The sequence below is a fragment of the Hydrogenophaga bisanensis genome, from assembly GCF_042665135.1.
GTDB lineage: Bacteria > Pseudomonadota > Gammaproteobacteria > Burkholderiales > Burkholderiaceae_C > Hydrogenophaga > Hydrogenophaga bisanensis.
In genome coordinates this window covers 54,313-111,983 of the sequence record NZ_JBHTBX010000006.1, presented here as the reverse complement: position 1 = coordinate 111,983, position 57,671 = coordinate 54,313, and the positions used below count along the sequence as shown (strand labels likewise).

Annotated in this window: 41 protein-coding genes (2 of these 41 only partly in view); 18 read left to right on the top strand and 23 right to left on the bottom strand. The window is 62.4% G+C overall.

From position 1 onward, the window contains the following. Positions 1-872, top strand: partial view of a threonine dehydratase gene (locus ACFQNJ_RS10500; RefSeq protein ID WP_382256889.1) — the 3' portion only. 91 nt of this gene lie to the left of the window's left edge; the window shows 872 of its 963 coding nt (coding positions 92-963); its start codon lies off the left edge, out of view; the stop codon is at positions 870-872. A gap of 10 nt (positions 873-882) precedes the next feature. On the opposite strand, the gene ACFQNJ_RS10495 is transcribed toward ACFQNJ_RS10500, so the two are convergent. Continuing rightward, positions 883-3,192, bottom strand: a complete 2,310-nt coding sequence (locus ACFQNJ_RS10495; RefSeq protein ID WP_382256886.1) for a hybrid sensor histidine kinase/response regulator — start codon at positions 3,190-3,192, stop codon at positions 883-885. A gap of 193 nt (positions 3,193-3,385) precedes the next feature. On the opposite strand from ACFQNJ_RS10495, the gene ACFQNJ_RS10490 reads away from it, so the two are divergent. Continuing rightward, complete coding sequence (locus ACFQNJ_RS10490; protein WP_382256883.1) at positions 3,386-4,057, top strand: histidine phosphatase family protein; 672 nt, start codon at positions 3,386-3,388, stop codon at positions 4,055-4,057. On the opposite strand, the gene ACFQNJ_RS10485 is transcribed toward ACFQNJ_RS10490, so the two are convergent. Both ACFQNJ_RS10485 and ACFQNJ_RS10480 read right to left on the bottom strand, forming a co-directional pair. Continuing rightward, positions 4,044-4,919, bottom strand: a complete 876-nt coding sequence (locus tag ACFQNJ_RS10485) for a creatininase family protein (RefSeq protein WP_382256880.1) — start codon at positions 4,917-4,919, stop codon at positions 4,044-4,046. The two genes, ACFQNJ_RS10490 and ACFQNJ_RS10485, sit on opposite strands and share 14 nt — an antisense overlap. A 33-nt stretch (positions 4,920-4,952) precedes the next feature. Continuing rightward, positions 4,953-6,170: a class I SAM-dependent methyltransferase gene (locus ACFQNJ_RS10480; RefSeq protein WP_382257215.1), complete on the bottom strand. Its 1,218-nt coding sequence runs from the start codon at positions 6,168-6,170 to the stop codon at positions 4,953-4,955. Positions 6,171-6,402: 232 nt separating this feature from the next. On the opposite strand from ACFQNJ_RS10480, the gene ACFQNJ_RS10475 reads away from it, so the two are divergent. The 4 genes from ACFQNJ_RS10475 (at position 6,403) to priA (ending at position 13,002) form a co-directional block, all read left to right on the top strand. Next, on the top strand, positions 6,403-8,622 hold the full coding sequence (locus ACFQNJ_RS10475) for a protein-disulfide reductase DsbD family protein (RefSeq protein ID WP_382256877.1): 2,220 nt from the start codon (positions 6,403-6,405) through the stop codon (positions 8,620-8,622). 44 nt (positions 8,623-8,666) lie between these two features. After that, positions 8,667-9,305 (top strand): thioredoxin family protein, encoded by a 639-nt coding sequence (locus tag ACFQNJ_RS10470; RefSeq protein WP_382256874.1) that lies wholly within the window; start codon positions 8,667-8,669, stop codon positions 9,303-9,305. A gap of 97 nt (positions 9,306-9,402) precedes the next feature. Continuing rightward, complete coding sequence (gene hemE, locus ACFQNJ_RS10465; protein WP_382256871.1) at positions 9,403-10,500, top strand: uroporphyrinogen decarboxylase; 1,098 nt, start codon at positions 9,403-9,405, stop codon at positions 10,498-10,500. A 402-nt stretch (positions 10,501-10,902) separates the two neighbouring features. Then, entirely contained in the window at positions 10,903-13,002 is a 2,100-nt protein-coding gene (gene priA, locus ACFQNJ_RS10460; protein WP_382256868.1) for a replication restart helicase PriA, read from the top strand. Positions 13,003-13,084: 82 nt separating this feature from the next. Here the strand turns inward: priA and katG are convergent, their stop codons facing one another. Continuing rightward, entirely contained in the window at positions 13,085-15,298 is a 2,214-nt protein-coding gene (gene katG / locus ACFQNJ_RS10455) for a catalase/peroxidase HPI (RefSeq protein WP_382256865.1), read from the bottom strand. A 252-nt stretch (positions 15,299-15,550) separates the two neighbouring features. After that, on the bottom strand, positions 15,551-16,513 hold the full coding sequence (locus ACFQNJ_RS10450; protein WP_374641980.1) for an AEC family transporter: 963 nt from the start codon (positions 16,511-16,513) through the stop codon (positions 15,551-15,553). A gap of 98 nt (positions 16,514-16,611) precedes the next feature. Between ACFQNJ_RS10450 and ACFQNJ_RS10445 the strand changes: the two genes are divergently transcribed. The 3 genes from ACFQNJ_RS10445 to ACFQNJ_RS10435 all read left to right on the top strand — a co-directional run bounded on the left by ACFQNJ_RS10445 (position 16,612) and on the right by ACFQNJ_RS10435 (position 20,317). Beyond that, positions 16,612-18,669, top strand: a complete 2,058-nt coding sequence (locus tag ACFQNJ_RS10445; protein WP_382256861.1) for an ATP-dependent helicase — start codon at positions 16,612-16,614, stop codon at positions 18,667-18,669. Then, positions 18,666-19,148 carry a hypothetical protein gene (locus tag ACFQNJ_RS10440; protein WP_382256858.1) on the top strand — a complete coding sequence of 161 codons (483 nt, stop codon included), beginning with the start codon at positions 18,666-18,668 and terminating at the stop codon, positions 19,146-19,148. Before ACFQNJ_RS10445 ends, ACFQNJ_RS10440 begins: the two co-directional genes overlap by 4 nt. A gap of 182 nt (positions 19,149-19,330) precedes the next feature. Then, positions 19,331-20,317, top strand: coding sequence for a hypothetical protein (locus ACFQNJ_RS10435; RefSeq protein WP_382256855.1), 987 nt, complete (start codon positions 19,331-19,333; stop codon positions 20,315-20,317). A gap of 125 nt (positions 20,318-20,442) precedes the next feature. Here the strand turns inward: ACFQNJ_RS10435 and ACFQNJ_RS10430 are convergent, their stop codons facing one another. Further along, entirely contained in the window at positions 20,443-21,372 is a 930-nt protein-coding gene (locus ACFQNJ_RS10430; protein WP_382256852.1) for a hypothetical protein, read from the bottom strand. 368 nt (positions 21,373-21,740) lie between these two features. On the opposite strand from ACFQNJ_RS10430, the gene ACFQNJ_RS10425 reads away from it, so the two are divergent. Together ACFQNJ_RS10425 and ACFQNJ_RS10420 are read left to right on the top strand one after the other, a co-directional pair. Further along, positions 21,741-22,820: a helix-turn-helix domain-containing protein gene (locus ACFQNJ_RS10425; RefSeq protein WP_382256849.1), complete on the top strand. Its 1,080-nt coding sequence runs from the start codon at positions 21,741-21,743 to the stop codon at positions 22,818-22,820. Beyond that, complete coding sequence (locus ACFQNJ_RS10420; RefSeq protein WP_382256846.1) at positions 22,801-23,310, top strand: PIN domain-containing protein; 510 nt, start codon at positions 22,801-22,803, stop codon at positions 23,308-23,310. The genes ACFQNJ_RS10425 and ACFQNJ_RS10420 overlap by 20 nt, the downstream gene beginning before the upstream one ends. 43 nt (positions 23,311-23,353) lie before the next feature. Here ACFQNJ_RS10420 and ACFQNJ_RS10415 read toward each other — a convergent pair whose 3' ends face one another. The 4 genes from ACFQNJ_RS10415 to ACFQNJ_RS10400 are packed head-to-tail and all read right to left on the bottom strand — an operon-like array spanning position 23,354 to position 30,065. Then, on the bottom strand, positions 23,354-24,517 hold the full coding sequence (locus ACFQNJ_RS10415) for a DUF3322 domain-containing protein (protein WP_382256843.1): 1,164 nt from the start codon (positions 24,515-24,517) through the stop codon (positions 23,354-23,356). Further along, entirely contained in the window at positions 24,504-27,878 is a 3,375-nt protein-coding gene (locus ACFQNJ_RS10410; RefSeq protein ID WP_382256840.1) for an ATP-binding protein, read from the bottom strand. Before ACFQNJ_RS10410 ends, ACFQNJ_RS10415 begins: the two co-directional genes overlap by 14 nt. Further along, complete coding sequence (locus tag ACFQNJ_RS10405) at positions 27,875-28,594, bottom strand: DUF4194 domain-containing protein (RefSeq protein WP_382256837.1); 720 nt, start codon at positions 28,592-28,594, stop codon at positions 27,875-27,877. Before ACFQNJ_RS10405 ends, ACFQNJ_RS10410 begins: the two co-directional genes overlap by 4 nt. After that, positions 28,581-30,065 carry a DUF3375 domain-containing protein gene (locus tag ACFQNJ_RS10400; RefSeq protein ID WP_382256835.1) on the bottom strand — a complete coding sequence of 495 codons (1,485 nt, stop codon included), beginning with the start codon at positions 30,063-30,065 and terminating at the stop codon, positions 28,581-28,583. The genes ACFQNJ_RS10405 and ACFQNJ_RS10400 overlap by 14 nt, the downstream gene beginning before the upstream one ends. A gap of 133 nt (positions 30,066-30,198) precedes the next feature. Between ACFQNJ_RS10400 and ACFQNJ_RS10395 the strand changes: the two genes are divergently transcribed. From ACFQNJ_RS10395 to ACFQNJ_RS10365, 7 genes are all read left to right on the top strand, one after another. Then, positions 30,199-31,098 carry a helix-turn-helix transcriptional regulator gene (locus ACFQNJ_RS10395; RefSeq protein ID WP_382256832.1) on the top strand — a complete coding sequence of 300 codons (900 nt, stop codon included), beginning with the start codon at positions 30,199-30,201 and terminating at the stop codon, positions 31,096-31,098. Then, positions 31,098-34,385, top strand: coding sequence for a helicase-related protein (locus ACFQNJ_RS10390; RefSeq protein WP_382256830.1), 3,288 nt, complete (start codon positions 31,098-31,100; stop codon positions 34,383-34,385). The genes ACFQNJ_RS10395 and ACFQNJ_RS10390 overlap by 1 nt, the downstream gene beginning before the upstream one ends. Next, complete coding sequence (locus ACFQNJ_RS10385) at positions 34,382-35,083, top strand: DUF4391 domain-containing protein (protein ID WP_329675118.1); 702 nt, start codon at positions 34,382-34,384, stop codon at positions 35,081-35,083. Before ACFQNJ_RS10390 ends, ACFQNJ_RS10385 begins: the two co-directional genes overlap by 4 nt. Further along, entirely contained in the window at positions 35,080-37,782 is a 2,703-nt protein-coding gene (locus ACFQNJ_RS10380; protein WP_382256828.1) for an ATP-binding domain-containing protein, read from the top strand. The genes ACFQNJ_RS10385 and ACFQNJ_RS10380 overlap by 4 nt, the downstream gene beginning before the upstream one ends. 75 nt (positions 37,783-37,857) lie before the next feature. Beyond that, a complete protein-coding gene (locus ACFQNJ_RS10375) occupies positions 37,858-39,837 on the top strand; it encodes a site-specific DNA-methyltransferase (protein WP_382256825.1) in 1,980 nt (659 codons plus the stop codon). A gap of 10 nt (positions 39,838-39,847) precedes the next feature. Next, a complete protein-coding gene (locus tag ACFQNJ_RS10370) occupies positions 39,848-42,901 on the top strand; it encodes a type III restriction-modification system endonuclease (protein WP_382256823.1) in 3,054 nt (1,017 codons plus the stop codon). A 16-nt stretch (positions 42,902-42,917) separates the two neighbouring features. Next, the gene (locus ACFQNJ_RS10365; protein ID WP_382256821.1) at positions 42,918-44,777 is read left to right on the top strand and encodes a GmrSD restriction endonuclease domain-containing protein; all 1,860 of its coding nucleotides are present in this window, start codon (positions 42,918-42,920) and stop codon (positions 44,775-44,777) included. Here the strand turns inward: ACFQNJ_RS10365 and ACFQNJ_RS10360 are convergent. The 13 genes from ACFQNJ_RS10360 to ACFQNJ_RS10300 all read right to left on the bottom strand — a co-directional run. Next, on the bottom strand, positions 44,758-45,033 hold the full coding sequence (locus tag ACFQNJ_RS10360; RefSeq protein ID WP_382256818.1) for a hypothetical protein: 276 nt from the start codon (positions 45,031-45,033) through the stop codon (positions 44,758-44,760). The genes ACFQNJ_RS10365 and ACFQNJ_RS10360 overlap by 20 nt on opposite strands. Before the next feature lie 100 nt (positions 45,034-45,133). Continuing rightward, positions 45,134-45,631, bottom strand: a complete 498-nt coding sequence (locus tag ACFQNJ_RS10355; RefSeq protein ID WP_382256816.1) for a hypothetical protein — start codon at positions 45,629-45,631, stop codon at positions 45,134-45,136. Beyond that, the gene (locus ACFQNJ_RS10350; protein WP_382256813.1) at positions 45,628-46,137 is read right to left on the bottom strand and encodes a lysozyme; all 510 of its coding nucleotides are present in this window, start codon (positions 46,135-46,137) and stop codon (positions 45,628-45,630) included. The genes ACFQNJ_RS10355 and ACFQNJ_RS10350 overlap by 4 nt, the downstream gene beginning before the upstream one ends. Next, positions 46,134-46,361 (bottom strand): DUF7940 domain-containing protein, encoded by a 228-nt coding sequence (locus tag ACFQNJ_RS10345; RefSeq protein ID WP_382256810.1) that lies wholly within the window; start codon positions 46,359-46,361, stop codon positions 46,134-46,136. The genes ACFQNJ_RS10350 and ACFQNJ_RS10345 overlap by 4 nt, the downstream gene beginning before the upstream one ends. Next, positions 46,358-46,663: a DUF6127 family protein gene (locus ACFQNJ_RS10340; protein WP_382256808.1), complete on the bottom strand. Its 306-nt coding sequence runs from the start codon at positions 46,661-46,663 to the stop codon at positions 46,358-46,360. Before ACFQNJ_RS10340 ends, ACFQNJ_RS10345 begins: the two co-directional genes overlap by 4 nt. Positions 46,664-46,742: 79 nt before the next feature. Then, complete coding sequence (locus ACFQNJ_RS10335; protein WP_069376987.1) at positions 46,743-46,964, bottom strand: hypothetical protein; 222 nt, start codon at positions 46,962-46,964, stop codon at positions 46,743-46,745. Further along, on the bottom strand, positions 46,957-48,963 hold the full coding sequence (locus ACFQNJ_RS10330; protein ID WP_382256805.1) for a hypothetical protein: 2,007 nt from the start codon (positions 48,961-48,963) through the stop codon (positions 46,957-46,959). Before ACFQNJ_RS10330 ends, ACFQNJ_RS10335 begins: the two co-directional genes overlap by 8 nt. Positions 48,964-48,987: 24 nt before the next feature. Next, positions 48,988-49,383, bottom strand: coding sequence for a hypothetical protein (locus ACFQNJ_RS10325; RefSeq protein WP_128313629.1), 396 nt, complete (start codon positions 49,381-49,383; stop codon positions 48,988-48,990). Then, a complete protein-coding gene (locus ACFQNJ_RS10320) occupies positions 49,380-50,477 on the bottom strand; it encodes a hypothetical protein (protein ID WP_382256803.1) in 1,098 nt (365 codons plus the stop codon). Before ACFQNJ_RS10320 ends, ACFQNJ_RS10325 begins: the two co-directional genes overlap by 4 nt. A gap of 3 nt (positions 50,478-50,480) precedes the next feature. Further along, the gene (locus ACFQNJ_RS10315; RefSeq protein WP_382256801.1) at positions 50,481-51,746 is read right to left on the bottom strand and encodes a hypothetical protein; all 1,266 of its coding nucleotides are present in this window, start codon (positions 51,744-51,746) and stop codon (positions 50,481-50,483) included. A 47-nt stretch (positions 51,747-51,793) separates the two neighbouring features. Continuing rightward, complete coding sequence (locus ACFQNJ_RS10310) at positions 51,794-55,402, bottom strand: hypothetical protein (RefSeq protein WP_382256798.1); 3,609 nt, start codon at positions 55,400-55,402, stop codon at positions 51,794-51,796. Then, the gene (locus ACFQNJ_RS10305) at positions 55,402-55,812 is read right to left on the bottom strand and encodes a hypothetical protein (RefSeq protein WP_382256796.1); all 411 of its coding nucleotides are present in this window, start codon (positions 55,810-55,812) and stop codon (positions 55,402-55,404) included. Before ACFQNJ_RS10305 ends, ACFQNJ_RS10310 begins: the two co-directional genes overlap by 1 nt. Before the next feature lie 62 nt (positions 55,813-55,874). After that, a protein-coding gene (locus ACFQNJ_RS10300; RefSeq protein WP_382256793.1) for a tape measure protein crosses the window boundary here: on the bottom strand, positions 55,875-57,671 show its 3' end. 2,241 nt of this gene lie beyond the right edge of the window; the window shows 1,797 of its 4,038 coding nt (coding positions 2,242-4,038); the start codon falls outside the window, past its right edge; it ends in the stop codon at positions 55,875-55,877.

The window sequence follows — 57,671 nt, the reverse complement described above, 5'->3', positions numbered from 1 at the left end:
TGAGCCAGCGCCTGGGCACCGACTGCTGGGTCAAGCACGAGAACCACACGCCGGTCGGTGCATTCAAGATCCGCGGAGGGTTGACCTACTTCGACGCCCTGCGCCGGCGAGGCCAGTTGCCACGCGCGGTGGTCAGCGCCACGCGCGGCAACCACGGCCAGAGCATCGGCTGGGCGGCCCGTTCGCACGGCATTGCGTGTGCGATTGTGGTTCCCCAGGGCAACTCTGCTGAAAAGAACGCCGCCATGAGGGCCCTGGGCGTCGAACTGATCGAACATGGCGAAGACTTTCAGGCCAGCCGCGAGCACGCGCAGCAACTGGCCCAGTCACGCCAGGCCCACATGGTGCCCAGCTTCCACACCGATCTGCTGTCGGGAGTGAGCACGTACTGGTGGGAATTCCTGCGCGCCGTGCCCGACATGGACGTGGCCTATGTGCCGATCGGGCTGGGTTCGGGGGCGTGCTCCGCGATTGCCGCCAAGCTGGCACTCGGCCACCGTGTGCGTATCGTGGGTGTCGTCAGCGCCCATGCCACGACCTATGCGGATTCCCTGGCAGCGGGCCAGGTGGTGCCTTCCGCGGTGAGCACCGTGCTGGCCGATGGCATGGCTTGCCGGCTGGCTGATGCCGATGCCCTGTCGGTGCTCCGGCCGCACCTCGATCACGTGGTGAAGGTGAGCGACGAGGAGGTGGCCGCCGCCATGCGCGCCATCTACGCCGACACGCACAATGTCGCCGAAGGTGCCGGAGCGGCAAGCTTCGCGGCAGCGTGGCAGGAGCGTGGACGGCTGCGCGGGCAGGTGGTGGGCACCGTCCTCAGCGGCAGCAACGTGGACGCGAGCGTGCTCTCAGGAGTACTGGCAAAAGACTGAGGCCCGTCCCTCAGGCCGCCGAAGGCTGGACCAGCCGCTGGACGACGTCGCAAAAGGATTCGATGGCATCGGTCTTGAACACCACCTCGCGCACGCCGACCTCTGCCGCCTTTTGCTCGAGTTCCTCGTTGATGTAGCCCGAGGCCACCGCCACCGTCAGCCGGGGGTTGATGGCCAGGACTTCCCGGGCCACATCGATGCCGGACATGCCCGGCATGTTGTAGTCGGTCAGCAGGAGATCGAATCCCTGGGGGTTGGCCCGCACCGCGTCGATGGCCTCCTTCTGGTCACAAAAGGCAGAGACCTCATAGCCCCTGCGCTGCAGGAGGCGACGGACCAGAAACACCAGGGTGTCATCGTCGTCGAGGTACAGCACGTGGCCAGCGGCCGTCGCAGGTGGCGTGGTCATGGGGGGAATCTCCTCGGAAACGGCCCCTTCCGGCGGATCGCCGGCAGGAGGATCTGCGGACATTGTGCCGGCATGCGGGACCGGTGTGTCCAGGTGGGTGGCGGGAAAGTAGAGAACAAAGGTGGAACCGTGTCCTGGTTCACTGCTCACGTGGATGGCGCCACCATGAGCCTGCACGATGCCCAGAACCACAGGCAGCCCGAGACCGGTCCCCTGTCCGACCGGTTTGGTGGTGAAAAACGGATCGAAGATGCGCTGCCTGGTGGCCTCGTCCATGCCGCACCCGGTGTCGCTGACGGTGATGCTGACCGCATCGACGCCATCCTGAACACACACTTGGGCCACTTCGGCAGGCAGCGCCGGATCATCCGCCCTGACCCTGTCGATGGCCAGATCGATTCGCCCGGGTTTGCCCTGAAGGGCATGAATGGCATTGGTCCCCAGGTTGAGCAGCACCTGGCCGATCTGGGTGGCGTCCGCCCTGACCATGGGACAGGTGCTGCAGTGGCGCACCGTGAGATGAATGTGCGGCGGCAAGGCGGTGCGCAGCAGGTTGGAGGTTTCCGTGGCGATGTCATCGAGCCTGACGGGCGTGCGCTCCAGCGGCTGCTGCCGGGAAAACGCCAGGATCTGACGGACCAGTTCGCGACCCCGCCGTGCCGCGTTGCTGATCTCGTGCAGGCTCTCGCGCGCGGGCGCACCCGGCTGCAGGTCCTGACGGGCGAGGTTGGCATTGCCCAGGATCGCGGCAAGGATGTTGTTGAAGTCGTGGGCCACCCCGCCCGCCAGGGTCCCCAGCGCCTCCATCTTCTGGGACTGTGACAACTGCTGGGCCAGGCGTTGCTGCTGCTGCTGGGCCTGCCGCAGGCTGGTGACGTCCACGAAAGTGAACACCACATGCCGCAGGCCGCCCAGGACATCGTTCTCGGGATACGCGTTGCACAAGGCCCAGCGCACCGGCTGGCCCTGGTTGTCGGCCAGACCGAAGATGACGTCATGCACCGGCTGACCCGTCGCCAGCACCCGGTCAAACGGCATTTCATGCCGTCGCATGGGCTGCCCGTCCTCGCGCAGCATGCGCCACTGCTCGGGCGGCGACGGGGACCGGTCGGCAGCGCCCCCGTCATCGGTCCATCCCAGGAAACGCCGGGCCAGACTGTTGATGTCAGCGATCGACCGGTCAGGCCGGTACACGATCAGTCCCGCGCTCAGGTTCTCGATGAGTGCGCGCAGATCCGACTCGCGGGTCTGCAGATCCTGCCGGGCACGATCGGCCAGCTGGCGCAGGCGGTAGGACACCAGTGCGCCATACAGGATCATCCGCACCATCTTGGAGAACAGGGCAAACAGCATCAGACCGGGCAGTACCTGGGCCAGCGACAGGCCCAGCAACGGCACCATGATCCCGTAGCCGATCATGGCCCCCACCTCCAGCAAGGACCAGAACTTGACCACCTGGAGTTCGGGGACCCGCCGCTGAGGATCTGCCCGCCGGATGTCGCGATAGGCCAGCGCGGCGATGACGGCCGTCGTCAGCACCAGCACCAGCTGACGAACCTTGGGCAGGTCCCACACTTCCTGGAGCATCACCTGCCCGAGCAGCAGGCCGGCAGAGCAAAGCCAGACCAGATGGATGGGGCGGGACAGCCCCAGGAAACTGCGCAAACCCATCCAGGCGAACAGCACACTGACCGCCATCATGGCGTTCGGCAGGCTGGTGCTCCACGCGGCGGGCACCTGTCCGGTCATCATCAGGCCGGCAGCCCCCACGATGGACACCGCCGCAGACGAAGCCCACCAGCCGGGACCGCCGATCGCCGGGTACCGCTTCATGAGTGCCAGAAAACCCAGTCCTGTCAGGAGGTCGATACCGAGCCTGACGACCAGCAACGTCGCCAGATCAATCGGCATGGGGGAACACTCGGCGGATGGACTTCATGGAATGGACGATTGAAGCACAGACGAGGCCTGGACAACCCGCCGAAATGACGAAGAAAGTTCGCGGTAATCGAAGCATCCCGCCGCGAGGTGACCGTCACCTGCGTGTCACACAGTCGCTGTCGAGACAAAGATGTCTTCCGCGTGTCCCACAGAATGCCGGCCCATGGGAACTCTCTATCTCGTGCGTCATGGTCAGGCCTCCTTCGGCGCGGACGACTACGACCAGCTCAGCGATCTGGGCCGGCGCCAGGCCGAGCGGCTGGGCCAGTACTGGGCAAGCCGGGGATTGCGTTTCGACGCGGTCATCACGGGCTCGCTGCGGCGTCATGCGCAGACCTGGGCAGGCATCGCCAGCGGCGCTGGCATGGACCATGCACCGCTGGTCTGGCCGGGCCTGGACGAGTACGACAGCCACGCGGTCATCGAGACCATCCACCCGCACCCCTTGGTCAAGCCGGACACACCCGAGCTGTACCGCCAGCATTTCCGGCTGCTTCGTGACGGGCTGGCCCAGTGGATGGCCGGGACCGTGAGCCCGCGCGGCATGCCCAGCTACACCGATTTCGTCCATGGTGTGACCGGCGCACTGGACCATGTGCGCAGCCATCACCATGGCCAGAATGTGCTCATCGTCTCCAGCGGCGGGCCGATCTCAACGGCCATGGGCCATGTGCTGGGGCTCAGTCCCGACGCCACCATCGACCTGAACATGCGCATCCGCAACAGCGCGGTCACCCAGTTCCAGTTCACGCCCAAGCGGCATGCGCTGCTGACTTACAACACGCTGCCGCATCTGGACGGCCCAGACTACGACAGCTGGATCACCTACGCCTGAGCGGGTCGGTCAGCGAAGCTGCAGGATAGGCGACGTCCTCGCGCAGGGTGTCCGGAGGCAGGCGATCGATTTCCAGCAGCAGTTCGGCCAGCGCACGTCCGGCGGCACCGACCAGCGCCAGCCCCTTGTCTGCCGTGGCGGCAGCCGCATCACCGACCGCGCCCTGCCGGTTGTAGTCCTGCATCATCCAGGCCAGCTTGGCACTGCGGCCATTGCCCAGGATGGCGTGTTGCCGGGCACGCTCGCTGGAGGTGGAGCCAAAGCGCTCGGCCTGGTCCATGCGAACACGCTCGGGCGCGAGCGCCAGCATCATCGATGTCTCGATGTCACCGGCATGGATGCCAAAGCGATGCTCGTCGGCACTGAACCGCGCGCTGACATCCTGCCCCTGTTCATCCTGCAGCGGGAGGTTGAACCAGCTGAGGCTGTAGACGAGCATGCCCAGGCGAGCGCGCAGGTCGCGCGCCACCAGATCGAGGGCCCCCACCTGGCCACCGTGGGTGTTGAACAGCACCAGCTTGCGCACGCCGCTGGCCGCGACACACTCCCCCAGCTCGGTCCAGACACGCATCAGGGTCTCGGCGCGCAGGCTCAGGGTGCCGGCGAACCGGGCGTGCTCGGGCGAGAAGCCCACCGACTGCGTGGGCAGCATGAGCACCGGCGTGCCCGCCGGCAAGGCATCCAGCGCCCAGGCGACGATCCCGTCCGCAATGGTGGCATCCACCGAGAGGGGCAGGTGCGGGCCATGCTGCTCGGTGGCGGCCACCGGTAGCACGGCGATGGTCCGCGGCAGGTCCAGATGGCCGAAATCGGCGGTGGTGAGGTCGGACCAATGGGCTGGCAGGTGAGGGACTGGGTTCATGGCCGCCATCTTACGGCGCCGGGGGTGTTCGCTTCAGTCCCTGGCATACATCCAGCGACGCGACCACGGCATCTCGCCGGCGCTGCGCCGCGCGGGACGGCACAGCACCTGAAAGAGGGCAATCTCGTCCTGCTCGAAAGCCCAGGCGCACCCGGCCAGATAGACGCGCCAGATGCGCCAGCGCTTGTCGTCGACCAGGGCACGTATCCGGTCGCGCCGAGCCTCGAAGGCCTCGCTCCACAGGGCCACCGTTCGGGCGTAGTGGCGGCGCAGGTTTTCGGCATCGAAGACCTCCAAGCCACCCTCCTGCATGGTGCGCATCACCGTGCCAATGTGGGGCAGCTCGCCATGGGGAAACACGTAGCGGTGGACGAAGCCCCCCGCCCCCTTCGATGCCTCGCCATCGTGCGCGTCCGAACTCGTGATGCCGTGATTGAGGACCCAGCCATCGGGCGCCAGCAGGGCACGGACCTGACCGAAATACGCGGCCAGGTGATTCAGCCCCACGTGTTCGAACATGCCCACGCTGGTGACCCGGTCGAAGGGACCGTCCGGGACATCGCGGTAGTCCTGCAGGCGGATTTCCACGCGGTCTTCCAGGCCTGCCACCTTCACGCGCTCGCGCGCCAACGCGTACTGGTTCTCGGACAAGGTGATGCCCACACAACGGGCGCCAAACTGCTGGGCAGCCCGGATCACGAGTGCCCCCCAGCCACACCCGATGTCCAGCAGGCGCTGGCCAGGCTGAAGACGAAGCTTGGTGAGGATGTGATCGATCTTCTTCTGCTGCGCCAGCGCCAGTGATTCGTCCCCGCGCTCGAAGTAGGCACACGAATACACCATGGCCGGATCCAGCCACTGGGCATAGAACTCGTTGGAGACGTCGTAGTGGTAACGGATGGCGTCGCTGTCGAGCGCCCGGGTGTGTTCGACCCGGCGCCTCGGACGGACAACGGCCTGTTCATCCACGGACGCGGCATCCGCCAACCCGTGCGCCACGGCCACGATGTCCTGCAGGTCACCCTCGACATCGATCAGGCCCTCCACATAGGCCTGACCGAGGGTTTCCAGCGTCGGCTGCATCAGCAAGGGCAGTGCGGCCGCATCACGCACGCGCATGCGGACCTTGGGCTCCGAAAAGTCCCCCAGACTCAAGCCACTGTGCCCATGGTCGCCCCAGGTCAGGCGAACGGGCAGGTTGACGCGGCGGCGCAGACGATGCGCCCATGGCCGCAAAGCCAAATCGATCATCGAGCCCATGCCGGTTCCTCCCCTCACTGCGGTGGCCAGAAAGACAGGAAAGATGTCTTTTTACCGAAGATGGCGCCATCTGTGAACCATTTCACGAATGCGTTCGACCGATCGATCCGACAGCCGGCGCACCGCCCGGGGCCGGTCTGGCAGGCTCCACTTATATTTGCAGCCTGATCCTCCACCGCCGGATGAGGGGAACCTGTGTCCCGGATCCGCACTCCGACTGCCCATGCCCGCTCTTGCCCTGTCCGTTTTCCGCAGCCAGCCAGCCCCCCTGGCCTGGCTGATCGCCCTGCTGCTGTTTCTGTCCATGGGCATGGCCTCGGCGCAATCCCTGCTGGTCCGCGGGAGTGCCGCTGCCATCAGCCAGACCGAGCAGGTGCGCTCCGAATTGATGGCTCACGCGCCGCAAGGCGTGGGCGCTGGCCGCACCGTCTGGGTAGGCCTGCAGCTGACCCACGCCCCCGAGTGGCATACCTACTGGAAAAATCCGGGTGATTCAGGTCTGCCGACCGAACTGCGCTGGACCTTGCCCCCTGGCGTCACCGCCGGCGAGATTGCGTGGCCCACCCCACGCAAGTTCCCGCTGGGCAACCTGGCCAACTATGGCTACGGTGACACAGTGCTGCTGCCCGTGCCCCTGACCATCGATCCGTCGTTTCGGGCACCGACCCTGGACATTGGCCTGGAAGCCAGCTGGCTGGCCTGCCGCAAGGAGTGCATCCCCGAAGAAGCCTCCCTGCGCCTGAGCATTCCGGCCGAAGGCTCCACGGCGGCGAACGCAGCCCTGTTTGATGCTTCTCTGGCAGCGGCACCCACCGCCCTTGCAGCGGGTGACGGCCGCATCGAACCCGAGGAAGGATTCCTGCGCGTGAATCTGGGGGGCTTGCCCGCAGACTGGCGCGGAAAGACGCTGGAGTTCTTCCCGGAAACCCCTGGACTGATCGAACCCGGCGCCCCCTGGACACAGGCCTGGGACGGCGATCGATGGTCGGCGCGCATCCCGCTGTCAGCCCACCGCAGCGAAGGTCCGTCCGAGCTGCCGCTGGTGCTGGCGCGCGCCGATGGCCCTGCCGTCGGCCCCGCAGAGGCCGGGGTACGCACCGTGCTGCCCGTGCAGGGAAGCTGGCCCGCTGTGGCGGCGCTGCCATCGGGCAACGAGGTATCACCAGCGCTGCAGGCGGCACTGGACGCCAACGCGGCCCGGGCCGCCAGCGGCCCCGCCCCCGCGTCGGGACTGACACTGGGCGCCGCCCTGATCGGCGCCCTGATCGGTGGACTCATCCTCAACCTGATGCCCTGCGTGTTCCCGGTGCTGGCGATCAAGGTGCTGGCCTTTGCCCGGCACGCCGACGACCGGGCTGCGCACCGGCGCAACGGCCTGGCCTACACCGCCGGCGTGGTGCTGTCCTTCATGGCTTTGGGAGGCCTTTTGCTGGGCCTGCGGGCCGCCGGCGAGGCCATCGGCTGGGGATTCCAGCTGCAAGACCCGATGGTGGTGGCGGCGCTGGCGGTGCTGTTTACGCTGATCGGACTGAACCTGGCGGGCCTGTTCGAGTTCGGCCAGATGCTGCCCGGCCAGCTGGCCGCTTACCAGGCCCGGCACCCGACGGTGGATGCGTTCCTGACCGGCGTGCTGGCGGTGGCGGTGGCCTCGCCCTGCACGGCGCCATTCATGGGCGCTTCGCTGGGACTGGCGGTGGGCCTGCCCGCCTGGCAGGCCCTGTCGGTGTTTGCCCTGCTCGGCCTGGGCATGGCGCTGCCCTACCTGCTGGCCAGTTGGTGGCCTGCCGTCGCCCGCCTGCTGCCGCGCCCGGGCGCCTGGATGCAGACTTTCCGTCAGCTCATGGCGTTTCCGATGTTCGCCACGGTGGTGTGGCTGTTGTGGGTGCTGGGCCAGCAGACCGGCATCGACGGCGCCGCCGCCTTGCTGATGATCCTGGTGGCCCTGGCCTTGCTGGTGTGGGCTCTGACCCTGAGGGGTCGCAGTCGCCTGATGCTGGGCTTGGTCTCGGCGGCCGGACTCGTCTGGCTGGCCGTCGCCATCGGCCCCCGGGTGACCACCATGCTGCCGGCGGATGTCACGGCATCGGTCGCCACGCCAGGCGAAGGCACCTGGGAACCCTGGAGCCAGGCCCGGCAGGACGCCCTGCTGGCCGAAGGTCGTCCGGTCTTCGTCGACTTCACCGCGGCCTGGTGCGTGACCTGCCAGTACAACAAGCGGACCACCCTCGCCGACCCGGCCCTGTTGCAGGACATGGCCTCCCGGCAAGTGGCCCTGCTGCGTGCCGACTGGACGCGGCGCGACCCGGCCGTGACCGCTGCACTGGCCGCCCTGGGCCGCAACGGCGTGCCGGTGTATGCCATTCATAAAAACGGACGGGCACCGGTGGTGCTGTCCGAGGTGTTGAGCGTGGAGGAGGTCCGTGCGGCGCTGACCGGTCTGTGAGCCGTGACTCCGCTGTCCGTATTCACCCCAGACAGGAGTTCATCATGATCCGACGCCGTCCGTTGTTGACACTCGGGGCCGCCACCGTGGCGCTGCCCGCGGGCCTGCTGGCGGGCCGGGCGGTCCATGCGGCTGCGCTGGTCGGTCAGCCGGCACCCGATTTCTCGCTGACAGACACCACCGGCAAGACCGTTCGGCTGTCCCAGTTCAAGGGCAAGCCCGTGGTGCTGGAGTGGAACAACCCGGGCTGCCCCTTCGTGCGCAAGCACTACCAGGGGAACCTGCAATCCCTGCAGAAAACCTACACCGCCAAAGGTGTGGCCTGGCTGGCGATCAATTCCACGCGTGACGACAGCGCGGACTACCTGCCGCCACCCCAACTGGCGCGCTGGATGACCGACCAGGGCGCCAGCCCTACCGCCACCCTGATGGATGAGGACGGCACGGTCGGTGCCACCTACGGCGCCAGGGTCACCCCGCACATGTACCTGATCGACGCCCTTGGCGTGCTGGTCTACGCGGGCGGCATCGACAGCATCCCCTCGGCCCGGGCGGCCGACATCGAGAAAGCCACCAACTACGTGCGGCAGGGTCTGGACGAGCTGCTCGCAGGCAAACCGGTCAGCAAGAGCACCAGCCTGCCATACGGCTGCAGCATCAAGTACCGCAACGGCACCGCCTGAATCTCGTGCGGCCGCGCTTGCGCTGGCGCAAGTGCGCGGCCGAAGGTAACCGGGATAATCGGCGGTTTGTCCATTGCCCACCTTCCCGGATACCCGCATGAGCTTCGCCCCCCTGCAGAACGACACTTTCCTGCGCGCCTGCCTGCGCCAGGCCACCGATCACACGCCGGTATGGCTGATGCGCCAGGCCGGACGCTACCTGCCTGAGTACTGCGCCACGCGTGCCAAAGCCGGTTCGTTCATGGGGCTGGCCACCAACGTCGACTACGCGACCGAGGTGACCCTGCAGCCGCTGGAGCGCTACGCGCTGGACGCCGCCATCCTGTTTTCCGACATCCTGACCGTGCCCGACGCCATGGGGCTGGGCCTGTCATTCCAGCAGGGCGAAGGTCCCAAGTTCGCGAAGACCGTACGCACCGAGGCCGATGTGGACCAGTTGGCCGTGCCGGACATGGACAAACTGCGCTATGTGTTCGACGCGGTGACCTCGATCCGGAAGGCGCTCAACGGCCGGGTACCGCTGATCGGCTTCTCGGGCAGCCCGTGGACGCTGGCCTGCTACATGGTCGAAGGCGGTGGCAGCGACGACTACCGCCTGGTCAAAGGGCTGATGTACAGCCGACCGGACCTGATGCACCGCATCCTGGCCATCAACGCCGACGCGGTGGCGACCTATCTCAACGCGCAGATCGACGCGGGCGCGCAGGCCGTGATGGTGTTCGACAGCTGGGGCGGCGTGTTGGCCGACGGCAAATTCCAGGAGTTCTCCCTGGCGTACACGAAACGGGTCCTGGCACAGCTCAAGCGCACCGACGCGAGCGGCACGGTGATCCCGCGCATTGTCTTCACCAAGGGCGGCGGCCTGTGGCTGGCCGACATGAAGGACCTGGACTGCGAGGCGCTGGGCCTGGACTGGACGGTGAACCTGGGCGCGGCGCGCGCGCTGGTGGGCGACTCGAAGGCATTGCAGGGCAACATCGACCCGAACGTGCTGTTCGCGCCACCGGAGGCGATCGACCGCGAGGTGGCGGCCGTGCTGGAAAGCTTTGGCCGACCGCACCAGGGCGACGGCACGGGTCCGACGCACATCTTCAACCTCGGCCATGGCATCAGCCAGTACACGCCGCCTGAGCATGTGAATGCACTGGTCGATGCCGTGCACCGTCATTCGCGCCGGTTGCGTGCCCAGTCCTGATGTGCATGAAAGATTTCAATGGCCTCGCAGCACCGGCAAAGGGCCTTTTGAAGCGCTCGCGTGCCTGTTTGGGGTCCACCTAGCACAAATCCGGCCCAAAATCGCACTTGACAGAACTCACTTATGCACAAATTTCGTGCTGCGGCGCGCCAAAACACCTTGGTGTCCGTGTGTGTGCGTTTCAGCGCATGGAATTTCGTAAGTTGTTGATTTTATTGAGATCTGATCGGTGCTTTTTTTGCAGGCAGTTTAAGCAAACCCTTGATTTTCAAGGCCTCCGGGCGCGCTGGCACAAGCTATCAACAAAGTTATCCACAGATTCTCTGGACAGCTGTGGAATGATCGAAGAATCAAGGACTTACACCGTTTTTCACCAGTAAAGCTGAAGAAAAACTGCTAACTATGACTTACTGGCCCAGTGTGGTGGTGGCGACCCCGGCCCACAGCGGGCTCGCGGGCCCCCTCACCTACCGAAGTGAGCAGCCGCTTGCAGCGGGCAACCTGGTGCGTGTGCCGCTTGGCGCCCGCGAGGTCCTGGGCATCGTCTGGTCTTGCCCGTCCGACCCGCCGGCCGACTGCAGTGAAGAACAGCTGCGGCCCGTCAGCGCGGTGCTGGATGGCCTGATGCCTCTGGGTGACGGCTGGCGCCAGCTGGTGGCGTTCGCCGCGCGCTACTACCAGCGCGGGCTGGGCGAAATGGCCCTGTCGGTGCTGCCCCCCGCCCTGCGCGACCTGGACAACACCCAGCTGGCCCGCCGACTGAAACGCCTGGCCAAAGTCAACGGTTCGGCTGCCTGTCCCGAGACGCCAGTGTCACGACCCCAGGCCAGCGCAGAGCAGCAGCAGGTGCTTGACGCCCTGGGCACCCTCGACCGCCCGGCCCTGCTGTACGGCAGCACCGGCAGCGGCAAGACCGAAGTCTACCTGCGCGCCACCGAACAGGTGCTGCAGGACGACCCGGCCGCCCAGGTGCTGGTGCTGGTGCCGGAAATCAACCTGACCCCCCAGCTGGAGGAGCGCTTCCGTCAACGCTTCGAGCCCCGTCACGGCAGCGCCGCGCTCGTCAGCCTGCACAGCGGCATGACACCGGCCCAGCGACTGCAGGCCTGGCTCGCCGCCCACGCCGGCACGGCACGCATCGTCCTGGGCACACGGATGGCCATCTTTGCCAGCCTGCCGGGGCTGCGCCTGATCGTGGTCGATGAGGAGCACGATCCCAGCTACAAAAGCCAGGAGGGCGCGCGCTACTCGGCGCGCGACCTGGCCGTCTACCGCGCCAAGGTGGAAAGCGACCGGGGGCCCCATCCGTGCCGGGTCATTCTGGGGTCGGCCACGCCATCGCTGGAAAGCTGGCACGCGGCCGAGCAGGGTCGCTACCGGCGATTGGCCATGCCAGGCCGCATCGGTGGCGGCGAACTGCCCCGCCTGCGGCTGGTGGACATGAACCATCAGCCCAAAGGGGCCACCCTGTCCCCCCCCCTGCTCGCGGCCATGGAAGAGCGGATCGCCCGGGGGGAACAGTGCCTGGTGCTGCTGAACCGCCGCGGCTACGCCCCGGTCCTGTCCTGCGACGCCTGCGCCTGGAAAAGCCAATGCCCCCATTGCAGCGCCTTCCAGGTCTTCCACAAGCTGGACCGCACCCTGCGCTGCCATCACTGTGGCTTCACCCGGCGCGTGCCGCGGGCCTGCCCCGACTGCGGCAACCTGGACATTGCACCGATCGGCCGCGGCACCGAGCAGATCGAGGAACAGCTGGCGGGTCTGCTATCACAGGCGGTGCGGCCCGACGGCACACCGGCGCGGGTGGCGCGCATGGATGCCGACACCACCCGCACCAAGGGGAGCCTGGAACAGCAGCTCCAGGCCTTGCATGAGGGCGAGGTCGACGTGCTGGTCGGCACGCAGATGGTGGCCAAGGGCCACGACTTCCGGCGCATCACCCTGGTGGCGGGCCTCAACGTGGACGCGGCCCTGTTCGCCAGCGACTACCGCGCGCCCGAACGCCTGTTCGCACTGCTGATGCAGGCCGCCGGCCGCGCCGGGCGTGATGCGGGACACAGCGGTCACAGCGAGATGTGGGTGCAGACCTGGCATCCGACCCACCCGCTGTTCGCGGCACTGAAGAAGCACGACTACCCCGCGTTTGCCGCCGAGCAACTGGCCGAACGGGAAGCGGCGGCGATGCCGCCTTTCGGATACCAGGCCCTGCTGCGCGCCGACGCCCGCACCCAGGACGCGGCGCAGGCCTATCTCAACGGTGTCGCGGATGCCGCGGCGGACCTGCCCGGCCGTGACGAGGTGACCCTGTATCCCGCCGTGCCCCTGCCCATCCAGCGGGTGGCCAACGTGGAACGCGCCCAGATGCTGGTCGAATCCCACTCGCGCCAGGCCCTGCAACGGTTCCTGTGGGCCTGGCAGCCGCTGCTGCTGCAGGGTCGCAGCCTGCCCGAGGCGCGCGGGCTGATCCGGTTTGCCGTGGATGTGGATCCGCTCGCGGTCTGAGCGCTGACGTAAGAAAGAAAAAACCCCCGGCACCTTGCGGCACCGGGGGCAGGGGCAGGGAACCTGCCTGATCAACGCTTGATTACTTCAGATCGAAACGGTCCAGGTTCATGACCTTGTTCCAGGCCGCGACAAAGTCCTTGACGAACTTGCCGCCGTTGTCGCTCTGGGCATAGACCTCGGCAATGGCGCGCAGCTGCGAGTTGGAGCCGAAGGCCAGGTCGACCCGGGTGGCGGTCCACTTGGCAGCGCCGGTCTTGCGGTCGGTGCCCTGGTAGGCGTTGTCGCCGGTGGGCTTCCAGGCGGTCGACATGTCCACCAGGTTGGTGAAGAAGTCGGTGGTCAGCTGGCCCACACGCTGGGTGAACACACCGTCCTTGCTGCCGCCATGGTTGGCGCCCAGCACACGCAGACCACCCACCAGCACCGTCATCTCCGGCGCGCTCAGGGTCAGCAGCTGGGCCTTGTCGAGCAGCATCTCCTCGGGCGAAACGCGATAGGCCTTCTGGCGGTAGTTACGGAAACCGTCAGCCACGGGCTCCAGCACGGCGAAGGACTCGACATCGGTCTGCTCCTGGCTGGCGTCCATGCGGCCCGGTGCAAACGGCACCTCGACCGCGTGGCCCGCCGCCTTGGCCGCAGCTTCCACCGCGGCGCAGCCGGCCAGCACGATCAGGTCGGCCATCGACACCTTCTTGCCACCGCTCTGGGCGCTGTTGAAGGTCTTCTGGATACCCTCGAGCACACCCAGCACCTTGGCCAGTTGCGCCGGCTGGTTGGCCTCCCAGTCCTTTTGCGGGGCCAGGCGGATGCGGGCACCATTGGCACCGCCACGTCGGTCGGAACCGCGGAAGGTCGAGGCCGAGGCCCAGGCGGTCGCCACCAGTTCACCCACCGACAGGCCAGAGGCCAGCACCTGCGCCTTGAGCGCGGCAATGTCCTTGGCATCGACCAGCGGATGGTCGACGGCCGGGATGGGGTCCTGCCAGATCAGGTCTTCGGCCGGCACCTCGGGGCCCAGGTACAGGCTCTTGGGACCCATGTCGCGGTGGGTCAGCTTGAACCAGGCGCGGGCGTAGGCATCGGCAAACTCGTCCGGGTTGGCCAGGAAATGGCGCGAGATCTTCTCGTAGGCCGGGTCGAAGCGCAGCGACAGGTCGGCCGTTGTCATCGCGGGCGGATGCTTCTTGCTCGGATCATGCGCGTCGACGATCATGTCCTCGGGGTCAACATTCTTGGCACGCCACTGGATGGCGCCGGCGGCCGTGGTCATTTGCTCCCACTCGTACTTGAACAGCACTTTCAGGTAACCCATGTCCCAGGTCGTCGGGTTGGGCTTCCAGGCACCCTCGAAACCGCTGGTGGTCGTGTCGCCACCCTTGCCAGTGCCGTGCTTGTTGATCCAGCCAAAGCCCATTTCCTCCATGGGCGCGCCTTCCGGCTCGGGGCCGACCAGCTCCGCGGGGCCTGCGCCGTGCATCTTGCCGAAGGTATGGCCGCCGGCCACCAGGGCCACGGTTTCGTAGTCGTTCATGGCCATGCGGGCAAAGGTCTCGCGCACGTCCTTGCCCGAGGCAACCGGATCGGGGTTGCCATCCGGGCCCTGCGGGTTCACGTAGATCAGGCCCATCTGCACGGCTGCCAGCGGATTCTCCAGCTCACGGTCACCGCTGTAGCGGCTGTTGGGCTTGTCGCTGGTGGCCAGCCACTCCATCTCGGCGCCCCAGTAGATGTCCTCTTCCGGCGCCCAGATGTCTTCTCGGCCACCACCGAAGCCGAAGGTCTTGAAGCCCATGGTCTCCATGGCCACGTTGCCGCAGAGAATGAACAGGTCGGCCCAGGAGATGGCGTTGCCGTATTTCTGCTTGATCGGCCACAGCAGGCGGCGGCCCTTGTCGAGGTTGCCGTTGTCGGGCCAGCTGTTCAGGGGCGCAAAGCGCTGGTTACCCGTGTTGGCACCGCCGCGGCCATCGGCTGTTCGGTAAGTGCCGGCGGCGTGCCAGGCCAGACGGATGAACAGACCGCCGTAGTGGCCGTAGTCGGCCGGCCACCAGTCCTGGCTCTGGGTCATCAGGTCGGCCAGGTCCTTCTTCAGCGCCTTGAAGTCCAGCTTCTTGAACGCCTCGGCGTAGTCGAAGTCCGGATCCATCGGGTTGGACACCGGCTGGTGCTGGTGCAGGATCGACAGGTTCAGCTGATTGGGCCACCAGTCGGCGTTGGACTGGGCACCGTGGGTGGCTCGTGCGCCGCCAGCGGCGTGGAAGGGGCATTTGGCTTCGGTGGTCGGGTTGCTCATCTCTGCTCTCCTGTGGTGATGGGATATGAACCGGTACGTCAGAAGGTGGCGGCCAGGGCAGCCAGCGCTTCCAGCCAGTCGCTGTGCACATTGAAGGGCGATTCGGTCGGCTTCATGACGGGCTCCTCGTGAAAAGGAGCCCTTACTTTAGGCGCCATCTATCGCTATGTCGATCCAATTGCGCAAATCAATTCCATAGCGAACGCCAATGCGGCGGCGCAGCATTGCGCCGCAGGAAAGGATCCGGTCGGATCAGGTCAGGAGGGCCACCGCACCCGAGAAGCTCAGGAAAGCCGCCGCGGTGGAGACCAGGATGATGCGGGCGATGCGCCCGTTGTCGGCCCCCATGCGCTCGGCCAGCAGGGACACATTGCTCGCACTGGGCAGCGCCGCGGCCAGCACCATGACCGTGAGGGCGAAGCGGTCCAGTGGCACACCCAGCTGGATGGCGGCCGTTCCCACCGCCAGCACCAGCAGCGGGTGCAGCACCAGCTTCATCAATGCCACGGGCAGGTAGTCCGACAGGGGCATCGGGTGATTGGCCTGGATCTGCGAACGCGCCAGCACCGCACCAATGGTGAACAGGGCCACCGGCGATGCCGAGTCGGCCAGCAGCCAGACGGTCTTTTCCACTGGCCCCGGCAGCTGGAACTGCAGGTAGGACGCCAGCGCACCGCCCAGAATCGCCCAGGGCATCGGGTTGGCGGCCACGCCGCGCAAGGCCTTGCGACCCGCATCCACCATGGCCTGTGTGCCATGCCCTTGCCCCTCATCCAGCCGCGAAAGGGCCACACACAGCGAACTGGTGATCACCATGTCCACCAGGATCAGCAGGATGACCGGTCCCGCCGCGGGCTGACCCAGCAAGGCCACCAGCAGGGGCACCCCCATGAAACCGGAGTTGGGGAAAGCCGCCACCAGCGCGCCGAAAGACGCATCGTTCCAGCGGATGCGACCGTTCATCGTCACCACGATGGCAAAGGCCACCATCACCAGGGCGCACAGCAGGTAGACCCCCGCCACCGAGGCGTCGAGCAATTGCGCGATCGGCGTGGTCGACCCGAAGCGGTAAAGCATGCAGGGCAGCGCGAAGAACAGCACAAAGCCATTGAGACCCGGAATGGCCTCCAGTGGCAGCATGCGCCGGTGCGCGGCCAGAAAGCCTGCCAGCACCAGGGCGAAGAAAGGGAAGGTGACAAGAAGGATTTGCAGCACGGTGCGGCATTGTCTCAGGATCGGCTCCGCACCCTGCCGGGGTTCGGGACAGTGATTGAGCAGACCGGTATCATCAAGCGCTTTGCTCGCCCGATTCCATGTCCGCCGGTCTGAACATCGCCCAGCTCGAAGCCGTGAACCACCTCGGCGGCCCCAGTCTGGTGCTGGCCGGCGCCGGATCGGGCAAGACGCGGGTCATCACTCACAAGATCGCGCGCCTGATCCAGGCCGGGCTGGCTGCAGACCGCATCGCCGCCATCACCTTCACCAACAAGGCCGCCGCCGAGATGCGCGAGCGCGCCGGGCAACTGGTGGGACGCGAGGCCCGAAAGGTACTGATCTGCACCTTCCATGCCCTGGGCGTGCGACTGCTGCGCGAAGACGGTCAGGTGCTGGGCCTCAAGCCGCAGTTCTCCATCCTGGACACCGACGACATCACCAGCCTGCTCAAGGACTGCGGCGGCACCACCGATGCTAACACCGCACGCGCCTGGCAATGGACCATCAGCGCCTGGAAAAGCGCCGGCCTGACAGCGGAGCAGGCACAGAAGCAGGCCCGCGACGAGAACGAGCGGGTGACTGCTGCCATCATGGCTCGCTACGAAGAACGCCTGACCGCCTACCAGAGCGTGGACTTCGACGACCTGATCCGGCTGCCCCTGAAGCTGCTGGGCGACTATCCCGAGGTGCGCGAGAAGTGGCAGCAGAAGATGGGCCATGTGCTGGTGGACGAATACCAGGACACCAACGCCACGCAGTACGACCTGCTCAAGCTGCTGGTGGGCGAGCGCGCACGCTTCACCGCGGTGGGCGACGACGACCAGTCCATCTACGGCTGGCGCGGCGCCACGCTGGACAACCTCAAAAAGCTGCCGGTGGACTTCCCGCAGCTCAAGGTCATCAAGCTGGAGCAGAATTACCGCTCGACGAGTGCCATCCTGCGGGCGGCCAACAACGTCATCGGCCCCAACCCCAAGCTGTTCCCCAAGACGCTGTGGAGTGATCTGGGTGAAGGGGAGCCGGTGCGCGTGGTCGACGCCGACAACGAGGAACACGAGGCCGAGCGCGCGGTGGCGCGCATCCAGAGCCTGCGCGCCAACAGCCCGCACAAGGAGTGGCGCGACTTCGCCATCCTTTACCGGGCCAACCACATGGCGCGGGCGTTCGAGCAGGCGCTGCGCCGGGCACAGATTCCCTACAAGGTTTCCGGCGGGCAGAGCTTCTTCGACAAGGCCGAGATCCGTGACCTGTGCGCCTGGCTGCGGCTGCTGGTCAACAACAACGACGATCCGGCCTTTCTGCGCTCGGCCACGACACCCAAGCGGGGCATCGGCCACACCACGCTGCAGCAGCTGGGCACGTTTGCCACCCAGTACAAGCTCAGCCTGTTCGAGGCCCTGTTCTCGCATTCGCTGTCCAGCGCCGTGAGCAGCCGCGCCATCACCACGCTGCACGAGTTCGGCCGCATGGTCAACGACCTGGAGTACCGGGCCCGCCATACGGTCGGGCATGAGGCCGCGCTGGCCTTCCTGCTGCAGTGGCTCAAGGACATCGGTTACGAGCAGCACCTGTACGACAGCGAAGACAACGAGAAGATTGCCGCCGCCCGCTGGTCCAACGTGATGGACTTCGTTGACTGGGTGGCCGGGCGCTGCGGCGGCAGGATCGAGAACGAGGGCGGCGTGCAGGTGGAAACCGAGCGCAAGAGCCTGCTGGAAGTGGTGCAGACCATCGCCCTGATCTCCACCCTGTCCGAACGCGAACAGGACCAGAACGTCGTTACCCTGTCCACCCTGCATGCCTCCAAAGGGCTGGAGTGGCCGCACGTCATCCTGGTGGGGGTCAACGAAGGCCTGCTGCCGTTCAAGGTCGACGAAGCCGACAGCGATCTGCCCGCCCCTGTGCTGGCCGACCGGCTGCAGGAGGAGCGCCGCCTGATGTACGTGGGCATCACCCGCGCGCAGCGCACCCTGGCGGTGAGCTGGCTCAAGCGCCGCAAGAAGGGGCGGGAAAGCGTGCCCGGGCAACGCAGCCGGTTCATCGACGAGATGGGGCTGGACCAGGCCACCGTTCGTGAAGACCCGAGAGAAAAACTGCGCGCCTTGCGCGCCGAGTTTGCCCAGCGCGCGGCCGCGCCCAAACCGGAGGTCACATGATCCCTTGGCGCCTGTTGTTCGCAGCGGCCACCTGCCTGGGCATCCACGCGTCCGGGTTCGCCCAAGGGCCATCGCCCGGACCCGCTTCGTCCTGCGTCAGCGCGGACGCCATCACCCCTCTGCACCTGTACGGCCTGTGGCAGCTTCGCCTTTGGCCTGAAGGGGAACCGGAGGACCGGCCGTCATCCGAAGGCGCGATGCTGTTCGAGCGCCACCCCGAGTTTCCCGGCAGCGTGCGCGGACAGTTGCGCCGCAGCGCCACCGGCAACGACCTGACCGCCCTGGTATCGGGCGATGTGGAAGGGGGTGAGTTCACCCTGGACGAGTCGACCGATGGCGTGCGCATCGACGCCGTCTGGACAGGCGGCCTTCCCCCCCAGGCCTGTGGACGGGAGATCCGCGGGGTGCGGCAGCCCGCAGAAACCACGGGGGGCCCTGCGCTGAACTTCGTGCTGCGCAAGGTCCCCGGCTGGCAATGACCGGCAGAGGCGGCCTCGAACCCAGAGCACGCCATCCACTGACCAGGGATGATCTATCCTCAATTTTGGGGATAGTCTTGCTTTCCGTCATGGTGGCCGAATCTTTCGGGGATACGATGGCTGTTACAGAACGTCAACGCCGGCCCGCTGGGATCCGGACGGGATGACGCCAGCCGTACCCCATGCCCTCTCAGTCACCCTCTGCGCCTGCGGACATTCATCGCCCGACCTGGGAGGCCTTGCGGGCCGGTGACACGCTGGGCAGCCGTCGACTGGCCATGCAGACCCTGCGCAGGGCCGGTCAACAGGACGACGGTCACGCCCAGGCCATCGCCTTCTTGCAGCTGGCGCAAGCCGATTTGCTGGACTCCTCCTACGAACACGCCATGTCGATGGCACGCAAAGCCGGGGATGGGCTTGCGGCGCAGGGAGACGGCCCACGCACCGTGGAAGCCATGTGTCTGGCCGCCTATTGCGCCACCGTGCTGGGGCAGGACCAGTCCGCTTGGGATCTGCTGGGTCATTCGCGCCAGTTGGCCCTGAATCTGCCGTCCCGCGAAGACGCCGCCCAAGCCCTGGCGAGGGTGGAAAACTATTCCGGCATTGCCGCCAGCTGGGCTGGGCAACATACTGAGGCCCGCGATCATTTCACGCGATCGCTGGAGTCGCTGCTGGGGGCGGACGACATCGACCACGCCCTGCACCCGCTGATCAACCTCTGGAAGAACGAGGTCCTGATGCTGGCGCTGGGACACACCCGTTCCCCGGTGGAAGTGGCTCGCCCCGACCACCTGGAGGAGTTGCATCTCCTGTGCGGCAACCTGCTGAGCGATCACGCCGCGACCACGTTTTCGGCCTCTCACGTCACCGTCGCCCAAACCGTGCTGGCCTTCCTGTGCCACCACCTGTGCCTGCTGCAGGGCCGGCACGGGGAAGCCCTCATTCACCTGCACAGTTGTCGCCAGCTGATCCGCCCCCTGCACGCCGGCTGCTGGCTGCACACCATGGGCTGGTGGGCCGAACTGCAACACGCGCTGGCCGAAGGGGAGCAAAGAACCGCGCGCTATTGCGCCCTGTCGATGATGGCCGCCGCCGGCCGGACCCGGCACGTGCGCATGCGAATGCTGGCGCAACGTCTGACGCACACCCTGGTACCGGAACTGCACTGATCGCTGGATCCCAGCCCCGAGAGCCCTGAGCCTTCGTCAGCCATAGCGCCAGAAAAACAAAAAAGCGACCGTCTTTCGAAGGGTCGCTTTCTGTTTTGCCTCGCCAACCTGTTGGTTGACTCCACTCAGAGTGTCGCCGAGGGCCGAATGGAGAAGCGCTTTTCCACATGCCACGGCAGCAGCTCGCAGATGATGTTTCCGAGCGCGAAGAGGGCAACGACCAATCCGACTGCCGCAAAGAAACTTGAATAGGACCCACCATCAAGCAGTAACAGACTGCCAAAGTAAAAGCCAACAGGGGGCGCAATGAACACCGACAACAACCCAATCCGTATGCACGCGTATAGCGCCGGCTGCCCGTATCTGTACATCGCAAACTTTATCCAGCTACGCTTTCGCAACATGTTCCATGTTGGCGCGCCATGCAGTGACACCGGGTAAACGTTTATCAAGTGTGGATAGAGCCCTCGAACATCAGACAGATGTCCAATAAAAAGCGTTTCCCGATGGCGGGTGTTGTAAAGGCTACCCAGCCAAAGCACCAAAATCGGTCCAAGCACGACCTGAAGCACACGCACCAGCGTCTGAAGCTCCATACGTATCGGCGTTCCAAGCGCGCTAATGCTCGCGCGATCAGGCAACTCCACCCCATACAGAGTCAGCGGCTTTGCCACCAAGACATCTGCCTCTTTGCTAAGTCGTTCGATCAACTCACTGGGGCTAGGGATTTTGTCTTTGATGTCGAACTTCGGTAGGTACTGATCGCATTGGGAATTACGTACCTCCCAAGGGATCAGTACTTGCCGCAGCGCAGACCAAGCTTCAATAGACTGAACGCGTGGGCCCAGCTTAGAACTGCGCGAACGCGCCGCCTCAAGATCGTCCTGGCTGTTAGCGATAACTTCGGCGATCGATCGCAAACACTTCGCTCGCCTGCGCTCTTCTTGCTCCTCCGAGGCATATGCCACAAAGAACATGAGTACACACATCAGCGCTAGCGGCCCAGCAAAGAAAAGCAAGCGCTCAAAACGGCGTCCGATCGCACTGGGTTCCATCAGCGCTCCACTTTTGTAGAAATCGAGGCCGAATTGTAGAAACGCCCCAGAACCCGAAAGGGGCGCTGGGGCGCATACATACTGGTGGTGTAGTTCCCTGCTAAAGGAAACCGCCCTGCCGTACAAGCAGGGATACCATGGGCGTGATTGTACACCATGCGGAAGTCCGGGGGAAAAATGAGCTCCCCCGCACACTTCCTCCCTGGTTCGGGCTACGGCGGTCTGCGGTTCGATCTCCAAAATTGGAACCAAACCCGGCTGCATGAGGCTACGGGTGATGTCGCGACCGCCTTTGAGGTGCTGGGTTCTCTCTGGTTTAAAAATTTGGTAGGATATCGGTTGTTTTAAACCCGACCCAAGGAGGCGTCATGATTGCAGATCGCATTCGTCAAGCACGATTGGCGGCGGGTCTGACCCTGGGTGCGTTGGGTGAACAGGTGGGTGTTTCTCACACCGCCATCCAGAAGTACGAGAAGGGTCTGCTGACTCCCTCGTCGTCTCAGCTGCTCAAGCTCGCCCGCGCCTGCGGCATCCGGACCGAGTACTTCTTTCGCACGCATACGGTTGAACTGCTGCAGCCCGAGTTCCGCAAGCTCTCGACCTTTGGCAAGACGGCGCAGGATGCGCTGAAGATCAAGGTCGTCGAGTTGGTGGAAAAGCGCGTGGAGTTGCTCGGTGCTTTTCCCGAACTGCCGTTCCCGGCGTTTGCACCGCCCGCGAACCTGCCTGAACACGTCGCCTCATTGGAAGAGATCGACGCGTTCTCGGATACGGTCCGCAACGCTTGGCAGTTGGGGCTGAACCCAATTGCCGACCTCACCGACACCCTCGAAGGCCTTGGCTTGCTGGTCATCGTGGTCGATGAAGAGAACCCGGGCTTCTCTGGCTTGACGGCCAAGGCTCGGACCGAAGATGGCCGGGAGTATCCAGTCGTGGCTGTTTCCAAACGCTGGCCCGGTGATCGGCAGCGGTTCACGCTGGCGCATGAGCTGGGGCATTTGCTGCTCGAAGGACGATTGGCTGACGGCGTTGACGAAGAGAAAGCCTGCGACCGGTTTGCTGGTGCCTTCCTGGCTCCGCGTGTCGCGGTGTTGCAGTTGCTTGGGATACAGCGCCATGCGCTGGAATGGCAAGAGTTGTATGTGCTCAAGCACGAGTTCGGCCTATCGATGGCTGGATGGCTGCAGCGCGCCAAACAGTGTGGCGTGATCACCGAGGCCGCACACCTTTCGATGGTGAAGCGGTTTTCGGCAAAGGGCTGGCGCAAGAACGAGCCTGGCGACCCGCTGCCGCAAGAGCATCCACGACTGTTTGATCAGTTGGTGTACCGCGCCTTGGCCGAGCAATACATTTCCGAGGGCAAGGCGGCGGAACTGCTGGGCATCCCGATGATGCGCTTCCATAAAGAACGCCAGTTGGAGTCATCGGATGCGGTTGCTCATCAGTGATGCCAACATCTTGATCGACATGGAGGCAGGAGCGTTGATGGATACGCTCTTTCAGCTTCCGATGCAGTTCGGCATCCCTGATCTGCTGTACTACGAAGAAATTGAACCGGGCAGCCCTGGCCTTGAAGACCTGGGCTTGCAGGTCATGGAGGTCAGCGGCGACTTCGTGGCGTATGCCGAGCAGTTGCCAGGCCAGCACAACCATCTGCTTCCCGCTAAAAACGGTCCCAAGCCCAGTCACAACGACTACTTGGCACTGGCGCTTGCGAAGCAAGAGACTTGCACTTTGCTGACCGGCGACGCCAATTTGCGGATTGTTGCCAACAAGGAGCAGGTCAACGTCATGGGCACCATCGGACTGCTGTGCGCCATGATCGAGAACCAGCTGCTGTCGGTCGACGACGCCTTCAAGGCACTTGACCGAATGAAGTCGGGCAAGAGACGGCTGCCCTGGCCGGAAGCCGAAAAAGTACTGAACGCGCTGCGCTGATCAGGCTCTGCCATCGGCAGTCAACCACTGCGGGCCAGTGGCTTTAGGCCAATGCCCGCTGCAACACGCTCCATGCGGCAGCCCAGCCGATCCGCTCCTGCTCCAAGCGAACGTTTTGTCCCCAGCGCTGCTGCTTGAGATCCCGATAGAGTTGCTGCTCTTGCTCTGTCAGGAGTGTCAGTTCCGTTGCCGGATGCTGCGCCGATTCATCCACCCACAGCGTCTTGTGTTGTAGCAAGGTGTCTTCGTCCATGAGCACGGACTGCAACGCTGGAACGTATGAACGGGCTCGATGCAGGATGGCAAATCCATGGGTGTCCAAATCACCCCAGTAAATGCACTTTGCGCGGGCAAGCCAAGAGAAACGGGCCAACACGTCGACGTTATAGCCAAGGCGCATGAACACGACAGCGCCCGGCATGTCGGACATTGCCAGTCCCGTTTGAAGGTTCTCGACAATAAACACATGTGAGACCGGCAAATTGAGACCTGCCAGATCTTCCACGGGTGCAGTGATGTCACCCACGCCGCCGACCCTGGCTCGCAATGCCTGATCCAGCACCCGCATCCGCACAAGGAGTGGAGGTGCCTTCAGTCCGCAGCGCTGGTAGAAGTCCTGGTCGCTGGAGGAGTCCTCTTGTATTGCGGCCACCAGATCCGTCAGCAGCCCTTTGCGCCCATCAAGCCATTTGCTATCCAGCCCGGACACCGGCAGCTGGCGGGGGTAGAGGTCGGATTGTGGATGGTTCGCGATCCAATCCAGCATCTCTGCAAGCCGACGAAAATCGGCATCGCCGTAGTCCGCCAGGACATCAAAGTACCTTGGCAACGGCTGCGCCAGTACCGGCCAGCGAGCGGTGAGTGTCCGGTAGCGAGATTGAGCACGCTCCCATCGCGCGGACTCACCAATCCACATGGCAACATCCTCTGGGCCGCCCAACGCTAGCTTCTCCGGTAGTCGCTGAACGCCAAGCGCTTTCCACCTGCGCTCACACCAGGACAAGGAGCCGACTCCTTGCCAACCTTGCCATGCGCTCACCCAAGCACGAACGCCGTCGACCTGCCTTAGCGCAGCCTGTTCCGTCGGTATGCCGAGCGGAACTTCCAGCGGCCATTGATCCTCGCCCGCATCACCAATCAACCACTCGCGGTGCTTGCTTTGAAAGCGACGGGCAAGAAACTGCCGAACATCTTCAGGAAGCTTCAACGCTAGCCTCCTCTCGTGCGTGCTCTGGCAGTTTCAGTCGCTGACGATCACCGTCGTACTCAATCAGCAGGACGCCTGACACGCGCCGATCGCTGATGTCCACGAAGCAGGCGCCACCGATGAATGGCTCAAGGGTCATGACGGACTTCAGCGGCGTAGCGACCACCATCTGGAATCCGAAATTGGTAAAGATGTTCATCGCCAAAGCGGTGAACTCGTTATCCGCCTTATCGAAGGCTTCATCCAGCACGACGGGCGCATACATCGGCACGCCGTGGTCGTTCCCACCGAGTTGATATCGCAGGGCTGCGGCCAAGCATGTGGTGGCCAGTTTCTGCCGTTGGCCGCCAGACTTGCCTGCTCCGCTGCGGTAGATCTCGACCTCGACACCGCTTTCATCGATCTCCCGCCCGATGAACTCAACATGCTGTCGAACGTCGAGCACAGTCTCGCGCCAGCGCTTTTGCTCGGGGTCCTGACTGGCGAGTCGATCAACAAGTCGTCGCAAGGCCAGAAACCGCGCCTCCGCAAACTCGCGATCCTCCGTCCATGCATGGCTCAGCGCCTGCTGGATCTCCTGCTTGAACTCCTTGACGTCGACAAGCTGCCGGTCACTGGCGTCGATGTGGAGATAGGTGCGTTGATTGGCGCTTTGGTTGAAGGGCACCTGGCCAAGACTGTCGTTGACCAGATCCATCCGTTCCAGGATCGCCTTACGCGCATCGTTCAGATAGGTGGAAAGCGCCGCCAGATTCTGGTGACTTTGGTTCTGTAGCAATTCAAAGAATCGCTGCTCATAGGCGGGCAGTCCATCCGTCTCCAGCCGAACCAGTTTGGCGAAGAAGTCTGGCGCGCTGGCAAGGCTCGTGTCCATGTCGCCCGCGTCCATCGGCCATTGCCGTTTGAAGTCGGCAAAGCGCGCTTCTACTTCCTTCTCGCATGCGCCAATCCCACGGTTGACCTCTTCGATCTCCGCATTGAGTGCCCGTTCTACAGACGTTGTCACCTTGTCGAGGTTGTCGAGCCGGACTGCATCTGACTGTTTGGCGAAGCGCTCGTCGAGACCCGACACCTGATGGGGCGTCAATGGAACGATAGACGCGTCCTGCAAGAGGGATTCCAGTTTCTGGGTGCTGGTCTTGATCTGGTCAAGAATCGAGTCGTGCGCGCGTGTTGCCTGGCGAAGCTCCTTGTCAGCATCCTCGACGAGCTTCTTTTGTTCACCGATCTGCTCGCTGATTTGCAGCAGGGTGGTATTTCCCTCCCGCGCTTCGCGGATCTGCCGTTCAATGGTGGAGATGCGATCCAGCAATGGGAGCACATCTATTTCCTGCCACTGGAGATTCACCAGCGTCTGGCACTGCATCGCTCGGGCCGCACGATTCTTGTCCTGGTCGGAGAGCTTGTCGATCTCCCCGCCGAGGCGCGAAATGGTGTCAGCCAGCTCCTGAGCCTGAGCTTGAAAGAGCCCGAGCTTCTCGCGGTTATCGAATCCGAGCACCCAGTTTCGCCGGTCGCCGACACTTCTTCGGTCGTCTTTCTCGTGCCGGGTTTTGCTGTGCTTGACCTGACCCTCGCGGGTGATGGCGCGATCAGCACTCCTGAACGACTGAATGGAATCGACGCACCCGTAATCGAAGCGTTGCCGTAGCTCGGCCTGGAGCCAATCGGCATACGCCCCCTCCTTGACGTTCAGCTTGAGGGCGAGCGAGTTGCCACCAATGGGCTTGGCCTGCCAGGTCTCCGGGCGGCCAGTCCGGTAATAAACCAGGCGCTGGCCGAGGTGGGTGGTGTTGATGTGGTTGGCTAGCGCTGAATACTGGCGCTCGTCTACCAGGAGTGAGAGCGCGAATCCATGCAGTACGCGCTCAATGGCCCCCTGCCATTCGGCCTCGTCAGGCTTCACCTCGACGAGTTCGCCAACAAAGGGAAGTGCCGACTCCGAGATGCCGATGGCGGCGGCGATGTCTCGACGCATTTCCAGCATGTCCGCCGGAATGTTCGATGGTTGGCGCTGAAGCGCCTGCACTTCTTTCAGTGCTTGCGAAAACGCGGTCTCGGCATCTTTCTTTTCTCGGTCCAGGCGGAACTGCTCGGCCCGGCTATCGTTGCTGCGCTGTTCCCAATTTTCGACTTCCTGCCGCGCGTTGCCCAACAGTTCCGCGAAGGCTTGAGGCGAATCTGGGAGACTCCAGCCCAGCTTCTTGCACGCATCTTCGGCCTGACCGCGTTTGCGCAGGCGATCCGTGCGCTGGCTCTCCAGCCCCGATTTCTCGGCTTCCCATTGCTCGATCTGATCACCGCCTGCTTCACGGTGCTGCCGCTCCAGATCGCGCAGGATTGCAGCGTGGTTTTCCAGAGTGCTTTGACGTCGCCCCACTTCGCCTTCCGAGCCGTTGGCTTGCACCTCCAGGGATGCCACGTGCTCCTTGAGGAGCTCAATACGGCGAGTCTCACGGTAGCCATCAACCCCCAGCCGAAGCTCATCCAGCCCATTGCGCTGCAGCATCAACGAGTCCCTGCGCTGATGCTGCTCCCGCGCTGGCGCGAGCGTTTGAACCTGTTCGCGAGCCGTGACGACCGCCTGGTGGGCCGCATTGAGTTCACCGAATTCGCTGACCAAGCGATCCGCCACCTCGAAGGTCTCGGGCTTGTCGAGCATGAAGTCGCGCAGGAAGGTATTGAGGTCGCCAAGATTCTTGGCCGACTGGGTTTTGTGCAGCAAACGCAGCGCCATTTCGCTCTCGATGCCAAGCAGGCGACAGAACCGTTCGCAATAGGGACGAAATTCGTCGCGTGCGAATGCCTCCGGGAAGGACTGCTTGAGCTTTCGTATGTCGAAGTTGGATTGGCCGAAGTCCTCCAGTTCGCGCAGGTCAAAGGCCCGCTCCATGACGAGGTAGTGGCGTTTGACGTCGGCGCTGCCGTTCGCATTGCCCCGCAGCCAGAACACCTGAACCAGCACCACAGACTGACCCAACGCATTCTGGTAGGTCAGCGCCAAAGCAGACCAGGTCGTCCCCGCGCGCAGGTAGCGGGTTGCGATCTCTCCCGACTCCCCATCCTTCTGTTCAGCCCACGCACCCCGTATGTAGGTGACGAGGTTCCGGTCACGGCCACTGCGGTCCGCCTCGCGCGCAGCCGCGTTGAAATCGATCCAGCGAGGTGGCGTCAGCAACGCCGAAAATGCATCGAGCAGCGTCGACTTCCCCGCACCGGATCGACCCACAAACAGAAAACCTCGTTCGCTGATCGGCACGTCGTGCAGGCCGGAGAAAGTACCCCAGTTGTAAACCTGCAGGCGGGTCATCCGAAACTGCTCGCGGGCAAACAAGGAGGCGGTTTGGGGTTCCGGGTTCATTGGTCGGCCTCCTCATCAGCATCAGTCTGAACCAGCTGCGCTGGCGTTTCTCCGGCAGCCATTCGCTGATACAGGTGCGTCAGCGCTTGTATTTCCTCTGCCGAGAAGAGGAGCTTCAGCGTCGGCGAAATCTCGAAGCGATCCTCACTCGAGCGAATTTTCTGAAGAATGCTGTGCTTCTTGATCTTCTCGATGGAGGCATGAACCCGTTTCACGAACCCTGCACGGTCGGTATTGGCGGCTCGCTCATAGAGGGAAAGAAACTCCGTGATCTCGTCTGTCGACACCACGGCACGGTCGCCCTGCGAGTCTGCCTGGGTCAATCGCTGGCGAAGGTGGAGCAACAGAATGGAGTCAATGAACGTCAGTTGGGCGCGACGCAACAGGAGAGGTACCTCAAGGTCGCCGGTATCTGCCTGGCGCGTGAAAGCCACTTGTACGTCTCGGTCGATAACCAGTTCGAGAAACAGCTCGGCAAGACGCCGACGGATCACCGCTTCGTCTCGTACCAAGATCGGCCAGAGTTTTGGATGCCGACGTCCGTCGAGCGATGGCCCTGCCAGCAGCTGCACCAGGGCGCGCCGGGTATCCAATGGCAACTCGCCGCTGTCGCCCAGGAACAGGGTGTTGGCGGGTGCCTGAGCGGCATCTGGAGCCTGTGCTTCGGCTGGCACTGCCGATTCGTCGCTGATGGACCCATTTTCAGACCAGTTCATTGGCCCGCTCCCTCAAAAAGAAGATCTTTGGAATTCGGGCGCTGCGACGCTCGTCGTCGCCTCCAACCCAGCCTACGGTTTCACTGTGGTCGGCCTTGAACCCATGCCGACTGCCCAACGCAAGCAGGCCGACGACGCTGCCCAACCCCTGTGCAGCAGGGAACTGCTCCAGTACGTCGGCAATCGATGCCTGGGACCGTTGCTCCAGGACTGCCAGCACGTTGGCCTTCAGTGTTCGGAAGTCGATCTCGGACTGAGCGACCAGTTCGCTCACAGACTCTAGATCGATGGGCGGCGCATCCCCTTCAGCCATCTGCCCAGGCAATGCTTGCAGGGATGGGTCGTGCAGAACCCATTGAGACAAGGAGCGCAACCGACTGCTCGTGAGTTCCAGCGTGTACTGGAGGGTTTCTGTGGCCCTGACTTCATCCTTCAGGGCCAGTGCTGCGCGCTGGGCGTCTTTCAACAGGTGATTGAGTCGGCGTTGCTCGAGGTATTCACGACTCTGGACGAAGTGCTTCAGGCTGCGCGCGAAGGTCTGGAGCACCTCGTGAACCATGCCGCCCTGCTCAAGAAGGGTGCGCGTCAGCCGCAGAAGAAATCGTCGCTCCTTAGCCTCGAGCTGCCCCACGAACTCCCGCGACATGACGCTATCGAGCGCCTGATCAAGCGTGGCCGCCTGTTCTGGGTCCGTGAGCAGTCGCCAGAAAGCGGAGAAAGTCCTTCCGGCGTCACTCTCTGAAATCAGGTCGATTCCGGCGAACAGCGAATCCAGCACATCTCCACGATTGCCATCGTTGTCCATGATGCGTTCACGAAGATCGCGATTGAGCTGGTCGAACTGATCGCGGACACGGCGGAAATCACCGGCCAGATCGTCGGCCAGCGTGATGATCTCCCGCGTGCGCTCGAGCGCCGTTGTATGCGGCAGCACGCGCATCTGCCCCTTCTGGATGGCGTCAATCTCCTTGTCGATGCGGGCTTGCTCGGCCATGAGCCGGTCGATGCGGCGGAACTTGTCGGTGTCTGTGTCCTCGGCAAGTCGTGCCAAGGCCTCGATGACGAGCGTCAGGCGGCTTTCGGTCGCGGCTGAGTGCGGTTGCGCCAGGCCAGAGACAAACCGAATGGCTTCGACGGCCGCCGTGGAGAGTTCATATTCCTCTTCTGAAGCCCCAGCCGGGAAGCGTCGCTCCAAGAACCCATCGGCGAGCCAGCTGGCGACATACGCCTGTGCCGTTTGGGGAAAGTCTTCGCCTTGGGCGCGCAGTTCTTCCAGATCCCTTGCGATGCGTTCGTGAAAAATGGAGGCAGGGAGGCTTCGCTCGCTCTCATACAGATGAGATTGAAGCAGGCCAATGACGGTAGGCCCGGTAGTCGAGGCAAGCAGACGCCACAGCGGCTGCGCCCGCATGCGCCGGTAGGTCGCGATGGCTTTGTCTGCTTTCACTCCCGTGCTCCAAAGTGCGGGCATTGCCCGTCATGTGGTAATCACAATGCAACGTATACAAGAATCAAAAACATTGCATTGCCACATTCTAGAGCAGCTTATATACTCCCCGCAACAACCCGCACAAGTATTCGTTAACCCGATAGAGCACTCAGGAATGCCCAAAGACCAACTTGCAGAACTGACCCAGCCTCAGCGCGACCGGCTCGCCTTCATTGAGCTGCGTGTGCGCTTCGTGGGGGAGATCCGTCGGCAGGACTTGGTTGCGCGGTTTGGCATCCAGTCCGCAGCGGCAACCCGGGATTTGGCGCTCTATAAGGAGTTGTCTCCAGGCAACATCGACTATGACCCCAAAGGCAAGGCCTACGTCCTGGGGCCGGGCTTTCGCCCCATCTTCGACTTTCCTCCGGAGCGAGTGCTGTCTTGGCTGACGCAGGGCTTTGGCGACGGCGAGCCGATGCGGCTCAAGGCGTGGGTGGCCAGCGAGAGCCCCTCACGGCTTACACACCCGGATCTGGATGTGCTGGCAAGCGTGACCCGGGCGATCCATCAGGGGTGTCCGCTTGGCGTTGAGTACTACTCAATATCTAGCGGCTGTACAGAGCGGGAAGTCGTCCCCTTTGCGCTGATCGACAACGGCCTGCGCTGGCATGTCCGTGCCTTCGACCGGAAGTCTCAGGAGTTCCGGGATTTCGTCATTACACGGATCAAGAACCCCGTCGTGCTCAAGGGGCAGCCAGTTGCAGCTCATGAGATGAGCGATCAAGACATTCAGTGGACGCGGATCGTCGAACTGGAGTTGGTGCCCCACCCGGATCAGCCCCGGCCGGAGATCACCGAAATGGATTACGGCATGCGCGACGGCGTGCTGCGGATGAAGCTGCGCGCTGCCACGGCTGGATACATCCTGCGCAAATGGAGTGTCGACTGTTCGCCCGATCATTGCCTGCGCGGACCCGAGTACCGGTTATGGCTCAAAGATCACCTCGCGATTTACGGCGTGAAGAATGCCGTACTGGCACCGGGCTATAGCGCCACTACGAAGGCGGACTCTTGATGGAACTGATCGACAACATCAACCGCCTGCTCGGCGACGACCTCAAGCAGACGCTCAAACCCGGTGCTCGCCTGAAGATCGCGGCCTCCTGCTTTTCAATGTACGCGTTTGAAGCGCTCAAAGCAGAGCTGGAAAAAATCGACGAGCTCCAATTCATCTTTACCTCGCCGACGTTCACCGCCAACGAGGTCACCGACAAGATTCGCAAGGAACGCAAAGAATTCCACATCCCGAAGGCTGACCGCGAACGGAGTCTGTACGGGAGTGAGTTCGAGATTCAGCTTCGCAACAAACTGACCCAGCGCGCGATTGCAAAAGAGTGCGCGGACTGGATGCGGCGCAAGGCAACGTTCAAGTCCAATCGCAGCAAGGCACCGATGCAGCAGTTCGCCTGTGTTCAGGCTGCCGCAGCAGAGACTGCCTACATGCCATTGCACGGTTTTACCGCCGTCGATCTCGGCTACCAGCAGGGCAACGCTGTCTCCAACCTCGTCAACAAGATGGACGAGCCGACCTTTACAGCGACCTACCTCAGTCTGTTTAACCAGATCTGGCAAGACCCCGAGAAGCTGGAAGATGTGACGGCGCAGATCTGCGACCACATTGCGTCCGTCTACCAGGAAAACTCGCCCGAGAGCATCTACTTCCTGATGCTCTACAACATCTTCAATGAGTTTCTGGACGACATCAACGAGGATGTCCTGCCGAACGACCGCACGGGTTACCAAGACACGCTCATCTGGAACAAGCTCTTCAACTACCAGAAAGATGCGGCCACTGGGATCATCAATAAGCTGGAAACCTACAGCGGCTGCATCCTGGCCGACAGCGTTGGCTTGGGCAAGACCTTCACGGCCCTGGCGGTCGTCAAGTACTACGAGCTGCGTAACAAGTCAGTCCTGGTGTTATGCCCCAAGAAGCTGGCGGACAACTGGCTGAACTACAACCGCAACCTCAAGACCAACATCTTTGCCCGCGACCGGTTCAACTACGACGTGCTTTGTCATACCGACCTCAGCCGCACCAGCGGCGAGTCGTTTGGCACACCGCTGAACCGCATCAACTGGGGCAATTACGACCTCGTCGTCATCGACGAGTCGCACAACTTCCGCAATAACGACGCCTACAAGGACAAGGAAACCCGCTACCAGAAGCTGATGAACAAGGTCATCAAGGAGGGCGTGAAAACCAAGGTACTGATGCTTTCAGCCACCCCAGTGAACAACCGCTTCAATGACCTGCGCAACCAACTGGCACTGGCCTACGAGGGCGACTCCGAAAACCTCAGCAAGAAGCTGCGCACCGGCAAGACGGTAGAGGACATTTTCCGTGGTGCTCAGGCCAGCTTCAATGCATGGGCAAAGCTTCCACCGGAAGAGCGCACAGCGCGGGCCATCCTGGACTCGTTGGACTTCGACTTCTTCGAATTGCTCGACAGCGTCACCATCGCGCGCTCGCGCAAGCACATCCAGACCTTCTACGACACCAAGGATATCGGCCAATTCCCCGAGCGCCGCAAACCCTTGTCGTTCCACAGTCCGCTCACGCAGCGAACGGATGTGATGAGCTTCAACGAGATCTTCGAGCAACTGTCCCTGCTCAAGCTCGCCGTGTATGCCCCGATCAGCTACATCCTGCCAAGTCGGCTCAAGAAGTACGAGGAGATGTACGACACGCAGGTGTCAGGTGGAAAAGGCAAGCTCAAGCAAGCCGACCGCGAAAAGAGCCTGCAGGCGTTGATGACCACCAACCTGCTCAAGCGCCTCGAAAGCTCGATTGAGTCCTTCCGCTTGACGCTCCAGTCCCTGCGTGCGAACCACACGAATACGCTGGCCAAGATCAGCACGTTCAATCAGACCGGCAACGTCGCCAGCATTGATGACCTGACCGACCAGTTGGAAAACCTCGACGCGGACGACGACGACCTGCCCACCATTGGGGACAGCGAGATCGGCGGCAAGGTCAAGATCAGCCTCGCCGACATGGACTTGCCCTCTTGGGAGCACGAGCTGAAGGTCGATCTGGAAATCATTGATGCCTTGCTGGCGTCGATGAACAAGATCACGCCTGCCGATGACGCCAAGCTGCAGCACCTGAAGGCACTCGTTCTCGAGAAGATCGCAGCACCGCTGAATCCCGGCAACAAGAAGGTGCTGATCTTCACCGCCTTCGCCGACACCGCTGACTATCTGTATGCCAATTTGGCTCCGGAGTTGCAGGCCACACAGGCCCTGCACAGCGCGAAAGTCACCGGCAAAGGTGCGCCGCAATCGACCTTGAGAGACGGCACGCTCAAGAAGAGCTACGACTTCCAGGAACTGCTCACCCTCTTCTCACCGCGTTCGAAGGAGAAAGCCATCGTGCTGCCGAACGAACCGGCAGAGATTGACTTGCTGATCGGCACTGATTGCATCTCTGAAGGCCAGAACCTGCAGGACTGCGACTACCTCATCAACTACGACATCCACTGGAACCCCGTGCGCATCATCCAGCGCTTTGGCCGTGTGGATCGCATCGGCTCGCCCAACAGCAGTATCCAGCTGGTCAACTACTGGCCAGACATCTCGCTCGACGAGTACATCAACCTCAAGGAGCGGGTTGAGAGTCGGATGATGATTGCTGACGTCACGGCCACCGGTGACGACAACGTGCTGAGCGCCCAAGCCAACGACGTGTCTTATCGCAAGGAACAACTGCGTCGTCTGCAAGAAGAAGTGATCGAGCTGGAAGACCTGAAGACTGGCGTGTCGATCACTGACCTCGGACTCAATGACTTCCGCATGGACTTGCTCAACTATGTGAAAGCCAATGGCGAATTGAGCAACGTGCCAAGCGGCATGCATGCCGTAGTGCCTGCCAAGCCGGAGTTGGGCCTGCGCCCGGGCGTGATCTTCACGCTTCGCAACCGCAATCCGAGCGTCAATGTCAGCCAGCACAACCGGCTGCACCCTTACTACCTCGTCTACATCAACCGCGAGGGTGAAGTCATTCACGACCACACCGAGGTCAAGCGTTTGCTGGATCTGGTGCGCAGTTGCTGCAAGGGGCAAGCCCAGCCTATTCCGGATGCCTGTCGCCTGTTCAACAAGGAAACGGCCGATGGCCGCAAGATGCAGGTGTACTCCGACCTGCTTGGCAAGACCATCCGCTCAATGATTGAGGTGAAGGAAGAGAAGGATCTGGACAGCCTGTTCAGCGGCGGCAAGACCACCGCACTGGTCAATACCATCGCCGGGTTGGACGACTTCGAACTGATCACCTTCCTCGTGATTCAGGAGGCCGGATGAGTCTGCCCGCCCGATTCGAGTCGAATGCCGCGTTCATCAACTACCCGAAGCAAGCCGCTTTTGGCCGCACCCTGCCAAAGAACAAGATCTACGAACACAGCGGTGCCAATACGAAGCTGAAGGACTTGTTCGTCGAGCAGGTGGAGCAGATCGTCTGGCAATACAAGTTGGCACCGGAAACGATCAACCTGCCCGCCAAGCCGGGAGTGCCAGAGCTTCAGATTTTCTCAATCCAGCTCAAGACATCGGAGCTGAATCTGGACGTTTTGCGCTGCATCGATGGCGCGGTGCAGTTTCCCATCATCTTCGAGCTGAGCTTTGATGGCCGAACGCAGGTGATTGCCGCGTACAAGCGCCCGAACGAGTCAGACGCCAGCCGTTGGGTCTTGAGCGACTACTTTGCGACGACCTGGTTGCCGAGTGACTGCGAGCGCGCCGCCATGCCCTTGGCACTCGACTTGGGCGGCTTGTATGAGCAGGCGCTTCACCGCCTGATCCCCACGCCCGCGCGCCCACAAGAAAGCCTCGCTGACTTGGTCTCCCGCGTTGAACAGGTTGCAGCCAAGCAGCGTGAGGTCGAGAAAGCCGCCAGCCGACTTGCCAAAGAAAAGCAATTCAACCGCAAGGTAGAAATCAACGCGCACTTGCGGCAGCTTAAAAACGAACTTGAAGAATTGACCGGGAGGGAGAGTGCATGACGCAGAGCCTGAATGACGAATCGAGGAAACACATCGAGCAGGTCGCTGGCGAAGCGTTGGCGCAACTCGAAAGCATCGCCGAAACGGCCAAGAGCAAGCTGCACGATGGGCGGACACTGGGCTCGGATGCGCTGGCAAGCATCAACACAATGACGTCCAGTTCAGCCATTCAAAGGCTGGATCAGATCAGTCAGGCGAACCGCGAAAGCTATCAGGTGCTGGTGGCAGAGCCTGCCATCGCCCGCGTCGTGGTGGTCGATGAAGAGGGAGAAGAAAAAACCTACTACATCTGCCGCACGACTCCGGTATCGGGCTTTCCTAATTTAGCCAGCTACCGCGCGCCAGTTGGGCGCTTGGCCTCGTTGGCAATTGGCGCAGAGTTCACGCTTCCCAATGGAACTGTCGTTGAGGTTCTTGAGCGGGCCCAGCTTCGGCCCAATGCGCTCGCCGATGGGTGGGACTCTCGCGACACCGTCGTTGAAGCCGAGCATTTTGGGCCGTTCACCATCGAGTCGCTGCGCGCGCTGCTGACCGAGGTTGCGGGGGAGGAAGTCACCGAAGACATTCTTGGCCAATTGCTGGCCGAGGAAACCGTCAAGGCCAACATCATCGACGGCGTTCGCCGTAGCGTCATCACCAAGATGGGACTGCGGGATCAGCCCATCCTCGATCAATACCAGGACGAAATTTTCCGTCTCCCTCTCGACAAGCGCCTGTTGATCCTGGGCCCGCCCGGTACAGGCAAGACGACAACCCTGATCCGACGCCTCGGCCAAAAGCTCGATACGGCCTTCCTGGAAGAAGGCGAACAACGTCTGGTTGAAACAGTCGCCTCAGCCCAGGGCATTGCACACGCCAACAGCTGGCTGATGTTCACGCCCACGGAATTGCTCAAGCAATACCTCAAGGAGGCATTTGCGCGTGAAGGTGTTCCCGCCTCGGATCTGCGCATCAGAACGTGGCAGGACTATCGACGCGAGCTGGCGCGAAACGCATTCGGCGTCCTCAGAACGGCTTCTGGCGGCGGTACCTTTGTCCTGAAAGACGGATTGGCCAGCCTGAGCGAGACAGCACTTGAGCGTCCCATCCAGTGGTTTGACGATTTCGACACATGGCAGCGCAAGGCCTATCTGCAGGAGCTGCATGATGCCGCGACTCAGCTCCACGAAGCCAAAACTCCCGAAGTCCTGAGCCTCGGCGCACGTCTGCAAGACATCTTGTCGCGGGCGGCCGATGGCGCACTGGCGGCGATGTTTGGCTCGCTGGCGATGGAGATTGCCAAAGTACAGGCACTCGTCAGCAGCCTGAAGGAAGGCTCCGATGGCAAGATCAAGGCCGCGCTCAACCTGCAGCTCAACCGCAACCGAGCCTTTCTGGATGAGCTAGCTCGCGTAATAGACAGCCTGCAACAAGCGCAAGCGACTGATGCGGACGACCAGGACGACCCCGACGCTGATGAGGAGGAAGACGCCACCGCACCCCGCACAGGCCGTGCCGCCGCGCTCAATGCCTATATGCAAGCTGTGCGCGCTCAAGCCCGGGCGGCAGCATCCAAGCGCGCAGTCAGTAAAGCCACCCGCAACGGCAAGATCATCGAGTGGTTGGGGGATCGTGGACTGACAGAAGCGGATCGCGCCGAGGTGGGAGCAAGCCTTCTGGTGCAGGCCAGTGCGCGCCGGTTCGTCAATCCGGTCAAGCGCTACCTCGACGGCATTCCGAAGCGCTACCGTGCATTCAGGCGCGAGCGCCAACCGGCCAACACCTGGTATCGCCACGAAGGTTTTGAGGCGCGCGACATCCACCCGCTGGAGTTGGACATCGTCTTGCTCGCGATCTTGCGCGCCGCAGGCGATCTGATCAGTCGGCCCAATGTTCAGCGCGACATCGATAGTCCAGCGTGGTCATCGCTCCAGCCTATCCTGGGGCATTACCGCAACCAGATCCTGGTAGATGAAGCGACGGACTTCTCGCCCATCCAGCTTGCCAGCATGGCGGCGTTGGCGCATCCGCGACTGCGCTCATTCTTCGCCTGTGGCGACTTCAATCAGCGCCTGACCACCTGGGGCGCACGCTCTGCCGACGACTTGAAGTGGGTCTTCGCCGATTTCGACATCAAGGAGATCACTGTCTCCTACCGGCAAAGCAAGCAGCTGAACGACCTGGCCCGCGCCATGATCCGCGCCGTCGGTGGCACCGAGCAAAACGCCAGCTTGCCTGCGCATATGGACAGCGTGGGCGTTGCGCCAGCCTTGCTGGAGCACGCGACCAACGCAGAAACCATTGTCGGTTGGCTGGCGGATCGCATTCGCGAGATTGAGCGCTTTGTCGGCCAGTTGCCATCCACCGCCATTTTTGTGAACACCGAGGACGACGTCGCTCCGGTGGCCGACGCACTGAACGCCGCTCTGGCCGAGCACAACATCCAGGTCATCGCCTGCCGCGAGGGCCAGGCTGTGGGTCAGGAAAGCAACGTGCGTGTGTTCGACATCCAGCACATCAAAGGCCTGGAGTTCGAGGCGGTGTTCTTTGTCGGCATTGACCAGCTCGCCACGCTACACCCGACGCTGTTCGACAAATACCTGTACGTCGGCACCACCCGCGCAGCCACCTACTTGGGTGTGACTTGCCAGGGCACCTTGCCATCCGCCATAGAAAGTCTGCGCACGCACTTTTGCCAGGACTGGCAACAAGGCGACTGACCCTACAAATACGAACTTGAATTGTGAGCCGCCAAGCCTTTTTTATGAAAAGCACGGCGACCAGAGGAAAAGAACATGGAAAAGCTAAAAATGCATTCACCCAATCTCACGCAGGACAACATCGCCCGCATTCGTGATCTGTTTCCAGGCTGCGTCACCGAAGCCAAGGGCGAGGACGGCAGCGTGAAGTTGGCCGTGGATTTCGACCAATTGCGGCAGGAGCTTGCGGAGTCGATTGTGGAAGGGCCGCAGGAACGCTACCACCTGAATTGGCCGGGCAAGCGCGAAGCCTTGCTCGCGGCCAACGCGCCGATTGCCAAAACGCTACGGCCTTGCCGGGAAGAAAGCGTGGAATTCGATTCAACCAAAAACATCTTCATTGAAGGTGACAACCTTGATGCATTAAAGCTGCTGCAGGAGAACTACCTCGGCAAGGTCAAGATGATCTACATCGACCCGCCGTACAACACGGGAAATGACTTCATTTACGAAGATGATTTTTCTGAATCTGCGGAGGACTTTCTGCGTCGCTCAAATCAAAAGGATTCAGAAGGAAACAAGCTAGTCGCCAATCCTGCATCTAACGGCCGGTTTCATTCTGATTGGTTGTCGATGATCTACTCTCGACTGCGCCTTGCGAGAACTCTTCTCAGGGAGGATGGCGTCATTTTTGCCAGTATTGATGACTGCGAATCGCACAACATCAGGAAAGTACTGGATGAGATATTCGGGGAAAATAATTTCGTTGCCCAGTTGGTGTGGGAGAAAAAGAAGAAGGGAGCCTTTCTTTCTGGCTCATCAACGAATGTTAAGGAGTACGTAGTTGCATACGCGAAAAACTTAGCTTCTTTTAAAGGCCTTGTCGGGGAAATAGCTAGAGGGGAAGAAACCTATCCTGTAATTAAGACCACGAACTCTCGTGGCGTAAGAGTTATAAAAAAAGGCATCCCTAGCAAGTATCGGGAAAAAAATCATCGCGTTGCAGCAGGAAGCAGGATCAGTTCTGGAAACATGGAAATGATCCTTCTGTCTGATCTTGTCATTAGCGATGGCGCGCTCGCGGAGGATGTGCAAGTTGAAAGCAATTGGATCTACTCGCAAGAATTGCTCAATAAATACGCTGAGGATAAAAGTCTCTACGTCACTCAGGATCTTTACTTTCGCAGAGTCGTGACTGAGCCCCGCGAGAAGATGCTTAAGGATCTTCTTCCAATGAAAGGCGATCAGTCGACTGGATTCGAGTTTGTTTATTCAGACGATTTATTCTGCGATGGATGGGGAACTAACGAGGACGGCTTTGATGAGCTGCATGCGATATTCGGCGCTCAAAGTCTTATGAGCTTTCCAAAGCCATCAAAGCTTTTGGCAAAACTGACTTTATCCGCTTGCAGGTCTGATCCTGATTGCATAGTGCTCGATTTTTTTGCTGGTTCTGCGACCACCGCGCACGGTGTCATGACCCTTAACGCACAGGATGGAGGTAATCGCAAGTTCATTCTGGTGCAACTCCCGGAAACATGCGATGAATCGACCGAGGCATTCAAGGCTGGCTACAAGACAATTGCTGAAATCAGTAAGGAGCGTATCCGTAGGGTAGGTAAGAGGCTTCTAGAGGGGAAATGCCACCAAGATTGGAATAAGGACATCGGCTTCCGCGTTCTGAAGATCGACACATCCAACATGGCCGACGTTTACTATGCGCCCGATGCGCTCGACAAAGCCAAGTTCGACCTGTTCGTCGACAACATCAAGCCAGACCGTTCGCCTGAAGACCTGCTGTTCCAGGTGATGCTGGATTGGGGCGTCGATCTGGCTCTACCCATCGCCAAACAGTCCATTCAAGGCAAGGATGTGTTCTTTGTCGATGGCAATGCGCTTGCCGCTTGCTTTGACGCCAGTGGCAGCATCGACGAAGCCTTTGTGAAGGAACTGGCCAAGCATCAGCCGCTGCGTGTGGTGTTCCGCGACGCGGGCTACAAGAACAGCGCGGTCAAGATCAACGTCGAGCAGATTTTTAAGCTTTTGTCGCCCGCCACCGAAGTGAAATGCATCTGAGGGGCGTGCAATGAAACTCAAATTCAAAACGCAGGCTTATCAGACAGCGGCGGTGCAAGCCGTGGTCGACTGCTTCAAAGGGCAGCCGCCCGCAACGGCAGAGGCCATCAGCTATCGCATCGACCCGGGTAAGGCCAAGAAAAACGTAGAGGATCTGTTTGCCGAGAGCGGATTCAAGAACGCAGACCTGAAGCTGACCGATATTGCACTGCTGGAAAACATCACCCAGGTTCAGCATCAACAGAACTTGCCCCAGTCGACCGAACTGGTGAAGACCAAGGTCAGCAGGGTCAATCTCGATATCGAGATGGAAACCGGCACTGGCAAGACGTATTGCTACATCAAGACCATCTTCGAGCTGAACAAGCAGTACGGCTGGAGCAAGTTCATCGTCGTTGTGCCGAGCATTGCCATCCGCGAGGGTGTGGCCAAGTCGCTGGAGATCACGGCCGAGCACTTTCTGGAGACGTATCACAAGAAGGCGCGCTTCTTCATCTACAACTCCAAGCAGTTGCACCATCTGGAGAGCTTCTCGTCGGACGCGGGCATCAATGTGATGGTGATCAACGTGCAGGCGTTTGCTGCCCGTGGCGCTGATAACCGCCGCATTTATGACGTGCTGGACGACTTCCAGTCTCGCCGACCGATTGATGTGATCAGTGCCAACCGCCCGATCCTGATCCTGGACGAGCCGCAAAAAATGGAAGGTGCAGCCACGCTGAAGTCCCTGGAGGAATTCAAGGCACTGATGGTGCTGCGCTACTCGGCCACCCACAAGACCACGCACAACAAGATCCACCGGCTGGACGCGCTGGATGCCTACAACCAGAAGTTGGTGAAGAAGATTGCCGTGCGCGGCATCTCAGTGAAGGGGCTGGCGGGAACCAATGCCTATCTGTACCTGCAGTCCATCGAGATTTCGAGCAAGGCGCCTGTGGCGCGCGTTGAGTTCGAGCAGAAGCTGAAAAGCGGGGAGATCAAGCGCGTGGTGCGCAAGATCTCCAAAGGTGACAACCTCTTCTCCGACGGTTTTTCAAACGAGCTGGATCAGTACCGTGGGTTTGTGGTCGCGGACATCAACGCAAACACCGACACCTTGAGCTTCACCAACGGCGTTGAGCTTTTTGTTGGCGAAGCCACAGGGGACGTGAACGAAGCGTCGCTGCGTCGCATCCAGATTCGGGAAGCCATCAAGGCTCACTTCGACAAGGAGCAGACGCTGTTCCAGCAAGGCATCAAGGTCTTGACCTTGTTCTTCATCGATGAAGTGGTCAAGTACCGTGACTACTCGGCGGCGGACGAGAAAGGTGACTACGCACGGATCTTTGAAGAGGAATACAGCCAGTACCTGAACGAGGTGCTGGATCTGGATGAAACGCCGTATATCAAATACCTGAGGGGCATTACGGCGGAAAAAACGCACAGCGGGTATTTCTCCATCGACAAGAAGACCAAGCGCGACGTGGACCCGAGCATTGCCAAGACTGGTGAAAACAAAGGACTGTCCGACGATGTGGATGCCTATGACCTGATTCTGCGAAAGAAGGAGCAACTTCTCAAATTCGAAGAGCCGGTACGTTTCATCTTCTCGCACTCGGCCCTGCGCGAAGGCTGGGACAACCCCAATGTATTCGTCATCTGCTTCCTGAAGCACCCCGACTACAACAACGAGGTCACGCGCCGACAAGAGGTCGGTCGTGGTCTGCGCTTGTCGGTCAACCAGCTTGGCGACCGGGTGGATCATCCGGCCATCGTTCATGACGTCAACGTGCTGACCGTAGTGGCGAGCGAAAGCTTCAAGGAGTTCGTCACTGCGCTCCAGAAAGATATCAGCGACTCCTTGTCGGCCCGCCCCAAGGTGGCCAACGAGGCCTACTTCACCGGCAAGGTGCTCAAGACGCCCACCGGCAATGTCGAGGTCACGCCGCAACTGGCCAAGCAGATCTACAAGTACCTGCTCAAGAACGACTACAGCGACGATACCGACCGCATCACGGGCACGTACCACGAGGCCAAGAAGGAAGGCACCCTGGCACCGCTGCCCCCGGAACTGCAGGCTCATGCAGAACAGGTGTACCAACTGATCGACAGCGTCTTCAGCGACAGCCAGATGTTTGAGATTGGCGATGACCGTCGCCCCAAGAAGAACCCGCTCAACAGCAACTTCGACAAGCAGGAGTTCAAGGAACTGTGGAATCGGATCAATCGCAAGGCGGCTTACAGCGTTGACTTTGATTCAGCGGAGTTGGTGAAGAAGGCTGTTGCCGAACTGGATAAGAGCCTTCGCGTGACGCCGTTGCAGTACACGATTCAAACCGGCGAGCAGGCTGCCCAGGTGACCTACGACGGTCTGAAAGATGGCGAAGCATTCGTGCTCAAGGCCACTGAAACCGAGAAGAACGTGCATTCGATTCACTCGGCAGTGAAGTACGACCTCATCGGCAAGATCGCTGAAGGCACGCAACTGACGCGACGCACGACGGCAGACATCCTGAAAGGAATCAGCGTCGCAGTGTTTGCACAGTTCCGCACCAATCCCGAGAGCTTCATTGCCGAAGCCGTGCGGCTGATCAACGAGCAGAAGGCAACGATGATCATCGAACACCTAGCCTACGACCCGGTCGAGGACAAGTTCGATATCGACATCTTCACCGCAGGTCAGACCAAGCAGGACTTCAGCAAGGCCGGTGACAAGCTCAAGCGGCACATCTACGACTACGTGATCACGGATTCCGGCATCGAGCGTAAATTCGTCGAGACACTCGACACCTGCACCGAAGTGGTCGTGTACGCCAAGTTACCCCGCGGCTTCCTGATCCCGACGCCGGTGGGTGACTACAACCCTGACTGGGCAATTTCGTTCAAAGAGGGTGCCGTCAAGCATGTCTATTTCGTTGCGGAAACCAAGGGGTCCATGTCAACGATGCAACTGACGAAGATCGAGGAAACCAAGATCGAATGCGCCCGGAAGTTCTTCGATGAAATCAACCGGAAGTACGCCCCTGAAAACGTCAAGTACGACGTGGTGAAGAGCTTCGACAAGTTGATGGATTTGGTGAAGTGAGGACGAAGGAAAAACAATGAGCACTTTCGACAGCACCAAGCGGCTATTGCCAGAGATCCTTGCCGAAATCGTCAAGGCAAAAATTCAGTTACCGGATTTTCAGCGTGGATGGGTTTGGGATGACCAGCACATTCGCAGTCTGCTGGTGAGCATCGCCCGGTCATTTCCGGTTGGGGCGGTCATGCTGCTGGAGACCGGCGGCGAGGCCAAGTTCCAGGTTCGCCCCGTGGAAGGGGTTACCCTCCCACCAGGTGCCTCGGATGCGGAGCTCCTGATCCTCGACGGGCAACAACGCCTCACCACCCTGACGCAAGTCTTGGCCACGAAGGATGCGGTGAAGACCCGCACAGAGAAAGGCAAGCCCATTCGACGTCACTACTACTGGAACATCGAAGTGGCGCTGGAGGGCGGGGATCGCTTGGAAGACGCCATCGAGGCCATCGAAGAGGACAAGATCAAACGCTCCAACTTTGGCCGACAGATTGATCTTGATTTGACGACGACTCAGAAAGAGTGCGAGCAGCTTTACTTTCCGTGCGATCAGATCCTGAACTCGGATGCATGGGAAGAAGCTCTGCAGGAGTACGCTCCCGAAAAATTCGGCCTGTACATGCAATTCCGTCGCCAGGTATTGAATGCCTTCCGCAACTACCAGCTACCTGTGATCCAGCTGGGCAAGGCCACGACGAAGGAAGCGGTTTGCCTGGTCTTTGAGAAGGTAAACACCGGCGGCGTCCCTCTCAACGTATTCGAGTTGGTCACCGCGACCTACGCGGCTGACGGCTTTAACCTGCGTGATGACTGGCACGGAAACGCCACCCGAAATGTCTCGGGACGTTATCAGCGCTTGTGCAAAGAGGCGCTACTGTCACAGGTGGAGTCCACGGACTTCCTGCAGGCCGTATCGATGTTGCACACGCTGGAGTTGCGCCGCGCCGATGTGGCGTCGGGGAAAACCGGTAAGTCCGTACAGCCGGTGAGTGCAAAGCGCGTCTCGATACTTGCGATGCCCTTGAGCGCATATGCCAAATGGGCAGACGAAGTCGAAGCGGGGTTCCTTCTCGCGGCCAAGTTTTTGCGCAAGGAATGTGTGAAAACTCCGCGCGAGCTGCCTTATCGAACTCAACTGGCTCCTCTCGCCTCGGTACTCGCGCACCTGCGCGAACGCTGGCTTGAGCCGCGCATTTACCAGAAACTCTCTCACTGGTACTGGAGTGGCGTTCTCGGCGAACTCTACGGGAGCGCCATCGAGACCCGAATCGCGAACGACGTCGAGGATCTATTGCAGTGGATCGACAGTGACGACGCAATACCGCGAACCATTGCAGATGCGGCGTTCAGCCCCGACCGCCTAGACACGATGACGTCGCGCCTGTCCGCCGCGTACAAAGGCCTGAATGTGCTGGTACTTCGTGAAGGTGCGCAAGACTTCTTCTGGAAGGCAAAGATCCAGGAACTCGACGACGAGGAGCTTGCGCTGGATATTCATCACATCTTTCCGCAGGACTGGTGTGAGAAGAACGGCATTAAGCGCGCTGTCTACAACACGGTCGTCAACAAAACCCCGATTTCCTACAAGGCAAACCGGATGATCGGCGGGCATGCGCCATCGATCTATTTGTCAAAATTGCAGGCTCATACGCAGGTTCAGCTTGCAGACGCGCAGATGAACGCCATTGTCGGGTCGCACCTCATCGATACGACCGCGCTCCGGGCGGACGACTTCGACAGCTTCTACAAGGCCAGAAAAGCCGCTCTGGTCAAACTGGTTGAACGGGCAATGGGTAAGGCGGTGTCTGCTGCTGCGGGTGAAGCTGAGCTCGGCGAGGCGGCAGATGATGACAGTGAACAGCTGGTCATTTCGCCAGCCGTGTGAACAGCGCTTGTGCATTGGCGATCAGATCCAAACGAAGGTTTGGTGCGATACCAGTCGCCAAGTGATTCAGTGTCCAGTTGAGCAGTTCCGCTTTTTGGGCTGGGCTATCGGCTGTGCCGAACTTCTCGATATATGAGTCAAGCTCTTGCAAGGCACGGATCAACGTGCCACGGGCATTGGCCAGCGCATCCGCTGCATTTTGTTCTGCAATCTGGATCTGCCAGTCGGTTTCTTTCTTCACGATGTAGCTCTTCAAGTAGTGTTGATGTGAATGACATGAACGCGCTGTTCGGCGGGAAAGCCAAGCTCTTCGACGCACCTCCGCAATCAAGTGTTGCGAAGTAGCCAAGCGTTGATTAGTTGGTGGCAGATGGCATCTCACTGACCCACACTTGCAACGCCCTCAGTTGCTCGGCGTTTTCGTGGCAGGTTTGGTAGTTGGCGGCAAGGGTTCCGGCGACGGCAGAGAGCGCAATGCCTGCGGCGGCCGCATCAGCATCTCTGGCGGGCTCGGGCAGCTCACCGGCGGCGGCAGCGTCGTGCAGGCGCACAAAGCCCCGGTTGATAGTGCAAGCAGCATCGGCTTGAACGGGTACATAGACGGGAATTTCCTTGATGATGGTGTCGCCCTTCTCGCGGACGACGCGGACGCGGTCGACGTACTGGGTGACGACCTTGACGGTGTCTTGCGCCTGCCGCTCGCGGGCGGCGGCGGTCTGTAGGGCTTGTTGCTGGATGGCGGCATCCCATTGCGCGTGAACGTGGCTCGCCCCCTTGATCCAGCCAAAGCCAACCAGGGCGACGCCGAGCGCCGCAAAGGCCAACAGCCGGTATGGCCACGGAATCACGCTCACGACACCTCCCCGATGCACTTCCGGTATTCGGCTTCTCGCCGTGTAGCCAGCCCGCCGCACAGCCGCGCGTTGGTGGGCAGCGCGCAGTCTTTGCCCTGGAAGAAGCGCCAGCGCAGCAGCTCGGCACAGGCTCCCGCGTAGTCCTCGGCGTTGAGTTTCCTGACCAGCGTGGATTGGCAGAACGCGCGGCTGCCGACGTTGTAGGAAAAGCTCACCAGCGCGTCGTACTCGTGCTGGGCCAGGGGCACGGTCACGCATTGTTTGAGCGCCCCCTCAAACTGCTGCACATCGGTGAGCGCCCGAGCCAGCGCCTTCGGTGGCGTGGTGGTGTCGCCCAGCTTCACCCCGGTGGTGGTACCGAACCCGATGGTCGGCACATCGCCCTTGACCGGGATCACTGCGCGGTCGGTGTAGCCCTCGTGCAGCACGATGCCGACCAGGGCGGCGGCGGACAGCGTCAGCCCGGCCACCGTCCTGCGCATCACGGGTGATGTTGACCGGGTCATCGGTGCATCTCCGGCTGGGCCACGATGCGAGCAACGGTTGCGCCGATGCTGGCGGCAAAGGCCATCAGCACAAACGCTCCGCGCGGCAGTACGTCCCCGAACAGCGGCACCACCACTTCCGCCGCCGTGAAGGCAGCGGCCAGCAGCGAGAAGCGAATGCTCCAGGCACGTCGCAACACGCGCCGCCAGTCGTCAAGAAGGCAGATCTTCGGCTTGGCGGTCATTGCACGCCTCCCATCAGCTTCAACTTGATGGCGGCCCCCACCAGCAGCGCGGCCAGGAGGCCAGTGGTCACGACCTTGATGGTGGTCTGCCAAGCCGTTCGGCGGGCATCGCGCCACGCCTCCAGCAGATCGCGCAGTTCGCGGATGTCCTTCGCGGCACTGCCGTTCTCCAGCCCGAGATGGGCGAGGCAACGCTCGGCTCCGCGTTCGGCGGCACGGTCGAGCAGTTCGTCGAAGTCCTCGCGGCGCAGCAGGATCATGTTTTCCACAAGGGCGGCGGGTTGTTGTTCGGGTTCGGTCATTGCAGGTCTCCAGAAATGCGAAACCCGCCTGATGCACGTGGCACCAAGGCGGGTTCAGGGGTGATCAGGAAGATGAGTTTCAGATTTCGATGATTTCCAGCGTCAGGCTGGGTGCGCTACCTTCGATGACGTCATCACGCACGAACACCTTCTGGCCGATGGCAGCGCTGCCGCGTGCGCGGATCAAGCCACCGCCGGGCAAGGCAACGGTCACGACGCCGGAGCCGACGCCCACTACCGTGCCCGCCTGCAATGGCGGATCAGGGATGAGTTGGCGAAACTGCTCGTAGAGGTTATGCATGGCTCTGCACCCCCAAGGTCTGCCAGACCTCCGGCATTCCTGCCTCGACTTGCGTCGAGCGCACGATGCCCAGCCTCGTCACGCTGCCGTCCTGGTACTCAACAAACGCACCCGGCTCGATGATCCCCGTCTCGGCCAGCACCGGCAGGCGCAGGCTCACCTCGATCTGTTGCCCGGTATCGGCCAGAACCGAGATGCCTCGCTGGCGCGCCGCAGCGGCTTCGGTGATCAGCGCATCGACCACCATCGGGGCCAGCACATCACCGGCAGTCCCAGCCCGGCTCACCTGCCCAAGCACACCGACATCCTGGCCGGACACGAACACGCGGTTGTAGCCGGGCTTCTCTACCCAGCGCAGCGACTCGCGGGCCACCGCATCGACGGGCAGCACGAAGTCTGGCGTGACGGTGTTCCACTCCCACGGCGCGACCGGATACCGGTGGCGCACGCGGATGCTCTGGTCGGACGGGTGCGGGATCAGGTAACCCCCGGCCGCGCTGGCAATGGCAACCAGGGCTTCCATCCACGTGCCCTGCTGGGTGAACACCCCGGCAGGGACGTTCCAGTCGGTCAGGCCCCAATCGATGTTCCAGCCCAACGGGATGCCGTTGAGCGTGAGTACGTCGTCCATCAACTGCCGCGCCGTGCGCGCCTGCGGTTGCTGGAAGTTCATCACCGGGGCATAGGGCGCGGCCAGTACGGCGTTGCGCCCTCTTCCGGAGATGCGGATGCTCGCGTCGCCGAACACACGCTCGCGGCTGATGCTCTCGGCCAGCACGCGAAACGGCGTGCCGTTGACGCTGGCTACCAATTCGACCGGTCCGCCGTTGCTTCCGGGGGCGACAAGAGCTTCTGCGGCGGCGGGCAGCAGCGCATCGAAGCCCCACGTCCAGGAGGCGGCATCGAGCGCCAGTGAAAGGCTGAACACTGGCACCGGCAGGCCATCTGGCAGCCGGTGCAGGGTCACGTTGTTGATCACGAAATACACCCTCCGAACGGGAACGACCACCGGCTCCCCATCGGGAGGTGGCGGGGCGATGTGGTTTTCACAAACGAACAGCAAGTGGCTGTCCGCAGGGGCCAATGCCGCGAACAGCAGGTGGGCGCTCGGCGTGTAGCAAGGTTGAGGCGCGGGCGGCTCTGGGATCACCCATATGCTGATCCCCGGCGGCGGTGGCACGGCATCCTGATACCGGCCACGCCAACCCCACACGAAGGCACTCGCGCTCTGAAAATCACTCCCTTGGCGCTGTGTGAGCTGCCGCGCGGTTTGCCAAGGGCTCACCCGTCCCGCGCGCTTGGTGCGGTCGCCGTCTTGATGACGAAACCCCGTCGCATCGCGAAGGCGGGACCCGTTCTGAAACAAGCTCAGTCGAGCCAATTCGAGATACGTGCCATCCTGATGCCCGAACCACGTCAAGTCGTGGAAGGGCCGAGCCTGTTGCTGGCCCGTTCGACGCTGCGCAGGCAGCGAGGCCAAGACCGGGGGTAACCGATGATCGACGCCTTGAGGCGCGGCAATCGTGCGCCGCCAGAACGTATTCCAGCCTGCGGGCGTTGCAGCCGCATCCTGCTGGCCCTGCTTCGCGCCGTCCTCCGTCTGCTTCGCCACCTGCCAGAGGTGCGAAGTCCGACCCACCGTGGGACGCTGCGTGTGCGACGCGTACCTGACCTCTCCGGTGAACACGACGCCGGGCAGGCTTGAGCCAGCATGAGCCCCCACATTCAAGGGCACGCTCGGGCGCAAGACCAGTGACTGCACCGTCAGGCCCGGGAGCTGGGCTAACAACTCGGCCCGTGCCGGTGGGATGAACTTGATCGTGACGACCGGCAGCGGCAGTGTGGCCTGCACCGTCACATCGTCGCGCGGCGCGATGTAGTTGGCCCCGAACACCAAATTAGCGTCGGTGGCAGCAGGTTGATCCAAGAGCAGATCGACCAGGGGCGGACCGACGACTACGGTGACGGCAGGCGCGGGCAACGTGGCGACCAGGGTCACCTCGCTAGACACGGCAGGCACGGCTTACCCCAGGATGGCCGACACCATCCGGGCGTCACCGCCCAGATAGAGGTTGGTGCTGGCCAGTTTCACATCGCCATCGCCGTCGGTACCGCTGCAATCCAGATCCAAAGCCGTAACTTCGTTGCCGTTGACCAGCCGCGCCCACGTGGCGACGCCGGTGCTGGTGATCAAACCATCCTCCTGTTGCGTCAGGGTGAGGAGCCCCCCCGCAATCGTGCCTGCGGGCTTGGTGAGCCTGATCTCGACCAGCATCGCGCTCGCGGGCGTCGTCGCCGGGGTGGCGGGACGCGTACCGCCGTAAATGCGCAGGCGCGCCGGGTTGGTGCCTGCGTCGAGGAAGGCCAAGGTGCCTGCCAGCCGCGCCTCGTTGTGTTCGACAGTGATGGCAACGGTCACGGCATCATCTCCGGGCGTAGGTTGTCCGCGATCACGGCGCGGTACATCTGCACACCGTTTTGTGGGGTGTCGTAACTGACCACGGTGTACCGCTGCGCCGGGTCCAGCAGTTCGAATCGGTAGTTGCCTCCGGTGTCTGACCAGGTCTCGGCGACCAGGACGCGGGTGTTCTCGCTGATGAGCTGCACCCGCCGCACCAGCGGTTGGTCGGGTTGTCCCTTCTCCTTGACCGTTCCGACGATGAATCCGTGGCCGCTGAAGTGGATGTTCTTGCGACCGTTCTGAATCGGATGGAACTGCCAGTCGTAGCCACCACCTCGGTTCCACAGATTGCTCGACGGGCTGTTGAGACGCGACAAGTCGAGCTGGGCATTGACGCCGATGTTGGCGGCGGGGTTGGGCGGCACCGAGGTCGAGCCCCCGGCCAGCGGCAGCAGATCGTCGTCGGCGTTCACGCCCACCGTCGTCGGAAATGCGGGCAAACCGGACGGGGTGTTTCCTGCGATAGCGTGGACGCGTGCCGTGGCTCCGTATAGAAAGACGCCAGGAATCAGCTTGCCCCGGTAGGCGGCATCGCCAACCTGGAACATCAGCACGCCATCCGCTTTGAACTGGATCAACCGCGCCCAGGGCACGCCGTTGGCGTCGAAGGCTCCGGTGATCACCTCGCAGCGCAAGATCAATCGCTGGCCGACATTGAACGTCGGCGCCACGTCGGCCAACCCAGCGATGGGCCTCGCCCCATCATTGACGCCACCCGTCACCCCAGCCCCGTCACCGAAACCACTGTTCCAGCGGGAAACGCTCCAAACGCCATCAAGATGGGCGAACCGGTAGCCCTCAGAACCATTGCCGGTCGTCATCCACAGGCCGATGTGCTTACGGGCGCTTGGGTCGGTCAGCAACTCGATGTCGGCCTCGAACCAGAAATCGCCGTGGGCGGCTTCATTGAAGCGCAGGATGGACTGGCTGTTGGGAGCTGAGATGTCGATGGATTGCTGCGCGCTGTTGTGCGTCGCGGACATTCCGCCCAGGACTGCGGTGTAACCGGCGGCAGGCGCAGTGGCGAAGGACTCGCTCAGCGGGTAGCTCATGGCTTACCTCCACGGTCCGGTGATGTCGAACGCGATCTGCGCGCCTTCGGTTTCCGAGCTGTACTGCGTCCTGACCAACAGGAACCTTCTGCCTTCCTGGCCGACGACGTTGTCGACGATGGTCTGGTCGCTGTACGGACGATCCTGGGGCATCCACAGCATTCCAGGAAGGATGCCGCGCATGTGGCCATCCTCCTGCCGCACGTAGGTGGGCAGCAGCCACAAGCTGTAGTCGGCTCCATTCGGGAACGGCGTCGGGCCCCGGCCGCAGATCTGCTGGCCGTTGTTCGTGTTCAGGGACGTGAGCCCAAACCGCACTGGGTTGCCGAGTTGGGTGTGGTTGCGCAGCAGCACCTTGCCCGTGAAGTCCAGGGACGAGACCAACCCGTAGCCGCTGAACTGGCCGGGATAGCTCCAGTAGTTGCTCATCCCCGAGTAGTTGTCATCGGCAGCCAGCACCGTGGCGTAGTTGTCACCTGGCTTGAAGCTGATGAGGTCCCCGAAGCAGTAGCTGTTGCGGCCATACCAGCCGTAGCCCGCCGCGTTGGTGCAGAAGAGGAAGAACAGGCGGTCGTCACCGATCAGCACCCAGTTGCGCCCACCGCCGCCGCTGTCGCCATTGCTCTCGTACTGGGGGCCGCGCGCGTGGAACCACTTGTACCAACCCCACTGGCTGGCGGTGACCTGTTTCCAGTTCTGCGTCGGGTTGTTCGGGTCATAGGGAGCCTGCGCGCCGACGATGGTGTCGATGTCCGACAGGTCTTCGACGATGCCGACGTTGGCCCACTTGGCCCAGCCCGTCGTGTAGTTGGGCGTCTTGAGGCTGTTGTCGATCAGCAGCAGGTTTTGCGGGGACTGCGGGTTCTTGCTGCGGTAGGCGGCCTTGTGAGTCGACGAGAACGGCTTCTCCCACCCCAGCGGGGCAACCTTGGCCGAGAGACTCGTCGCCGTCGTGGCGGGCGAGACGGGCGTGCCGGTCACCGCGTAGGTGAATGTGGTCATCGTCGCCGTCAGCACGCGGAACTGTCCGTTGTACTCGGGCTGCTCAGCGCCAGCGATCTCGATCACCTGAAATGGCCGATAGGCGTGGCCCGAGGAAATGGTCGCCGTGGCGATGCCGTCGGCGAAGGTCAACGTGTCGATGGCCTTCAGGGCGAAGCCATTGATCAGGCACGCATCGAGCATCGTCACCAGATCGCCCCAGTTGTTGGCGATCTGGGGCGCGCCGGTCATACCGCTGCTGAAATATTTGACGGTCAGGTCGGTCATAGCAATTCCTGCGAGAAGGTTTCAAAGATCAGGGGGCACCCACACCATCAGGGCGTGTCGACATCCCCGCGAATCAGCAACGTGAAGTGGTCGTCGGGCACGGACTCCGGTCCCTGCTGGACGGTGCGCACCACCCAGACCGGGAACTGGCTGCCGATCGTGTTGAAGCGCAGCACGTTGCCGGTGGCCCAGCCGTTGCCCCAGCCGAGCGCGGGCAGACGGAAGTACGGCACGCCGGTCGCCGGGTTGTTGGGGGCGCAATCGGCGCTGGTATTGCCGGTAGCGATCACACCCACGTTCTCACCGATGACCTCGAACGAGGTGCTGTTGGTCATCCGAACCACCCAGCGCTCAGTGAGTGCCCCGCGATTGGTGACCGTGATCGGGTACTGGGTGTGGTTGAAGGTGGCGGTGGCGGCGCTGCCGATCAGTTCATCCGACCAGCTGCCGTTCCAGGTGCTCTGGTCGAACACGAGGTTCACGCGGGCGAACAGGTCACCAGCCACCAGCGCACTGGAGACGAAACTGCCAGAGACCGGATCGCCGGGACTGGCTAGCGGATAGGCGTGCGTCAGCGGGCGCGTGAAGCTGATCTCGCCGTTGATCTGCACGTCGCGCACCACGGCCATGTCCTCGATGCGGTGCTCGATGGTCACTGGCTGGCTGTAGCCAGTCACGTCGGTGAACGTGACGGTGCCTGCTTCCAGATCGGTAACGTAGCCTGTGTGGATCACCACGCCGTTGTGGCCGACCACACGCACGCGCGACAGACGCACCCGCGCGCAATCGATGGTCTGGCCGTTGCTGACCGAGGCGGTGATGCGACCGGTGTGGCCGACGACGGCGAAGCCTCCTGGACGGAAGATCGGCACACGCCCGTCGCTGGGCAGGCGCACCGGGTCGATGCCCAGCAACGCAGCATCCAGGGGCAGATAGCTGTAGGCCACGGCGCTGTAGCGCAGGCTGGAGGCTGCGACCGGCTCTGGCCGGAAGATCTTGCCGTCTGGCCGCACGTTCTCGGCGTCGAACCACGGCTCGCTCTCGTTGCCCGCCGCCGCGACCACGGTGCCAAACCGCACTCGCACAAGGCCAGTGTCGTAATCGACGCTGCCGATGACGCCAGACGCGGTGATCGTGCCGTCGATGCCTGCCGTCACGGTCTGGGTTCCACCCACCGCGCGGGCGAACTGAATGGAGAGCGATCCTGGGCGAAGTGGCGCAGCACCGGTGCGGAAAACGTACTCGCTGGAGATGTTCTCGCCCACAGTGGTCACGCAACTAGCGCGCGTGATGCTGTTGGTCGCGCCCGCCGACCACGAGGTGAGCGTCACCGCACCAGAGAGGTAGTTGATGCTGCCGCGCGTGACCCAGCCGCTGGGCGTGAATTCGCGCAGCGTGCCCTGACCGTTGTCGCCCCAGGGCTGGCTGCCCGCGATGGCCAGCAATACGGTGCCGGTCACCACCTGCGCGTTGACGCCGGGCACCAGCCGAAACGATGGGCTGAACGCGAACGTCTCGCTGTGGTTGCTGGTCGATCCCGCGCTGTTGTAGCGCAGCTTGACGTAGCCGGACTCGTCGTTCGGGTAGAGCGACGGCGCATCCACGTAGTTGATGCCGCCGTAGTTGAGGCGGAACATCTGGCCCACGCCCGACGCCCAGCCAAGGCGCTGCGCCCCGTAGACAGGACTTGGAATCTTGACCGTGACGTCGGGCTGGAACTGCACAGCCCCGGTGGCATAGTTGACGTTACCGATGACTTGGCCTGCGCGCAGCACATTGCCCGCACCATCGTCGCGAGCGTATTGCGTGGGATCGACCCCGTTCCACAGGCCCAGCCCCATCGCCTGAATCTGCTGCAGCGTGTAGACCCCGAGCACGGCGGTGTCCGTCAGTGTGTTCCACTCGATCTCCAATGAACCCGGCTCGATGGAGCCCAGGGTTGCAGTCACCGGCACCTTGCCCTGGCCATCGCGCGAGGGGTGCGCGAAGCTGTCCTCCTGCTTGGGGCCCGCAACGTAGTCCACGGTCAGCAGTGCGCCGACTGGCGGCAGGACATTCGGCGCGAAGCTCAAGAGGTTCTGCGCGACGTTCAGACTACCGGTGGCAGCACCACTGAGCTCGCCAGACGTGGTGGCGGACGCCGTGCGCGTGCCCGTGCCGCTCTCGTGTGGCCAGGTGATGGTGAGCGTGCCCGGCTGAACGCTTTTTCCTTCGGGTGGGGCAAGCTGCAGGGCCTGCGATGCCTTCAGAGCGGCGGTTGGCTGCTGCGTTTCCTGGGTCGGCACGTTCCACGTCAGGATCAGCGACGAGCCCACGTCGGGCAGTGCCCCCAAGGTCACGACGAAGGCCCCGGTGTTCTTGTTGAAAGTGCCCGCGCCGTAGCTGGCATCCAGCCCTTTGAGGGAGCCATTGCCGCCATCCGAAAGCACGTACCAACGGCCCTGCGCCATGTAGCTGATGGCAAGCGTGCCGGGTTGCGGCACCGGATTTACGGTGCCGACGTAGGACTGGCTGCGCGATTCCGGCGTGACCGCGATCTCCGCGCTTTGCGGCGCGCGCTGCAGTTGTGCAGCAGGTGTGTAGGTGATGGCCTTGCTGTTGGACATCGAGCCGGAGTTCAGGCTCAGGATGCCGTTGGCGTAGTCGATGGTGCCCAGCGTGCCGCTGGCGGTCTTGAGTAGGCCCGCATCGTCGAAGATCGTGATGCCATCGGTAACGATGGACAGCGACCCCGGCAGGCAGCCACCCGGCAGGTTGAATTTGATGCTGGTGTTCCAGGCATGGCTGGCCGTATAGCTCACGGGTGCCGCGCCCGGAACCGGCAAACCTGCTGCGGCGTAGGGGGGCACGAAGGAGATCGGCGTCTCGGTCTGGGCGCTGGGCACAAGCTGCGTGTAGATGGACGCGCCCTTGATGGTGAAGTCGCCCACATTGGCAGCCTGCGTCAGCGGCACGACACCGACGTAGGTGCCCGCGTCGGCCACCACCGTGTCGCGCGTTTTCGTGCTGTTGGTTGCCCGCGTGAAAGTTCGGCTGGCGGGCGAGCCCGTGAAATCGAAGCGCAGCGCGTCGCTGATGGCGACGGTGACGACCGCCGCCTTGTAGTCCTGGTCGGTGTTGTAAGTGAAACTGCGCTCGACCACCGACACGGCGGTGGCGCGGATGTACTGCTCCTTCTGCGTCGGCAGTCCTTCGTTCTCGATCAGGACGAGGGTCTGGCCGACGTTGGGCACGGCGTCGCTGAGGCGTTGGAAGAGCTGGATCACCCGCTGGCCCGCAATGTGGTTCTCGAACAGGTAGCCCGCCCACTCCGGCCCTTTGTTGAGGTAGGCCTCGATGCGGGTCTGCGCCTGCTCACGGGTGTCGAAGGTCTTGCGGGTGGAAAACAGCGTGACGCTGACGCGCTCGTCCTGCGGCGGCTCGGCCACGATGACGTTGGCCCCGAAGTAGGTGTCGGTGTCATCCGTGGCCACTTGCAAGAAGCTCTTGCGCAGGTTGACACGGCCTCCGGCGCGATCCAGCTCGGAGATGTCGGGGAAGATGGCGTTTGAGACGCCATCGGCAATCACGAGGCCCGTGGGCGCGCCGCCGCCTTCGGGCACGTCCGCCATCACGGCGGACTTGAGCAGCTTCACGTCGCCAGATTGAATTGGCATCAGGCAATCTCCAAAAATCGAAGGGTCAGGCGGTAGAAGACGTTGTCGGATCGCGCTGGGATGCCCAGCACGGGTTCGGCCTCGATGGCGACCTCCTGGTGGCGGAAAGCGACCGTGAAGACCCGGCCATCGGCGAAAGTCAGTTCGAAGCGGCCTATGCTGCCGCCCACCGGAATCGCCGCCCATGCGCGCAACTGCTCGATGGCGGCACGCGTCACCCAGGCCATATCGGGTGCTCCCACCAGAGTGATCGGCCGACCTGCCTGCCGGGTGGCCGACTGGATCAGCAAGGCCCCGGTGATCAGGTAGGACGCATTGGCGACCGCTGGCGACCACGCGTGCTCGTCGCTCCAGAGCAAGTCGTCAGGCAATGGCAGAGCCACCCCGGTGTCGAGGTTCTTCAGTTGCATCGGGAAACCCTCAGGCAGAGAAACAGGAGCGCACGGTCAGGCCGCGTAATAGGAACGCACGGTCAAGCCGTGCGGGCGCGGGCGGCGTCGAGTAGTTGCAGCAGTCGCGCTTCGTCGCGCGCATCGACGGTGGCGTTGACCTTCTGTTGTCCCGAGGACAGTTCCACGCGCACGGTGCGGGTGGGCGTACCTTCGGGCAACGAGGGACGTGGCAGGCTGCGGCTTGCGGGCTGCACCAGACCACCCGAGGCAAAGCCCTGAATGCCCGCCAGCGCACGCCCGGCCAGTGCCTGCGCTGGAGCGCTCAGGTTGTTGATGGCTTCGAAGAAGCCAGCGCCGTAGCGGGCGACTGCCTGCCGGTTCACGACGAACTCGCCCGGGGTGAGCATCGCCGGGACGGTGTCGGATTTCGCCAAGCCACCGCGCCGGTAAAACTCGCCCTGGTTTTGCTCCATGTAGTCGATCAGCTCGCGCTCCAGGTCTTTACCCCAGAGCAGCGGCTGCGCCATCGCCTGCCGCCACGTCTGCTTGATGCGTTCGAGGTTCTGGCGCTCGTTGCCAGTCAGCGTCTTGCGGCCGATGAAGTCTTCCAGCGTGCGGCGATCCTGCTGCGCCTGCTTGCCGTAGTTGTCCATCGTCTTGCTGCGCATATCCAGACTGACCGATGCGCCGTAGTTCCACTGCAGCCAGCTCGTGTACTCGTTCATCCCCTGCAGGCCGAGGTCGATCATCTTGAGCGCCTCGAACGCTTCGCGGTTCTTCTTGGGCCTGCTCGGCTTGTCGTTGGGATCGGAGCCTGTGGAGCCGGTACCGCCCAACGAGGCAACGCGCCCACCGACCGCGAAGTGGGCGACGCCATTGGCCAGACGCGAGAGCGCGCCGCTGCCGTACTTCTGCACCGCCGCCTTGCGGATCACGAAGGCCCCGGCATCCAGGGTGCGCGGCACGGTGTCGTGGTGGCCGGAGCCGGGCACCGAGCCACCGCTCATCCGGGGAAAGGCCGGAGCCACCGCACCGCCGTCGGCAAACCGCCGCACGCCACCCACCAGACCGCCAGTGGCATTGGTTTCAACCTTGGTCACGTAGATGGTGTGGGTGCTGGAAGTGTTGCGCCCGTTGAGGCTGTCGATTTCCGCGCGTACCGCACCGACGTTGCTGGCCACCTGATGCTGCGACTCGGTCTGGATGCGATCCAGCGCCTTGATCATCCCCTCGACATTGGTGATAGCCGCCTGCGCCTTCTCGGTCGCCACCTTCAGCTCGAACTGCGCGTTTTGGTCGGCGTAGGTCTTGAGCTTATCCAGTGCCTCCTTGGCCTTGGACACATCGGCATCGACCGGCAGCGTCTTGCCTTCCTTGAGCAACTGCTCGTATTCCTTGAGCTTCTTCTCCGCTTCCTGCAGATCAGCCTGGATCTGCAGCAGGTATTCCTTTTCGGCCAGCGCCTTGTCCAGATCAGCGATGGCCTTGTCGAAGCGCGTGGTGTCGGCGTCTAGCGTGACCTTCAGCCCGTCCTTGAGCTTGGCCGTGATGTCGTCGATCTGGCGCGTGGTATCGGTCAGCGTCCGCTGAATCTCATCGCGCGCCGTGATTGCCGAACGTGCCGCCGTCTGGTGGGCCTTCGCTTCGGCATCCAGCGTCTGGTTGAGAATCTCCTCGGACTGGCGAATACGGTCGATGGCATCGCGCACGCCCTGTTTGCCCTGCGCGGCCTGCACGTCGGCATCCTTTGCCTTCTGCGCCAGTTCCGCGCGCAACTGATCGGCTTGCCGCATCAAATCGGTGGCCTGCTGGTACTCCTGCCTGCGGTATGCCTCGCGCGACTGTGCTTCCAGCTGCGTGACCTGAGACACCGCTTG

Excerpts from the sequence above, each read along its gene's own strand:
- ACFQNJ_RS10495 (WP_382256886.1), bottom strand. The coding sequence starts at position 3,192 with ATGCCGATTGATCTGGCGACGTTGCTGGTCGTCAGGCTCGGTATCGAC.
- ACFQNJ_RS10490 (WP_382256883.1), top strand. The coding sequence starts at position 3,386 with ATGGGAACTCTCTATCTCGTGCGTCATGGTCAGGCCTCCTTCGGCGCG.
- ACFQNJ_RS10485 (WP_382256880.1), bottom strand. The coding sequence starts at position 4,919 with ATGAACCCAGTCCCTCACCTGCCAGCCCATTGGTCCGACCTCACCACC.
- ACFQNJ_RS10480 (WP_382257215.1), bottom strand. The coding sequence starts at position 6,170 with ATGATCGATTTGGCTTTGCGGCCATGGGCGCATCGTCTGCGCCGCCGC.
- ACFQNJ_RS10475 (WP_382256877.1), top strand. The coding sequence starts at position 6,403 with ATGCCCGCTCTTGCCCTGTCCGTTTTCCGCAGCCAGCCAGCCCCCCTG.
- ACFQNJ_RS10470 (WP_382256874.1), top strand. The coding sequence starts at position 8,667 with ATGATCCGACGCCGTCCGTTGTTGACACTCGGGGCCGCCACCGTGGCG.
- hemE (WP_382256871.1), top strand. The coding sequence starts at position 9,403 with ATGAGCTTCGCCCCCCTGCAGAACGACACTTTCCTGCGCGCCTGCCTG.
- priA (WP_382256868.1), top strand. The coding sequence starts at position 10,903 with ATGACTTACTGGCCCAGTGTGGTGGTGGCGACCCCGGCCCACAGCGGG.
- katG (WP_382256865.1), bottom strand. The coding sequence starts at position 15,298 with ATGAGCAACCCGACCACCGAAGCCAAATGCCCCTTCCACGCCGCTGGC.
- ACFQNJ_RS10445 (WP_382256861.1), top strand. The coding sequence starts at position 16,612 with ATGTCCGCCGGTCTGAACATCGCCCAGCTCGAAGCCGTGAACCACCTC.
- ACFQNJ_RS10440 (WP_382256858.1), top strand. The coding sequence starts at position 18,666 with ATGATCCCTTGGCGCCTGTTGTTCGCAGCGGCCACCTGCCTGGGCATC.
- ACFQNJ_RS10435 (WP_382256855.1), top strand. The coding sequence starts at position 19,331 with ATGCCCTCTCAGTCACCCTCTGCGCCTGCGGACATTCATCGCCCGACC.
- ACFQNJ_RS10430 (WP_382256852.1), bottom strand. The coding sequence starts at position 21,372 with ATGGAACCCAGTGCGATCGGACGCCGTTTTGAGCGCTTGCTTTTCTTT.
- ACFQNJ_RS10425 (WP_382256849.1), top strand. The coding sequence starts at position 21,741 with ATGATTGCAGATCGCATTCGTCAAGCACGATTGGCGGCGGGTCTGACC.
- ACFQNJ_RS10420 (WP_382256846.1), top strand. The coding sequence starts at position 22,801 with ATGCGGTTGCTCATCAGTGATGCCAACATCTTGATCGACATGGAGGCA.
- ACFQNJ_RS10410 (WP_382256840.1), bottom strand. The coding sequence starts at position 27,878 with ATGAACCCGGAACCCCAAACCGCCTCCTTGTTTGCCCGCGAGCAGTTT.
- ACFQNJ_RS10405 (WP_382256837.1), bottom strand. The coding sequence starts at position 28,594 with ATGAACTGGTCTGAAAATGGGTCCATCAGCGACGAATCGGCAGTGCCA.
- ACFQNJ_RS10400 (WP_382256835.1), bottom strand. The coding sequence starts at position 30,065 with ATGCCCGCACTTTGGAGCACGGGAGTGAAAGCAGACAAAGCCATCGCG.
- ACFQNJ_RS10395 (WP_382256832.1), top strand. The coding sequence starts at position 30,199 with ATGCCCAAAGACCAACTTGCAGAACTGACCCAGCCTCAGCGCGACCGG.
- ACFQNJ_RS10390 (WP_382256830.1), top strand. The coding sequence starts at position 31,098 with ATGGAACTGATCGACAACATCAACCGCCTGCTCGGCGACGACCTCAAG.
- ACFQNJ_RS10385 (WP_329675118.1), top strand. The coding sequence starts at position 34,382 with ATGAGTCTGCCCGCCCGATTCGAGTCGAATGCCGCGTTCATCAACTAC.
- ACFQNJ_RS10380 (WP_382256828.1), top strand. The coding sequence starts at position 35,080 with ATGACGCAGAGCCTGAATGACGAATCGAGGAAACACATCGAGCAGGTC.
- ACFQNJ_RS10375 (WP_382256825.1), top strand. The coding sequence starts at position 37,858 with ATGGAAAAGCTAAAAATGCATTCACCCAATCTCACGCAGGACAACATC.
- ACFQNJ_RS10370 (WP_382256823.1), top strand. The coding sequence starts at position 39,848 with ATGAAACTCAAATTCAAAACGCAGGCTTATCAGACAGCGGCGGTGCAA.
- ACFQNJ_RS10365 (WP_382256821.1), top strand. The coding sequence starts at position 42,918 with ATGAGCACTTTCGACAGCACCAAGCGGCTATTGCCAGAGATCCTTGCC.
- ACFQNJ_RS10350 (WP_382256813.1), bottom strand. The coding sequence starts at position 46,137 with ATGACCCGGTCAACATCACCCGTGATGCGCAGGACGGTGGCCGGGCTG.
- ACFQNJ_RS10345 (WP_382256810.1), bottom strand. The coding sequence starts at position 46,361 with ATGACCGCCAAGCCGAAGATCTGCCTTCTTGACGACTGGCGGCGCGTG.
- ACFQNJ_RS10340 (WP_382256808.1), bottom strand. The coding sequence starts at position 46,663 with ATGACCGAACCCGAACAACAACCCGCCGCCCTTGTGGAAAACATGATC.
- ACFQNJ_RS10335 (WP_069376987.1), bottom strand. The coding sequence starts at position 46,964 with ATGCATAACCTCTACGAGCAGTTTCGCCAACTCATCCCTGATCCGCCA.
- ACFQNJ_RS10320 (WP_382256803.1), bottom strand. The coding sequence starts at position 50,477 with ATGAGCTACCCGCTGAGCGAGTCCTTCGCCACTGCGCCTGCCGCCGGT.
- ACFQNJ_RS10315 (WP_382256801.1), bottom strand. The coding sequence starts at position 51,746 with ATGACCGACCTGACCGTCAAATATTTCAGCAGCGGTATGACCGGCGCG.
- ACFQNJ_RS10310 (WP_382256798.1), bottom strand. The coding sequence starts at position 55,402 with ATGCCAATTCAATCTGGCGACGTGAAGCTGCTCAAGTCCGCCGTGATG.
- ACFQNJ_RS10305 (WP_382256796.1), bottom strand. The coding sequence starts at position 55,812 with ATGCAACTGAAGAACCTCGACACCGGGGTGGCTCTGCCATTGCCTGAC.